This window comes from Rhodococcus sp. KRD197 (assembly GCF_017168235.1).
In the GTDB taxonomy this organism is placed as follows: domain Bacteria; phylum Actinomycetota; class Actinomycetes; order Mycobacteriales; family Mycobacteriaceae; genus Rhodococcoides.
Genome location: NZ_JABFAO010000015.1, coordinates 57,672 through 115,342 on the forward strand (window position 1 = coordinate 57,672; position 57,671 = coordinate 115,342).

At 64.2% G+C, this 57,671-nt stretch carries 52 protein-coding genes (2 of these 52 cut by a window edge); 15 read left to right on the forward strand and 37 right to left on the reverse strand.

Going from position 1 to position 57,671, the window contains the following annotated elements; all coding sequences use genetic code 11:
• Positions 1–160: the start of an ATP-dependent helicase gene (locus J1M86_RS21095; RefSeq protein ID WP_206511243.1), read on the reverse strand. The gene continues 3,239 nt to the left of window position 1, outside the view; only the first 160 of its 3,399 coding nucleotides appear in the window; it begins with the start codon at positions 158–160; the stop codon falls past the left edge of the window.
• Complete coding sequence (locus J1M86_RS21100; protein WP_241260436.1) at positions 157–3,762, reverse strand: ATP-dependent DNA helicase; 3,606 nt, start codon at positions 3,760–3,762, stop codon at positions 157–159. Before J1M86_RS21100 ends, J1M86_RS21095 begins: the two co-directional genes overlap by 4 nt.
• Here J1M86_RS21100 and J1M86_RS26535 point away from each other — a divergent pair.
• From J1M86_RS26535 to J1M86_RS21120, 4 genes are read left to right on the forward strand one after another with little or no spacing between them, the layout of a single operon-like run.
• Complete coding sequence (locus J1M86_RS26535; protein ID WP_075840247.1) at positions 3,652–4,428, forward strand: alpha/beta fold hydrolase; 777 nt, start codon at positions 3,652–3,654, stop codon at positions 4,426–4,428. The genes J1M86_RS21100 and J1M86_RS26535 overlap by 111 nt on opposite strands.
• The gene (locus tag J1M86_RS21110; RefSeq protein WP_206511245.1) at positions 4,429–4,728 is read left to right on the forward strand and encodes an MGMT family protein; all 300 of its coding nucleotides are present in this window, start codon (positions 4,429–4,431) and stop codon (positions 4,726–4,728) included.
• Between the two features lie 43 nt (positions 4,729–4,771).
• The gene (locus tag J1M86_RS21115) at positions 4,772–5,209 is read left to right on the forward strand and encodes a PaaI family thioesterase (RefSeq protein WP_206511246.1); all 438 of its coding nucleotides are present in this window, start codon (positions 4,772–4,774) and stop codon (positions 5,207–5,209) included.
• The gene (locus tag J1M86_RS21120; RefSeq protein WP_206511247.1) at positions 5,209–6,957 is read left to right on the forward strand and encodes an NTP transferase domain-containing protein; all 1,749 of its coding nucleotides are present in this window, start codon (positions 5,209–5,211) and stop codon (positions 6,955–6,957) included. The genes J1M86_RS21115 and J1M86_RS21120 overlap by 1 nt, the downstream gene beginning before the upstream one ends.
• On the opposite strand, the gene J1M86_RS21125 is transcribed toward J1M86_RS21120, so the two are convergent.
• The 6 genes from J1M86_RS21125 to J1M86_RS21150 all read right to left on the reverse strand — a co-directional run bounded on the left by J1M86_RS21125 (position 6,917) and on the right by J1M86_RS21150 (position 14,863).
• The gene (locus tag J1M86_RS21125) at positions 6,917–7,654 is read right to left on the reverse strand and encodes a sirohydrochlorin chelatase (RefSeq protein ID WP_206511248.1); all 738 of its coding nucleotides are present in this window, start codon (positions 7,652–7,654) and stop codon (positions 6,917–6,919) included. The genes J1M86_RS21120 and J1M86_RS21125 overlap by 41 nt on opposite strands.
• 1 nt (position 7,655) lies before the next feature.
• On the reverse strand, positions 7,656–8,879 hold the full coding sequence (locus J1M86_RS21130; protein WP_206511249.1) for a uroporphyrinogen-III synthase: 1,224 nt from the start codon (positions 8,877–8,879) through the stop codon (positions 7,656–7,658).
• Positions 8,876–9,271 (reverse strand): nitrite reductase small subunit NirD, encoded by a 396-nt coding sequence (gene nirD / locus J1M86_RS21135; RefSeq protein WP_075840190.1) that lies wholly within the window; start codon positions 9,269–9,271, stop codon positions 8,876–8,878. The genes J1M86_RS21130 and nirD overlap by 4 nt, the downstream gene beginning before the upstream one ends.
• Before the next feature lie 114 nt (positions 9,272–9,385).
• On the reverse strand, positions 9,386–11,884 hold the full coding sequence (gene nirB / locus J1M86_RS21140) for a nitrite reductase large subunit NirB (protein WP_206511250.1): 2,499 nt from the start codon (positions 11,882–11,884) through the stop codon (positions 9,386–9,388).
• A gap of 51 nt (positions 11,885–11,935) precedes the next feature.
• Entirely contained in the window at positions 11,936–13,336 is a 1,401-nt protein-coding gene (locus J1M86_RS21145) for a NarK/NasA family nitrate transporter (RefSeq protein ID WP_206511359.1), read from the reverse strand.
• A gap of 243 nt (positions 13,337–13,579) precedes the next feature.
• Positions 13,580–14,863, reverse strand: a complete 1,284-nt coding sequence (locus J1M86_RS21150; RefSeq protein WP_206511251.1) for a CynX/NimT family MFS transporter — start codon at positions 14,861–14,863, stop codon at positions 13,580–13,582.
• A gap of 87 nt (positions 14,864–14,950) precedes the next feature.
• On the opposite strand from J1M86_RS21150, the gene J1M86_RS21155 reads away from it, so the two are divergent.
• Positions 14,951–15,649 carry a FadR/GntR family transcriptional regulator gene (locus J1M86_RS21155; protein ID WP_206511252.1) on the forward strand — a complete coding sequence of 233 codons (699 nt, stop codon included), beginning with the start codon at positions 14,951–14,953 and terminating at the stop codon, positions 15,647–15,649.
• On the opposite strand, the gene J1M86_RS21160 is transcribed toward J1M86_RS21155, so the two are convergent.
• Genes J1M86_RS21160 through J1M86_RS21170 form a run of 3 tightly spaced genes read right to left on the reverse strand, consistent with a single transcriptional unit; the run spans position 15,638 to position 18,790 of the window.
• The gene (locus J1M86_RS21160) at positions 15,638–16,492 is read right to left on the reverse strand and encodes a TIGR02569 family protein (RefSeq protein WP_075839810.1); all 855 of its coding nucleotides are present in this window, start codon (positions 16,490–16,492) and stop codon (positions 15,638–15,640) included. The genes J1M86_RS21155 and J1M86_RS21160 overlap by 12 nt on opposite strands.
• A gap of 45 nt (positions 16,493–16,537) precedes the next feature.
• The gene (gene moeZ / locus J1M86_RS21165) at positions 16,538–17,713 is read right to left on the reverse strand and encodes an adenylyltransferase/sulfurtransferase MoeZ (protein ID WP_206511253.1); all 1,176 of its coding nucleotides are present in this window, start codon (positions 17,711–17,713) and stop codon (positions 16,538–16,540) included.
• Positions 17,714–17,728: 15 nt separating this feature from the next.
• Positions 17,729–18,790 carry a DUF3152 domain-containing protein gene (locus tag J1M86_RS21170; RefSeq protein WP_206511254.1) on the reverse strand — a complete coding sequence of 354 codons (1,062 nt, stop codon included), beginning with the start codon at positions 18,788–18,790 and terminating at the stop codon, positions 17,729–17,731.
• A 271-nt stretch (positions 18,791–19,061) separates the two neighbouring features.
• Between J1M86_RS21170 and J1M86_RS21175 the strand changes: the two genes are divergently transcribed.
• On the forward strand, positions 19,062–19,715 hold the full coding sequence (locus J1M86_RS21175) for a TetR/AcrR family transcriptional regulator (protein ID WP_206511255.1): 654 nt from the start codon (positions 19,062–19,064) through the stop codon (positions 19,713–19,715).
• 99 nt (positions 19,716–19,814) lie between these two features.
• Here the strand turns inward: J1M86_RS21175 and J1M86_RS21180 are convergent, their stop codons facing one another.
• Together J1M86_RS21180 and J1M86_RS21185 are read right to left on the reverse strand one after the other, a co-directional pair.
• A complete protein-coding gene (locus J1M86_RS21180) occupies positions 19,815–20,042 on the reverse strand; it encodes a DUF3107 domain-containing protein (protein WP_187346778.1) in 228 nt (75 codons plus the stop codon).
• 132 nt (positions 20,043–20,174) lie between these two features.
• Entirely contained in the window at positions 20,175–20,888 is a 714-nt protein-coding gene (locus tag J1M86_RS21185) for a ferritin-like fold-containing protein (protein ID WP_075839822.1), read from the reverse strand.
• A 342-nt stretch (positions 20,889–21,230) separates the two neighbouring features.
• On the opposite strand from J1M86_RS21185, the gene J1M86_RS21190 reads away from it, so the two are divergent.
• On the forward strand, positions 21,231–22,907 hold the full coding sequence (locus tag J1M86_RS21190) for a DEAD/DEAH box helicase (protein ID WP_206511256.1): 1,677 nt from the start codon (positions 21,231–21,233) through the stop codon (positions 22,905–22,907).
• A gap of 9 nt (positions 22,908–22,916) precedes the next feature.
• Positions 22,917–24,167 (forward strand): hypothetical protein, encoded by a 1,251-nt coding sequence (locus J1M86_RS21195; protein ID WP_206511257.1) that lies wholly within the window; start codon positions 22,917–22,919, stop codon positions 24,165–24,167.
• Between the two features lie 24 nt (positions 24,168–24,191).
• On the opposite strand, the gene J1M86_RS21200 is transcribed toward J1M86_RS21195, so the two are convergent.
• Complete coding sequence (locus J1M86_RS21200) at positions 24,192–24,986, reverse strand: ParA family protein (RefSeq protein ID WP_206511258.1); 795 nt, start codon at positions 24,984–24,986, stop codon at positions 24,192–24,194.
• Positions 24,987–25,080: 94 nt separating this feature from the next.
• On the opposite strand from J1M86_RS21200, the gene J1M86_RS21205 reads away from it, so the two are divergent.
• Positions 25,081–25,722 carry an acid phosphatase gene (locus J1M86_RS21205; RefSeq protein ID WP_206511259.1) on the forward strand — a complete coding sequence of 214 codons (642 nt, stop codon included), beginning with the start codon at positions 25,081–25,083 and terminating at the stop codon, positions 25,720–25,722.
• Here the strand turns inward: J1M86_RS21205 and J1M86_RS21210 are convergent.
• A complete protein-coding gene (locus J1M86_RS21210) occupies positions 25,719–26,147 on the reverse strand; it encodes a hypothetical protein (protein WP_075839806.1) in 429 nt (142 codons plus the stop codon). The genes J1M86_RS21205 and J1M86_RS21210 overlap by 4 nt on opposite strands.
• Before the next feature lie 173 nt (positions 26,148–26,320).
• On the opposite strand from J1M86_RS21210, the gene J1M86_RS21215 reads away from it, so the two are divergent.
• Positions 26,321–27,283 carry a diacylglycerol kinase family protein gene (locus tag J1M86_RS21215; protein WP_206511260.1) on the forward strand — a complete coding sequence of 321 codons (963 nt, stop codon included), beginning with the start codon at positions 26,321–26,323 and terminating at the stop codon, positions 27,281–27,283.
• A 294-nt stretch (positions 27,284–27,577) separates the two neighbouring features.
• The gene (locus tag J1M86_RS21220) at positions 27,578–27,832 is read left to right on the forward strand and encodes a WhiB family transcriptional regulator (RefSeq protein WP_026347946.1); all 255 of its coding nucleotides are present in this window, start codon (positions 27,578–27,580) and stop codon (positions 27,830–27,832) included.
• 130 nt (positions 27,833–27,962) lie between these two features.
• Here J1M86_RS21220 and J1M86_RS21225 read toward each other — a convergent pair whose 3' ends face one another.
• From J1M86_RS21225 to J1M86_RS21240, 4 genes are all read right to left on the reverse strand, one after another.
• Positions 27,963–29,441: a sensor histidine kinase gene (locus tag J1M86_RS21225; RefSeq protein ID WP_206511261.1), complete on the reverse strand. Its 1,479-nt coding sequence runs from the start codon at positions 29,439–29,441 to the stop codon at positions 27,963–27,965.
• Positions 29,442–29,456: 15 nt separating this feature from the next.
• Positions 29,457–29,672 (reverse strand): biotin/lipoyl-binding carrier protein, encoded by a 216-nt coding sequence (locus tag J1M86_RS21230; RefSeq protein WP_075839804.1) that lies wholly within the window; start codon positions 29,670–29,672, stop codon positions 29,457–29,459.
• Positions 29,673–29,945: 273 nt separating this feature from the next.
• A complete protein-coding gene (rsrA, locus tag J1M86_RS21235) occupies positions 29,946–30,272 on the reverse strand; it encodes a mycothiol system anti-sigma-R factor (RefSeq protein ID WP_269417983.1) in 327 nt (108 codons plus the stop codon).
• The gene (locus tag J1M86_RS21240) at positions 30,269–30,937 is read right to left on the reverse strand and encodes a sigma-70 family RNA polymerase sigma factor (protein WP_075839820.1); all 669 of its coding nucleotides are present in this window, start codon (positions 30,935–30,937) and stop codon (positions 30,269–30,271) included. Before J1M86_RS21240 ends, rsrA begins: the two co-directional genes overlap by 4 nt.
• A 222-nt stretch (positions 30,938–31,159) precedes the next feature.
• On the opposite strand from J1M86_RS21240, the gene J1M86_RS21245 reads away from it, so the two are divergent.
• The 3 genes from J1M86_RS21245 to rsgA are packed head-to-tail and all read left to right on the forward strand — an operon-like array spanning position 31,160 to position 33,965.
• A complete protein-coding gene (locus J1M86_RS21245) occupies positions 31,160–31,654 on the forward strand; it encodes an aminoacyl-tRNA deacylase (protein WP_206511262.1) in 495 nt (164 codons plus the stop codon).
• A 5-nt stretch (positions 31,655–31,659) separates the two neighbouring features.
• Entirely contained in the window at positions 31,660–32,979 is a 1,320-nt protein-coding gene (aroA, locus tag J1M86_RS21250) for a 3-phosphoshikimate 1-carboxyvinyltransferase (RefSeq protein WP_206511263.1), read from the forward strand.
• Positions 32,979–33,965: a ribosome small subunit-dependent GTPase A gene (gene rsgA / locus J1M86_RS21255; RefSeq protein WP_206511360.1), complete on the forward strand. Its 987-nt coding sequence runs from the start codon at positions 32,979–32,981 to the stop codon at positions 33,963–33,965. The genes aroA and rsgA overlap by 1 nt, the downstream gene beginning before the upstream one ends.
• Positions 33,966–34,009: 44 nt before the next feature.
• Here rsgA and J1M86_RS21260 read toward each other — a convergent pair whose 3' ends face one another.
• The 5 genes from J1M86_RS21260 to J1M86_RS21280 all read right to left on the reverse strand — a co-directional run bounded on the left by J1M86_RS21260 (position 34,010) and on the right by J1M86_RS21280 (position 40,021).
• A complete protein-coding gene (locus J1M86_RS21260; RefSeq protein ID WP_206511264.1) occupies positions 34,010–35,263 on the reverse strand; it encodes a fatty acid desaturase in 1,254 nt (417 codons plus the stop codon).
• 84 nt (positions 35,264–35,347) lie between these two features.
• Positions 35,348–36,670: a fatty acid desaturase gene (locus tag J1M86_RS21265; protein ID WP_206511265.1), complete on the reverse strand. Its 1,323-nt coding sequence runs from the start codon at positions 36,668–36,670 to the stop codon at positions 35,348–35,350.
• Positions 36,671–36,798: 128 nt separating this feature from the next.
• On the reverse strand, positions 36,799–37,914 hold the full coding sequence (locus J1M86_RS21270) for a ferredoxin reductase (protein ID WP_075839800.1): 1,116 nt from the start codon (positions 37,912–37,914) through the stop codon (positions 36,799–36,801).
• A gap of 114 nt (positions 37,915–38,028) precedes the next feature.
• Positions 38,029–38,520: a hypothetical protein gene (locus tag J1M86_RS21275; RefSeq protein ID WP_187346779.1), complete on the reverse strand. Its 492-nt coding sequence runs from the start codon at positions 38,518–38,520 to the stop codon at positions 38,029–38,031.
• A 37-nt stretch (positions 38,521–38,557) separates the two neighbouring features.
• Complete coding sequence (locus tag J1M86_RS21280; RefSeq protein WP_206511266.1) at positions 38,558–40,021, reverse strand: wax ester/triacylglycerol synthase family O-acyltransferase; 1,464 nt, start codon at positions 40,019–40,021, stop codon at positions 38,558–38,560.
• Positions 40,022–40,456: 435 nt separating this feature from the next.
• Between J1M86_RS21280 and J1M86_RS27025 the strand changes: the two genes are divergently transcribed.
• Positions 40,457–40,795, forward strand: a complete 339-nt coding sequence (locus J1M86_RS27025; RefSeq protein ID WP_368857272.1) for an Rv3235 family protein — start codon at positions 40,457–40,459, stop codon at positions 40,793–40,795.
• 24 nt (positions 40,796–40,819) lie between these two features.
• Here J1M86_RS27025 and secA read toward each other — a convergent pair whose 3' ends face one another.
• The 13 genes from secA to J1M86_RS21350 all read right to left on the reverse strand — a co-directional run.
• Entirely contained in the window at positions 40,820–43,750 is a 2,931-nt protein-coding gene (secA, locus tag J1M86_RS21290) for a preprotein translocase subunit SecA (protein WP_206511267.1), read from the reverse strand.
• Between the two features lie 252 nt (positions 43,751–44,002).
• Positions 44,003–44,671, reverse strand: a complete 669-nt coding sequence (gene raiA, locus J1M86_RS21295) for a ribosome-associated translation inhibitor RaiA (protein ID WP_075839796.1) — start codon at positions 44,669–44,671, stop codon at positions 44,003–44,005.
• Between the two features lie 224 nt (positions 44,672–44,895).
• Positions 44,896–45,588 carry a ComF family protein gene (locus J1M86_RS21300; protein ID WP_206511268.1) on the reverse strand — a complete coding sequence of 231 codons (693 nt, stop codon included), beginning with the start codon at positions 45,586–45,588 and terminating at the stop codon, positions 44,896–44,898.
• A 78-nt stretch (positions 45,589–45,666) separates the two neighbouring features.
• Complete coding sequence (gene lpqB, locus J1M86_RS21305; protein ID WP_206511269.1) at positions 45,667–47,445, reverse strand: MtrAB system accessory lipoprotein LpqB; 1,779 nt, start codon at positions 47,443–47,445, stop codon at positions 45,667–45,669.
• A complete protein-coding gene (gene mtrB, locus J1M86_RS21310; RefSeq protein WP_206511270.1) occupies positions 47,442–49,181 on the reverse strand; it encodes an MtrAB system histidine kinase MtrB in 1,740 nt (579 codons plus the stop codon). Before mtrB ends, lpqB begins: the two co-directional genes overlap by 4 nt.
• Positions 49,178–49,855, reverse strand: coding sequence for an MtrAB system response regulator MtrA (gene mtrA / locus J1M86_RS21315; RefSeq protein ID WP_027496508.1), 678 nt, complete (start codon positions 49,853–49,855; stop codon positions 49,178–49,180). Before mtrA ends, mtrB begins: the two co-directional genes overlap by 4 nt.
• Before the next feature lie 4 nt (positions 49,856–49,859).
• The gene (locus tag J1M86_RS21320) at positions 49,860–50,525 is read right to left on the reverse strand and encodes a dTMP kinase (RefSeq protein ID WP_075839795.1); all 666 of its coding nucleotides are present in this window, start codon (positions 50,523–50,525) and stop codon (positions 49,860–49,862) included.
• 16 nt (positions 50,526–50,541) lie between these two features.
• Complete coding sequence (ahcY, locus tag J1M86_RS21325; protein WP_206511271.1) at positions 50,542–52,062, reverse strand: adenosylhomocysteinase; 1,521 nt, start codon at positions 52,060–52,062, stop codon at positions 50,542–50,544.
• Between the two features lie 40 nt (positions 52,063–52,102).
• On the reverse strand, positions 52,103–53,338 hold the full coding sequence (locus J1M86_RS21330) for an alkane 1-monooxygenase (RefSeq protein ID WP_307786705.1): 1,236 nt from the start codon (positions 53,336–53,338) through the stop codon (positions 52,103–52,105).
• A 139-nt stretch (positions 53,339–53,477) separates the two neighbouring features.
• On the reverse strand, positions 53,478–54,719 hold the full coding sequence (manA, locus tag J1M86_RS21335; protein WP_206511272.1) for a mannose-6-phosphate isomerase, class I: 1,242 nt from the start codon (positions 54,717–54,719) through the stop codon (positions 53,478–53,480).
• A complete protein-coding gene (locus tag J1M86_RS21340) occupies positions 54,719–55,861 on the reverse strand; it encodes a tobH protein (RefSeq protein ID WP_206511273.1) in 1,143 nt (380 codons plus the stop codon). Before J1M86_RS21340 ends, manA begins: the two co-directional genes overlap by 1 nt.
• Positions 55,862–55,946: 85 nt before the next feature.
• Entirely contained in the window at positions 55,947–57,329 is a 1,383-nt protein-coding gene (locus J1M86_RS21345; protein ID WP_206511274.1) for a phosphomannomutase/phosphoglucomutase, read from the reverse strand.
• Positions 57,330–57,565: 236 nt separating this feature from the next.
• On the reverse strand, positions 57,566–57,671 hold the final stretch of the coding sequence (locus J1M86_RS21350) for a DUF3499 domain-containing protein (RefSeq protein ID WP_187346777.1). 314 nt of this gene lie beyond the right edge of the window; 106 of the gene's 420 nt are visible here — the last part of the coding sequence; the start codon falls outside the window, past its right edge; the stop codon is at positions 57,566–57,568.

Consider the following 57,671-nt stretch of genomic DNA (forward strand, 5'->3'; position numbering starts at 1 on the left):
CCACGACGAGTGTCGGCCCGGGCGGCGCGGCGATCACAGCGGCCTGCTCAGCCGTCGGCGGATGCTTCTGGCCGAGGGCGCGGGAGAGTTCGATCGGATCGATGCGGGCGGCCCTGTCGGGGGCCGCCGACGTGCGGCCGGGGCTACGACGTGATGTCAATTCTCGGTCACCTGTCTACCGGTCTCGTGTGCTGGGCAACTCGACTTGACCGGACAATGTCGACAACCGTCGTTGACGTGGGCGTCGAACGTCGGTCCCTGCGTCGCGGACGCAGCCCGGTGCACAGTGTCTCGCCACTGCTCGAGTTGCTCCGGAGTAGGGGCCTGCTGAATCCGTTGCGTCGCACCTTCTTTGTTGTGCGGTTTGGCCACGAAGACCAGACGGGCTCCGCCCGGCGGCCCGGCGGGCTCGCCTTCGATGGCACCCGCTGCGGCAGCGACCTGATACGTGGCGAGTTGGCTGTGGTCACGTGCGTCGTCCTTGGAGACGACTGTTTTCGCTGTCTTGACATCGACGATCACCGGTCGTCCGTCGAGGTCGTGTTCGAGCCTGTCGATGCGCCCGCGCAGTGCCACCGACGGTTCACCCTCCGACCTCGATTCGAGTACGCCGGCCACCTCGACCTCGATTCCCGCTTCGGTGAGCTCACCGCGGGTCCCGCGCAGCCACTTCTCGAACGTCTCGAGCATTGCTCCTGTTCGGTTCAGTTCCCGGCGCGAATACCACTGCGATCCTAGATCCACTGCATCCCATGCTGTTTCGAGTGCACGGCGCACCTGATCGGGCGCCATCTCTCCGGCAACTGCCTGCACCAGCGTGTGCACGAGCGTCCCGGTGATCGCATGGGTGTTGGCGCCGTCGTTCCCACCGTGCCGATCCAACATCCACCGAAGGGGGCACGTGGTGAGCTGTTCGACTGTCGACGGTGACAACGGGACAGGGCCGTCCTCGGCGGTCCACAGCGGGGCGTCGGTACTGATGCCGCCGACACCGAACCACCCGTCGGGATGAGCGCCCTTGACGCCCGCGCGAGCCAATCGAGCCAGTTGACGGGCCGCGCGCGCATGCTTGGCCGGGTCACGCTCAGCGATCACTGGATCGCAGACCACACCGCGGAGTTCGGCAACGAGCATCGGCAAGGCGAGTACGCGAGTGTCGGGTTGCTTCTCGGACACGCTGGGTACGTCGGCAGCATCCTCTGCCCCACCGCGGTCCTCTCCCCCGCCGCGCAACTCGTCCACGAACCGTGACCGAACGAGGTCAGCGTCTCCCGTGCTGGAATCGACTGCGGTGACGTGCAATACCGACCGGGCACGCGAGCACGCGACGAAGAACAGCTTTCGCTCCTCCGCAAGCAGCGGCGCTGTCTTCGACAGGGTGGCGTCGATGGACCTGCCTCCCTCCCCGATACCTCCGGCCAGGTCGACCAAGGCTTCGGTGCCCAACAGGCTTCCGCGAGCACGCAATCCGGGCCACAACCCTTCCTGGACACCGGCAACTGCAACGAACTCCCACTCGCGTCCCGCTGACGAATGCGCGCTGAGCAAAGTGACCGCATTCCGTACGACTGGCGACCTGCCTGCATTCGAGGTGGGAATCTGCTGTCCGCTGATGTAGTCGACGAATCCTGCCAGACGTGCCTGCGGAAGACGGTCGACGTAGGACGCTGCGGATTCGAACAACGCAACGACGGCGTCGAGATCACGATCTGCCTGCGCACCGACCGAGCCACCCCAGGCCGACGCAGCCGACCAGCGTCGCTCGAGCCCCGTCGCCTGCCAGGCTGCCCAGAGGACGTCTTCGACTCCGCGCCCGCGCAGAGCTACCGCGTTCGCCTTCCGCAATACGGACAGAACTCTGCGGAGCGGCGCCGATTCGACTTCGGAGAGCTCACGGACCCACGCAGCGCTGCCTCGAGTGACACCGGATTCGGGTGGCGTGCCCGCCTGCACGATCACCTCTCGCAACAATTCCGCGGAATCCCGCTCACCACCGTTCGAGAGTTCGACGCGCCGTACCCCACGTCGGAGTCTTCGCAGACTCACCGGGTCGGCGCCGCCTATCGGTCCGGACAGCAGCGCGAGTGCATCTTCACCGTCGAAAGTGTCGTCCACCAGCGCACGCAGAACCAGCAGCAGACCGACTGCGCCGTGCTGACGGTGGAGCGGCAGTTCGGAAGCCGGCGTCACGAGCGGAACTCCCGCAGCCGACAGCGCGCGACGCAGCGGAGCGATCGACCGCGGAACCGAACGCACGACGATGGCCATCTCCGACCAGGGCATCGCGTCGGAAAGATGCGCTCGTCGCATCGCGTCGGCAATGAAGGATGCTTCTTTCGCTGCCGAAGGCAGCACGTGGACCGACGAACGACTCACGCCGAACCGAGGCTCGGCGACCGCCACCGCCCCGCGATGCCGACCGATTCCCGGCAATCGTCCTGCGATGGTTCCGGTCAGTTTCGTGACCTCCTCGACGCTGCGGAAATTACAGTCGAGGACGATTCGTCTTTTCGCCCCAGGTTCGGCCAGATCAGCGACGAAGGAGGCATCGGCGCCCCGGAAGGCGAACACGGACTGATCCGGGTCACCGGCGATCACTGTCGATTCGGTGTTCGTACCGATCAGTCGGACCAGCTCCGCCGCCTGAGGATCCAGATGCTGTGCGTCGTCGACGATCAGGTGCCTGATGCGTGCACGCTCGGCACGAAGCAGTTCCGGGTCGGTGGCGAATGCCATCAGGGCGCTGCCGATCAACTCCGCAGCATCGAGCCCGGGAGCAGAGGCCCCCGCCGCCTCGACGCCGACCGAACCGCGAAGCAGCATCGCCTGCTCGTACCTTCTGGCGAATCTGCCGACTGCGATCCACTCGGGACGCGAGTGTTGTCGTCCCAGCTTGATCAGATCCTCCGGCCCGATCCCGCGCTCGGCCGACCGCAGCATCATCTCGCGCACCGCAGTAGCGAAGCCCGTCATCGCGAGAGCCGGCCGCAACCTGTCCGGCCAGTCGCGCGCCTCGTCCTCGAGATCGCCGCGAAGCATCTCGCGAACCACGGCGTCCTGCTCGGCTCCGGTGAGCAGCCGGGGAGGCGGGTTGCCGTGAATTGCGGCCTGCAGTCGCAGGACGGCGAACGCATAGGAATGGACGGTCCGTACCAGCGGTTCTCGGGTCGCGCGAACCGAGTGCGCACCCGCAAAGACACCGCCGGTGATTTCGTGCCGCATCGCCACCGCAGCGCGTTTCGATTGTGTCAGCACCAGGACCGATTCCGGGTCGGTGGAGACGACGCGCGATACGGCGTAATCGGCCAGCAGCGCCGACTTGCCGGTGCCCGGCCCACCCAGGACCTGCCAGGGACGCCAGGAAGGCTCTCCGACCGACACTGCGGAAATGGCGTCGAGATCGCCGGCGAGCAACGCCTGCGCGGGCCCGGACCAGGAACGAGGACTCGCGACGGCCACTGGTTCCCGCACCAGGGTCGTGGCATTGCCCTGCCTGCCGTCATCACGCACGCCCACCGGCGAAGTGCGTGCTGCGATGTCGGTGTCCATGGGAGAAATTGCATCACGCACCACCGACAGACTCGGCATCGACGGCAAGACGGTCTGGACGGCAGCGCGACGCGTCCACCCGGGTACGGCATAGTGAACGTCGTGCCAGATCTGAATTTTCACACGTACGGACCTGCCGACGGCCCCGAGATTCTCGCGGTTCACGGAATGACCGGTCACGGAGCTCGCTGGGCCGACCTGGCGGACAACCATCTACCCGAGGCGCGCATATACGCGCCCGATCTGATCGGTCACGGCCGTTCGCCGTGGACACCTCCGTGGGACATCACTGCTCAGGTCGATGGCCTGGCCGCACTGCTCGACGCCCATGCCCGCGGCCCGGTGCTCGTCGTCGGACATTCCTACGGGGGCGCCATCGCAGTGCATCTCGCCCAGCGAAGACCTGAACTCGTGCGCGCACTCGTACTGCTCGACCCCGCAATCGGACTCGATCCGGCCGATCTGCTCGAGGTCGCGGAACTGACTGCGAAGTACCCGGATTACACCGATGCCGCCGAAGCGAAATCCGAGAAGATCAACGGGGCCTGGGCCGATGTCCCGCCGGAACTGCTCGACCGCGAAGTCGACGCCCATCTCGTCGCCGCGGACAACGGCCGCGTCCGGTGGCGTATGTCCACGGCCGCGATCGTCGCATCATGGGGTGAGCTGGCGCGTCCGATCGTGGTACCTCCGGCCGACACGCCCACCGTCGTCGTGCAGGCCGAGCGGGTTCAGCCGCCGTACGTGAGCGAGAAGTTCAAGACCGCGCTGCGAGAGCAACTCGGTTCGAGTCTCACTGTCGTCGAGCTGGACTGCGATCACATGGTCCCGCAAGCCAAGCCCGCCGATGTCGCAGCGCTGGTGCGTGAGCTTCTGTAGATGGCGGCGATCACCGAAGTCCAGATCGAGAGGGTGCGGTCGCTGGTCGCGTCGGTACCTGCCGGCAATGTCACCACCTACGGTGACATCGCCGACGCCGCCGAGCTGTCCAGCCCCCGAACGGTCGGCGCGATCATGCGCATGGACTCCGCGGATCTTCCCTGGCATCGGGTGCTCTCCGCGAGCGGGAAGCCCGCTCCGCACCTCGCGGAACGGCAGCTCGCCAAGCTTCGAGAGGAGGGCGTGACCGTCCGCGACGGTCGCGTCGATCTGAGCCTCGTTCGGTTCACCTTTTCGTGACCTGGCCGTACCCGCCCACGGCCACCTACTAGGGTTTCCGGGTATGGACCTGGGACAGTTCGATCCGCGTGCGACGGCACCGTATGCCCTGTCGAAAGCGAGCCCGTTCGTCGCCTCTGCCGGTCTCGTCGTCGACGACGTTTCCGGTGTCCGCGTCGTCGGTCACATCGAGTTGGGCCCCGACCACTTCACCCCGTGGGGCGTCGTGCACGGCGGTGTCTACACGACGGCGGTCGAGACCGCGGCGAGCATCGGCGCCAGCGAAGCAGTCAAAGACCGAGGGGAATTCGCGGTCGGCGTGCACAACGGAACCGATTTTCTTCGAGCGAGCAAAGGTGGACGAGTCGACGTCGTTGCCGAGCCACTGCAACAGGGCCGCGTCCAGCAATTGTGGCTGGTGACGATCACGGCCTCCGACAGCGGCAAGACCATCGCGCGTGGTCAGGTGCGGTTGCAGAACGTACCACTGCCGCCGCAGTGATGTCCGACGACGTTGCAACCGTCGACGCTGTGATCCTTGCCGGCGGAACCGCGCGCAGAATGGGTGGAGTGGACAAGCCCGGCCTCACGGTCGGTGGAGTGAGCCTGGTTCAGCGCGCGATCGATGCCGCGGCGAGCTGTCGACGCATCGTGGTGGTCGGGCCGCACCGGGGCGATCTCGAGGCGCACGTGAAACAGGTGCGCGAGGACCCAGCGGGCGGAGGTCCGGTCGCTGCCATAGCCGCCGGTCTGGCTGCTCTCGGTCCGGATGTCGGGGACGTCGTTCTCGTGCTCGCTGCCGATGTCCCCTTCGTCGGGACCTCCACTGTTGCAAAGCTTGTACGTGCCGCAGCACAGCAGTCCGCCGCGTTCGTCGTCGACGAGGCCGGCCGGACACAGTATCTGCTCGGCGCGTGGCAACGCCGAACCCTTGTCGAGGCCGTCACTGGACTCGATACCGTCCACAACGCCTCCCTGCGGGTGTTGGTCCCCACCGATCACGGTGAAATCAGGGTCGACGGCGTCGGCGACTGCGACACCGTCGAGGATCTCCGGCGGGCGCGGCTGCGAGCGGCTGCGGAGAACCCGCGATCTGCCGCAATCGACTTCGATCGAGTCCGCGCCGTCGTCGACAGCGGCCTCGCCCCGCTGCCACCCCGTCCCATAGCGGTCAACGCTGCAGGGGGTTGCGTTCTTGCGCAACCTCTTTCCGCTGCCGCAGCGCTCCCACAAGTGGACATTTCGGCGATGGACGGTTACGCCGTGTCCGGCGAAGCGCCGTGGACGCTGCGCGCGGATGTGGCCTATGCCGGCACATCCGATCTTCCCGCTCTGCTCGCGGGTGAAGCCGTCCGGATCGCCACCGGCGCCGCGGTACCCGCCGGGGCGACGGCTGTGGTGCGTGATGAGTTCGTCGAGCATTTCGACGGCGAACTGACATTACGGAAGGGCGCACCCGCACGGGACGATCGCCGACAAGTGGGGGAAGACTGGCACGTGGGAGCGCTGCTCGTTCCGGCGGGCACAGTGGTCTCCGAGGCAGTGATGTCCGTCGCACTGAGCGCGGAGGTAACCGAGTTGACGGTTCGTGGGCCCGTTCGTGCGCGAATTCTGTCGAGTGGCAGTGAGATTCGTGTCAACGGCCCCCTTCACCCTGGGCAGACCCGGGACACGATCGGTCCCGTCATTCCCGGTTACCTCCGCGCCTGCGGCATCGACGTAGTCGGGTCCGCACACCTCGAGGATTCACCGAGCGCTTTCGACGACGCACTGATCGACCCGGGTGATGCGGACATGCTGATCGTCATCGGGGCGACGGGCGGCGGCGCCGCTGACCGACTGCGGACCGCGCTGATCTCAGCGGATGCGCATGTCCTGATCGATCGAGTTGCTGTCCGTCCCGGTGGGTCGCAAATCGCCGCGGTGCTTCCGTCCGGGGTCGTCGTTCTGGGACTGCCGGGCAACCCCCTGGCCGCCATCATCACCACGATGACGACGGGTGCCGCGATCGCCGACGCCCTGACCGTCCGCCACCGGGCGCCGGGCCATCTCGGCCACGTGTCCAATGCGGAAGCCGTGCGTTCATCGGTCACACGGATCGTTCCGGTCACCAGTCAGGGCATGGCGTGGCTGGCCGAATCGCACCTGCGGACCGCGCATCTGCTGCAGATCGCATTCCACGAAGCGTTGGCCGTGGTGCCTCCGGACGTCACATCCGATACGCCGGTTGAACTGATCTTCCTACCGTAGCCAACTGCCGGCTGCCCTCCAGGTAGCGATCAGCGACGAGGTCGATGATCGCCGGATGAACACCGAGCGGATCGGCAACGCCGTCGGCTCCGGCATCGGCGAGGCGATTGTGAAAAAGCCCGCGCGCCAGCAGATACGACGCCACGAATACCCTCGTGTGGCCGCTGGCCCGCAGCGTCGAAACCGCCTCGGCGACCGTCGGTGTGGCAGTGGCGACGTAACCGATGCGCACTGGCGCCTGCGTGCGGTCGGCGAGCATGGACGCAGCTCGGCGGTGTTCCAGAAGCGCCCTGCGATCGGACGAGCCGGCAGCGGCGAGCACTACTGCCTCACCCGGTTGCCACCCCGCGTCGCGAAGCCGGGCAAACATCACCTCGGCGAGCACGGGATCCGGCCCCAGCGCCCTCGTCACCACCACGTTTCCATGGTTGCTCTCGGCGATTTCACGCGGGACGTCGGTGTGAACGTGGTACCCGGACGCGAGAAACGCGGGTACGACAACAGCAGGTTCGGACAGTTCCCGAAGCACCTCCGACGGCGACGGGCCCAGGACATCCACGAAGGCAACACGGGTGGTGCCCACTTGCCGAGCCAGTACCTCGGCCATGTCGGCCACCATCTGAACACCACGGGGATTGCGCGTGCCGTGCGCAACGAGGACAAGGACTGGATCTGTGGTCGCGCTATCGACGGACATTTCAGTACTTCCCTTCCGAGACAACGGTAGGCACCTTCGAGCCGGCCTCCGCACCGAACGGATCCGCAACCCCGGTCGGTTCCGAAATCGGCGCATCGGGCTCCATGGCGAGCCGATACCCACGCTTGACGACCGTCTGAACGATCTTGGGCGCGCCGAGCGAGGATCGAAGTCGAGTCATAGCGGTCTCCACTGCGTGCGTGTCATCACCGCCACCGGGCAGCGCGGCGAGGAGCTCATCCCTCGACACCACACGTCCCGGCCTGTAGGCCAGAGTCTTGATCAAGGCCATCCCTGCTGGCGATACCGGCCGTACCTCACCATCGACGACGACGCATCGGCTGCGGACACTGAGTGCATGCCCCCCGGCGTCCACCGGCATCGATCGCCGCGGCAGCTCCTCGGCGATGTGGCGCGCAAGAGCACCGAGCCGGGCCCGATCCGGTTGCGTGGTACACACTTTCATCTGTTCCAACGGCGCCGCTGTGACGGGACCGACGCACACGGGCAGCACACGGGTACGCATCGAATGAAGGAGCGGCTCGAGCACACCGTTCTCGTCGGCCCGCATGAGCAGCGAAGCCACGGCAGGCGCGCTGGTGAAACTGACAGCGTCGAGATCCCCGAGAACCACCGCCTCGATCATGCGGTCCATCGGACTACCGTCGTCCGGCGCCGTCCACCGGTACACGGGAACCGGAACGACGTCAGCTCCGGCGTCGCGCAGCGCCTCACAGAAGTCGGGCATCGGCTCCCACTCCGTTGTCGCCCCGTGCAATTGCACAGCGATACGGGTTCCCTTCACTCCCTCGCGCAGCAGGTGTTCGAGGACCTCCGCAGAGGACTCCGACACCGGACTCCACTCCTCGCGCAGATCGGCGGCACGAATGGCACCCTTCGCCTTGGGCCCACGCGCAAGCAAACGGGACGTGGCCAACGCGCGGCCGAGGCTCTCGGCGCGACCCCACCCCTCAGCAGCCTCCATCCAACCGCGGAAGCCGATTCCCGTTGTTGCAACCGTGATCTCAGGAGGATTGTCGATGATGCTCGACGTCACGCGCTCCAACTCGGCATCGTCGGCGAGCGGAATGATTCGAATCGCAGGGGCGTGCATCACCGACGCGCCGCGCCGAACCAGTAGCGTCGCCAACTCCTCAGCCCTGCGCGACGCCGTGATCCCGACAGCGAACCCAGCGAGCGGCTCCGCTCCGGCTTCCAAGATCATGTCGATTGGCCGCGCACGAAGATCACGCCATCGACGACGGACGTTTCGAACGAGCCGAGCCCTACTGTGTCATCGTCCAGGCATCGACCGTCGACCAGCGAGAACACCTGCTTGAGCAGCGGCGACGCTACCGTAGGCTCGCCAGCACGGTCTCCGACCAAACCACGCGACATGACCGCGGCGCGTCCGAACGGATCGATGTTGCCGACCGCACGCAGCCCACCATCGGCCAGTAGAAACAGCGCAACCTGTGTGCCGCCACGAAGCAGAACAGCGACACCTCTACCCGGAACCAGGGCATCCAGGGCACATGCAGCGGTCCACCCCTCAGCGGTTCGAGGAACCGTGTTGGTTCGAGAATCGGTGTTGGTTCCAGAATCGATGACAGTCATCACGTACCTCCTTGTGCTATTGCACGTTGCCGATGTTTCTTCGTCGTTAAGTAGCGATTACCCGGGTGTGCACATGTCTCGATAGTCGCGATAGTCGTGATCGGCTCAGCTCGACTAACCGCCGAACGTCGGCATTCCCATGAGGACGGGCACCTTGCGGGCCCCGCTTTCGTCGAACGCAACCGTCGGGTCCGGTTCATCCGGTGCGTTGACGAACGAGACGAACCGCCCCAGCTTCTCCTCGTCCTCGAGCACGCCCGCCCACTCGTCCCGATACCCCGCGACGTGGCGGGCCATGTCCGCTTCCAGCTCCGCACCGATACCCAGGCTGTCTTCACAGACCACCGCCTTGAGATGCTCGAGACCGCCGTCGAGAGAGTCGAGCCACGGCGCGGTGCGCTGCAATCGGTCGGCGGTGCGGACGTAGAACATCAGGTACCTGTCTATGTAGCTGACCAGGGTCGCATCATCGAGGTTCGAAGCCAGCAGCTGCGCGTGCTTGGGCGATTGGCCGCCATTGCCTGCCACGTACAGATTCCAGCCGCCCTCGGTGGCGATGACCCCGACATCCTTGCCGCGAGCCTCGGCACATTCGCGAGCGCACCCGGAGACACCGAATTTGATCTTGTGCGGCGAACGCAATCCCCGGTATCGGTTCTCGAGATCGACGGCCATGCCTACCGAGTCCTGAACGCCGTACCGGCACCAACTCGATCCCACACAGCTTTTCACCGTCCGCAGGGATTTTCCGTAGGCCTGACCCGACTCCATACCGGCATCGACCAAGCGCTTCCAGATCGCCGGCAGCTGCTCGACGCGTGCGCCGAACATGTCGATCCGTTGGCCTCCCGTCACCTTGGTGTACAGACCGAAGTCGCGGGCAACCTCACCGATCACGATGAGCTGCTCGGGTGTGCATTCGCCGCCAGGCATACGCGGCACCACCGAATACGTGCCGTTCTTCTGGATGTTCGCCAAGAAGTGGTCGTTGGTGTCCTGCAGCGAGGCCTGCTCACCGTCGAGAATGTGGTCCGAGGAGGTCGACGCCAGGATCGAGGCCACCACCGGCTTGCAGATGTCGCAACCGGTTCCCTTGCCGTACTTGGCAATGAGCGAGGAAAACGTGCGTGTATTCGTGGCCCGCACGATCTCGTACAGCTCGGCGCGCGACTGACCGAAGTGCTCACACAGAGCCTTCGACATCACGACACCGGACGCTGCGAGAAGTTGCTTGATCGACGGTAGGCAACCACCACAGGTCGTGCCCGCCGACGTGCAACTCTTCACCGCAGCAACATCGCAGGCACCGTCGGCGATCGCGCCACAGATCGCACCCTTGGTGACCCCGTTGCACGAACAGATCTCTGCCTCGTCGGGCAAAGCTCCCATGCCGACCTGTTCGGCCGCCGGCGAGATCAACGAACCCGGATCCCCCGGCAGCTCACGCCCGACCAGTGGCCGCAGCAGCGAGTAGGCACTCGCGTCGCCCACGAGAATTCCGCCGAGGAGCGTCTTTGCATCGTCGGATACGACCAGTTTGGAGTAAGTGCCCTTGGGCGCGTCGCTGAAGACCACCTCGAGCGCACCCGGTGTCGCGGCCATGGCGTCGCCGAAGCTGGCGACGTCGACTCCCATGAGCTTGAGCTTGGTGGACATATCCGCCCCGGGGAACTCCGCCGCGCCGCCCAGCAGGCGATCCGCGACGACCTCGGCCGTGGAGTAGCCGGGAGCAACCAGACCGTAGCAGCGCCCCTCCACGGCAGCACATTCACCGATGGCGTAGACGGCGGGATCAGCTGTACGACAACCGGTATCGACCATGATTCCACCGCGCTCGCCGACCTCGAGACCACAATCTCGGGCCAGCTGATCCTGCGGACGAACACCGGCGGAGAACACCAGCAACGCGGCATCGATGACGCTGCCGTCCGACAGTTCGACGGTCAGTCCGGCGCCGTCGGGCTTCTCGGTGATCGACGAGGTGCCCACTCCGACGTGGACGTCGAGACCGAGTTCGGTGACCAGGCGGGCCAGCAGAGCTCCGCCGCCCTCGTCGACCTGCAACGGCATGAGCCGGGGCGCGAATTCGACGACATGCGGTGTCATGCCCAGCTTCTTCAGCGCGTTCGCCGCTTCGAGACCGAGTAGCCCGCCCCCTACTACGACTCCGACTGCACCCGGTCCCGCGGCCTCGGCACGCGCCCTGATCCGGTCGAGGTCATCGAGCGTCCGGTAGACGAAACACCCGTCGAGATCGTGACCGGTGATCGGCGGTACGAATGGGTAGGAACCGGTGGCGAACACCAGAGCGTCGTAATCGACGATCTCGCCGGTGGAGGTCGTCACCGTCCTCGCGGTGCGATCGACACTGTCCGCGCGAACTCCGAGGCGCATGTCGACCACCGTGTCACCGGGGTAGTCGTTGCCTGCGAGCGCGAGTTCCTTATGATCCCAGGCGCCCACGTATGAGGACAACCCCACGCGGTCGTACGCCGGTAGTGCTTCCTCGCAGAGCACCGTGACTTTCCAGTCACCAGAGTCGTCACGTGCGCGCAACGCCTCGACGAACCGGTGTCCGACCATGCCGTGTCCTATTACCACCGCGTTCTTCACGTGGGGTCCTTTCCGAAGTACTTTGGTCGAGATGTTTCGCGAGCGGTCGTATCAGACCGAGCGGCCGGCCGGAGCGGCGTTCGAATCTGCGCCGCTTTGCTTGCGGAGGTAGACCGCCCAGGTGAGGAAGCAGCACACCACGTAGAAGATCAGGAAGACCCAGAATGCAGTCGTGGCCGACTTCGCTTCACCCGAATACGAAGCGCGGAGAACGAGATTGATCCCTACTCCACCCAGTGCACCGACGGCACCAGCGATTCCGATGAGTGCGCCCGACATCCGACGAGACCAGTGCTGCTGTTCGTCGACCGTCATGCCCTTCAACTCGACCGACTTCGCTGCGAAGATCGCCGGGATCATCTTGTAGACCGAACCGTTACCGATTCCCGAGAGCAGGAAAAGCAGGATGAAGCCCACGACGAAGAGAACCATCATCGTTCCGGTTGCCGCGCCTGCCGTGTTGTCGTGCCAAGTACCGGCCACGACGAGCAGCCCCGTGGAGAACACCATCGCCACGAACGTGTAGAGCGTGATCTTGCCGCCGCCGATCTTGTCGGCGAGCTTGCCGCCGTAGGGACGAGAGATGGAGCCGAGCAGTGGTCCGATGAAGGCGATTTGAGCGGCGCTCAGCGATGCCTGCGCCTGCTGAGCTGGGGTTGCAGGTGCACCGTCGGTCAATCCGGCCAGGAAGTTGATCTGCAGTACCTGCCCGAATGCAAAGCTGAAGCCGATGAACGATCCGAATGTGCCGATGTAGAGGAATGCGATCCACCACGAGTCCGCGAACTTCATGACGTCGATCATCGAGCGCCCGTTGGTCTTCTGGTTGTCGAGATTGTCCATGTACAACGCAGCACCGACAGCGGCGGCGGCGATGAGGACGAGGTATATGGCGCAGACGATTTCGGGTGCAGTGTTGCCGACAGTAGCGATGACGAGCAGACCGATGAGCTGGATGACCGGCACACCGATGTTTCCGCCACCTGCGTTGAGCCCCAGAGCCCAACCCTTCTCACGCTGGGGGTAGAAGGCGTTGATGTTGGTCATCGACGAGGCGAAGTTTCCGCCACCGAGCCCGGCAAAGGCGGCGATGATGATGTAGGTCGTGTACGAAGCGGGATTGAGCATGAAGTACATGGTCAGCACCGTGGGAACGAGCAGAACCAATGCGCTGAAGATCGTCCAGTTGCGACCGCCGAACTTGGCGGTGGCGAACGTGTACGGGATTCGCAGTATCGCGCCTACCAGGGTCGGTACCGCGACGAGGAAGAACTTGCCCGCTGCATCGATGCCGTACACGGAGAGGGGCATGAACAGCACCATCACCGACCAAATGGACCAGATGGAGAATCCGACATGCTCCGCGATGACGGACCAGATCAGGTTGCGCTTGGCGATGTGCTTGCCGCCGGCTTCCCAGGCCTCGATGTCCTCGGAATCCCAATGGCGGATGTGGTGGTTGACCGAAACGGGGACGGTTCCCGGCTTCGGGCGTTGAGTCGAGGACGTATCGGTTGATGGAGCCTCGGGGCTACTTGTCACGTTGGGCCTCCTGATCACGTGGGAGACCCAAAGATAGAAAAGCCATGTTGCGCAGGCGCTGCCTGCGATGACCTGCTGATTAACTTGGTCTCACCTCACCCGAACGCAGCGAGTGAGGCAATTCTCGAGATCGCTGCGCGGGATGTGAGGTCCTCACCAGGTGTCTTCGAGCATCCTCGGCTTGCAGCAGAAGTACCCCGCGACGAGCAACACGGCAACACATCCGGTCAGCATCAGCATGGGAACGGCCCAGCCTCCCGACAACGAGTGCACCAGACCGAACGACAGCGGTCCGGTGGCCGAGACCACGTAGCCGAGTCCCTGGGTGAAGCCCGACAACCTCGAGGATCCGACGGGTGTGCGAGTACGCAGGTTGATCAGTGTCAATGACATCGGGAAGGTCAAGGTACCGAGACCGATGAGGCACACCCAGAAGGCGGTGCCCTCGGTCGGCGAAAAGTGAAGGCCGGAGAAGCCGCCGAGGTAGAACACTGCAGCACCGAGGACGAGGCCGTAAGGATTGTTCAGACGCGCACACAGGCTGGGTGCGACCAGGGAAGAGATCAGGCCCATCGCACCGAATGCTGCGACGGAGGCACCGGCGCGAGCCTCACCGATCCCAGCATCGGTGAGGATGGTCGGCAGCCATGTCAGCATCGCGTACGTAATGAATGACGTCATCGCGAACATCCCGGCCATTCCCCAGGCGAGCGACGAGCGGAAGATTTGCCCTTCGGGTGCGGCAGCGGCAACCGCAGTGTCACCGGCCCGGTCTGCGCTGTCGATGTCGAGGCCGGTCACGGCGAGAGCCCTCGTCCGCTTCGTTTCGCGCCGGTGCACCAGCACCACGCCGAGCCACGGCACTGCTGCGGCCAGCGCGACCAGGGCCCACACACCGATCGACACACGCCATCCGTACACATCGGCGACGGGTACCGCGAGCAGAGGCGGCACCATCGTGCTGATCTGCATCGCGCAGATATATATCGTGCTGACCACTGCGAGTCGTTCCGAGAAGTATCGCTTCACCAAGGGTGGGATGACGACGTTGCCGATACCCATCCCGACCAGCGCCACCGCGGACAGCAGGAGCAAACTCGCCGTGTCGGGTGCGAAGGCGCGCGACGCCATGCCCACCGCCGTCAGTGACATGGCGATCAACGCCGCGAGTTCGAGCCCGGTCCGCTTCGCGAGTATCGGCGTCAACAGACCGGACACGGCGAACATTGCCGGTGGCAGCATCCCGACCAAACCAACCACAGTGGACCCGAACTGCAGGTCGGCGCCGATTCGACCGAACAACGGGCTGATCGAGGTCACCGCAGCCCGCAGCGTCAACGCCGAAAGGACTATTGCAGCGAATACGAGCGCGCGCCCCCGCAGCAAGCGGCGCGAATCGGCGCGCTCCTCGGTCTCCGTTGCGGCAATGGCACTCACCGGCAAATCATAGGATGACCGGATCACCTGACGCAAAGCAGTAAAGTGGACGCGACACGCCACACGGACACCCGGGGAGATTCACACGTGCAGCAGGTTCAACGCTCCAGCCTCATCGCGCAGGTCACGGCACAGTTACGCGAGCAGATCGTCACGAAGCAATGGCCGGTGGGTGCTCGCATCCCAACCGAAGCCGAACTCTGCGAACTGACCGGAACCGGTCGAAACACCGTCCGCGAAGCGGTGCAAGCGCTCGTGCACGCTGGAATGGTCGAACGCAGGCAGGGTTCGGGAACATTCGTGATGGCCGCCTCGGACCTGGGTGGCACGCTCGGCAAGTACTTCGCCGACGCGCAGGATCGCGATGTGACCGAGCTTCGCCGCACCCTCGAGGTCACCGCCGCCACATTGGCTGCCGAACGGCGCGATGCCGAAGACATTCGCGCGCTCACCGAGGCCCTGGGCGACCGCAACAAGTCCTGGGCGAGCGACAGCGTAGACACTGCGGTGTCCGTCGACGCGCGATTTCACCGAGCCATCGTCGCGGCGAGCCACAACGCCATCTATTTGGAGTTCTACGATTCACTGCTGCCGATAATCGAGCAGACCATGCACCATCACGTGACCCTGCACGGACACGATTACGTCGACGAGCACGTGGCCCTCGTCGACGCCATCGTCAGCGGCGATGCCGACAAGGCCCGCGCCGCCGCGCTGACGTTCTTCGACGAACTCGGACATGACATCTGCTCCGGCGGACCGACGCAGACACCTTCAGAGCAATAGCCGCACGAGGTCGGCGGTGCGCGCCAATCCCGGAAACGCCTCCGGCGTCGATCGAGGATGCAACGCGTGTACGGCGAAGCGGAAAACCAGCGCACGAAGCAACATCTGCGGCCATTCGGGGAGATCCTCCCACCGCCCGATGAGTGCGTCGTCGGCACCGCCCCACGAGATCGCGTCGACGACACTCACTGCCGCAGCCCACGAAGCCGGACGCCAATACGGCGCGATATCGGTGATCCCAGGCGCTGCATTACCGTCGAACAAGACGGTGCCGAATAGGTCACCATGCACGAGCTGGTCGGGCGACCGAACCGGCTTACGCAGGCTGGACAACTGCTTGATCAGTTCGAGGCTCTGCTTCCCGTCACTCGAACTCACCTCAGGCGCCCCGGCCGCCCGAGCCGCGCGCAGCGGCGTCGCCTCCCACGCCGACCGATCCGCAGCGACGAAGACGTCTGCGTCCGTCCAGGGAGCGACGGGCGGCCCCACCAAGAATCTTGGCTTGTCCAACTGCGCGGTGGCGGTATGCAGCCGGACGGACAGCGAGACCACCTCGTCGTGACGGGGTTCCGGTGAACCGACGATGAAGGTATCCGCCCGCCAACTGCTGACCACGTAGCGCCCGTCGGTCGAGCGCACCGGCCGTGCCAACCGCACACCATCTACGGCCAGATTCTCGCGCACCTTGGCCGACCACGCCGCCCGCGCATGGTCGGCGACGGGCGAGAGGACGACGTCGCCGAGCCGCCACCCACCGTCCCAATCCGCGCCGAGCGGAATCGGGGGTACGTCGCGCAGCCCGAACGTGGAAATCACGTGTTGAGGGGGTTCCACTGAGCTCACTCTCTGCACGCTACCGCCGCACAGACGGTGCGGACGGCAGGCGCGCTAGTAAACCGGTAACGACGGATCCACCTGACTCGCCCATGCGGCTATCCCGCCCCGTAGATGTACGGCATCGGCAAAACCGGCACGCTTCACCGCCGCGAGCGCTTCCGCCGAACGAATGCCGGTTTTGCAGTACAGCACGATACGACCGCTCTGCGGCAGCGAAGACAAGGCCTCACCCGACAGGATTCTCCCCTTCGGAACCAGCCTTGCACCCTCTATGTGGACGATGTCCCATTCGACAGGTTCACGCACGTCGATCAGGGCGAGTTCGTCCGACCCTTTCATCAAGTCCGCGAGCTCAGCCGGCGTGATGGCGGAATCGGCGGCAGCAGCTGCGGCATCCTCGCTGACGACGCCGCAGAACTCGTCGTAGTCGATCAGCTCGGTGACGGGTACACGAGCGGGGTCACGTTGGACCCGAATGGTCCGGTACGACATGGCCAACGCGTCGTAGATCATGAGCCGGCCGAGCAAGGTTTCTCCGATGCCGGTAATCAACTTGATCGCCTCGGTCACCATGACCGAACCGACGGAAGCACACAGCACACCGAGTACGCCGCCTTCGGCGCAGGAGGGCACCATTCCCGGGGGTGGTGGCTCCGGGTACAGATCACGGTAGTTCAGACCACGCCCACCCGGTGCGTTCTCCCAGAAGACCGACACCTGACCCTCGAACCGATAGATCGAGCCCCACACGTAGGGCTTGCCGGCCAGAATCGCGGCGTCGTTGACGAGGTAGCGAGTGGCGAAGTTGTCGGTGCCGTCCAGAATCAGGTCGTATTGCTCGAACAACTGCACTGCATTGGCCGAGTCCAGCCGGTACTCGTGGAGCCTGACCTCGACGCCATCGTTGATCTCTCTGATCGAATCCCGCGCACTCGCAGCCTTCGATCGGCCCACATCCGATTGTCCGTGGATGACCTGCCGCTGCAGATTCGACAGCTCCACCTCGTCGAACTCGACGATCCCCAGCGTGCCGACGCCCGCCGCAGCCAGGTAGAGCAGCGCCGGGGATCCGAGACCGCCCGCGCCGATCACGAGCACCCGAGCCGAACGCAACCGGCGTTGTCCGATGGTTCCGACATCGGGAATGATCAGGTGCCGGCTATAGCGCGCGACATCGTCGAAGGTCAGTTCGACCGACGGTTCGACCAAGGGGGGCAACCACGTCATCTACTCCTACACTCCTCAGCCCCGCGGGTGCGGCCACGGATTGAATCGGCACGTCTTCCCGTCCATCGGCACCACACCCTCCGGGTCGAGTCGCGCGATGTCGTCGTTGGCGGTGCCGAATGTCTGCTGCATCATCACCGGCGCGAGTCCGCCCTCGGTTTCGCACGGCTGGTGTTGCTGGTAGCCGATGGCATGACCCACCTCGTGATTGATCTGATACTGCCGGTACGAGCCGATGTCACCCTGGAACGCGATCGCTCCGCGGACCCATCGTGGCTCGTTCAGTACAACTCTGCCGATTCCGGGGTTGTAACACGACACCTCGAGCTGAATGTCGTATCCGCACGCAGGGCGAATGCTCAACTGGGACGTCAGCGATATCCGAAAATCCGGCTCACCCTGATCGATCCGCCGAAACGCGAAGCGCGGGTCGTTGGTCCAGCTCTTCGGATTGCTCAGCGTCTGATCGACCAACCGCGCGAACGACTCGTCGCCGCCGAATCCGGCAGTGTCGACGCCGTCCTCCACTTCGACCGTGTACGAGAAGACTCGCTCGGTACCCTGACCTACTTGCTCGGTGAAGCCGGGAACGATGTGCCACGTCCCTGCACCTTCGACGGCGAACGGACCCCCGTCCGGCAGTTGGCCCGACGGTATGGACTCAGCGAAGTTCCCGTCGGCTGCAGGCGGGACACCGATGACGCCCGTGGTATCGGTGGTGTCGGAGCTGAGGGCACCGAATCCTGGATCGGCGGGCTGGCCGTTTCCGGAGGTCGCGGTGGTCATCGGATCGCCGGTCTTGACCGCATCGAACACCACGAGAGTGGTCACCACGAGCAGAACTGGAATCGCGTACGCGCGCCACCCGTACACCGAAGCGAACTTCCCCAGTTTCGACTGCTTCTTGGCCCGTCGATCCGGCCGAGGATTGCGAGGCCGGTGCGGCTCGTTGCGAGCCGTCGGATCCCACTGCGCTCGCAGGGGCTGGTGCGAGCCTCGGCCCCCGTGCCGAGCGTCGTCGACGTCGGCATCTGCCCACGCCCGTCCGCCGCGCTGCGGCCCGCCTCGGTCAGTCACCCCGCCAGAATCTCACAGACGAACACATACGCCGATCGCCGCGCCGATGTTTGTCTGTTCCAACAACGTCCCGTCGATGACAACGGGAAAAACCGACAGGTCGGTCGGCGTGCCGGCCCTGCTCACCGCGACTGAGCCCACCGCCATCCCAACCGCTCGGGCCATGGCGGGTATCGTTGCGTTTCGATCTGCGCTACGGACATCGCCCACCTGACAAGAGGTGGGGGCGTCCAACACGGGTGCAGTGACGATGCGGATGGGAACAACCACAATGACAGAACTCGCGGATCGGATGTCTTCGGATCGTCCGACCTCCCCTGCAGGCCGTCGAAGTGCGCGGCTGCCCCGCGATGCCAGGCGGGCGCAACTGCTCGCTGCGGCCAGCGAGGTCTTCGTGACCCGCGGCTATCACGCGTCGGGGATGGACGAGATAGCCGAATGCGCCGGCGTCAGCAAGCCGGTTCTGTACCAGCACTTCCCCGGGAAGCTCGAGCTCTACCTCGCGGTTCTGCAGAGTTATGTCGACACCTTGATCGCCGGCGTACGGCAAGCACTCCGGTCCACGACCGACAACCGCAAGCGCGTCCGAGCGGCGGTGCTCGCGTTCTACGACTTCGTCGACACCGACACTCAGGGATTCCGTCTCGTATTCGAGTCGGACCTCATGGGCGATCCCCAGGTGAACGCGCGCGTCGAGCAGGCCACCGAAGCGTGCGTGGACGCCGTGTTCGACCTCGTCGCTCACGATTCCGGCCTGGATCCCTACCGGGCGCGAGTGCTGGCAGTCGGTCTGGTCGGCGCCAGCCAGTTCACCGCACGGTATTGGCTCGAGGCGGACCGGCCCATCTCGAAGGAAGACGCCGTCGACACGACCGTGTCGTTGGCCTGGGGCGGCCTGTCTCACGTCCCCCTCCAGGCGCCCTGACAGGCGCACCACGTGTCACGAAAAAGTCCGCGTATCGAATGCGATACGCGGACTTTTTTCGTGTCGGTGGCCAGCAGCACCTGACCGCCGGCCTCGCCTCTAGCTGGGTGCGAAACCGACCTTGCGAGCGTCAGCGGGGCCGATCTCGACGTATGCCACCTTCGCCGACTGCACGAGGTATTTGCGTCCCTTGTCGTCGACGAGTGCGAGCACATCCTTCTTGCCAGCGAGAGCGTCGGCGACGAGCGCCTCGACCTCGGACGGCGACTGGTCGCTGTTCACCACGAGCTCGCGCGAGCTTTCCGACACACCGATCTTGACCTCCACGGCCAACCTCCGAACTCATAGACAACTTCAGCTGCTCCGCCCAGGCTAGTGCAGTCCGGGGTCGGGAGGCTCATCCCGCCGCTGTGCTGTCAGCGAACACTCTCGCCGGGCGCAGACCACCCAGCCCGCGATTCAGACGAGACCGAGTACACGCATGCGCTCGGCGTGCTGCTCCTGCATCCGGTCGAACAGTGCGGCTACCCCGTTCAGATCGCCGGACGCAGTGATGACCAGGTCGGTCAGGCTCTCCCTCTGGGCCAGAACGTACTGCGCCTGCGTGATCGCCTCACCGAGCAGCCGCCGACCCCACAGCATCAACCGCGCCTTGTCCTGGGAGCTCGCCTGCACACGGGTGAGCACCTCGTGGACGACGAACTCGGAATGCCCGGTTTCGGCCAGCACCTCGCGAACGGTCGACGCGACCGCTGGGTCCAACGTGTGCGCGATCTCGCGGTAGAAGTCGGCAGCGAGTCCGTCGCCCACGTGAGCCTTGACAAGGACCTCGAGCCAGGTCGAGGGGTTCGTCGACGCGTGATAGTCGTCGAGCGCGCGCACGAACGGATCCATCGCCGCGTACACCTCGACACCGCGGTCGGACAGCGCCTCCACCAGGGATTCGAAATGGCTCATCTCGGCTGCAGCCATACTCGCCAAAGCGACGCGGCCCCGCATGGACGGAGCCATCCGAGCGTCCTCTGCGAGTCGGTAGAAAGCCGAGATCTCTCCGTAGGCGAGCACGGCGTACAGCTCCGAGACCCCCGGGTGATCGAACGCTATCCGCACCTCCGCAGCGGTGTCGGCCGGAGATGCTTCGTCGGTGATCGATTCAGGCGAGTGGGCTCCCATGTGGTCGATCGTAGTCGTGCGCCACCGCTCCCCGCGCGGCCCGCGTACACACGCGTCTTCGACCTCCGACCCGGCCCACTCGACCAGCACGTCCCGCCTCGATGGGTGGTTTGAGTGCTCCGCGAGCTATCATGGTGGCGGATCGTCGCCCCGTGCCGATAACATGCACGATTTCCACGCGAAGGTCCCGCAATGTGTGCGCACCTGATTCGGGTCGCTACGACTGCTTCGCCCGTCGAGTTCTGCACAAGTTCCTCCGACACGGCTGAGGCTCGACGCGACATCACATCGGATCGAGGGCATCGACTTCGGCCGGCAATAGGCCTGTGCCCTTCCTTGTGCGTGCGTGTGACCACGAGGAAGGCCAGAACACTGAGCAAAATCGTTATAGACCAAGAATCCGAGACCGGCGACACCACGTTGTCCGCCCAACTCGACGACACCCACGTTCCTCCGACATTCGCCGAGCTCGGCGTCCGCGAGGACATCGTCCGTTCGCTGACCGATATCGGCATCGAGCGGACGTTCGCGATCCAGGAGCTGACCCTTCCGCTGGCGATCGCCGGCGACGATCTCATCGGTCAGGCACGTACCGGCATGGGAAAGACCTTCGGCTTCGGTGTCCCGCTCCTTCATCGCATCACCACCCCGGACTCCGGCACCACCCCGCTGGACGGCACGCCGCGCGCACTGATCATTGTTCCTACTCGGGAACTGTGTGTTCAGGTCAGCTCCGATCTGTCGAACGCGGCGAAGCACTTGAAGTCGAAGAACGGCCCCGTCGAGATTCTCTCGATCTATGGTGGGCGGCCGTACGAAAGCCAGATCAGCGCGTTGCAGAAGGGCGTCGACGTCGTAGTGGGCACTCCAGGTCGCCTGCTGGACCTGGCAAAGCAGGGTCATCTCATCCTGGGCAAGGTCGGCGTGCTCGTCCTCGACGAGGCCGACGAAATGCTCGACCTGGGGTTCCTGCCCGATATCGAGCGAATTCTCGGCATGGTGCCCGACAGGCGGCAGACCATGCTCTTCTCGGCGACGATGCCTGGCCCCATCATCACTCTGGCCCGCACGTTCCTCACGCAGCCCACGCACATTCGAGCCGAAGAGGCCGAGTCCTCGGCTGTACACGACCGCACCGCGCAGCACATCTATCGTGCGCACGCCCTCGACAAAGTCGAAATGGTCTCGAAGGTGCTCCAGGCCAACGGTCGCGGCGCAACGATGATCTTCACTCGGACCAAACGCACCGCCCAGAAAGTCGCGGACGAGCTCCTCGAACGGGGTTTCGCCGTCGGCGCAGTGCACGGTGACCTCGGACAGATTCAGCGCGAGAAGGCGCTCAAGAAGTTCCGCACCGGCGGGATCGATGTTCTCGTCGCAACCGACGTCGCTGCCCGCGGTATCGACATCGACGACGTCACTCACGTCATCAACTACCAGTGCCCGGAGGACGAGAAGACCTTCGTGCACCGCATCGGGCGGACCGGTCGCGCCGGTCGAACCGGAATCGCAGTGACGCTCGTCGACTGGGACGACATCCCTCGCTGGCAGCTCATCGACAAGGCTCTCAACCTGGGCATCCCGGACCCGGTGGAGACGTACTCGAGCTCGCCGCACCTGTTCGAGGAACTCGACATACCGACCGATGTAGCCGGTTCGGTGAAAAAGGCTCCGGCACCGCGGTCGGCGGATTCGCGCGCCGAGGCAGCGGAGTCCGCACCGACCGATATGACGGCCGGCGCGCCGTCTGCCGATGCGGAGACCGCGGGCGAGCGCCCATCGAAGCCTCGCCGGGCACGTTCTCGTCGGCGTACCCGCGCGGGACAGTCGGCGACTGCCGAATCGACCGGTGGGTCCTCGGACGTTGCAGCCGATCGCTCCGATATCGAGCCCAGGTCGGCCGGGTCTTCCGAGGCCGACGCCAGCGAGGACCGTTCCGAGGACGGTGCACCGCGGCGCCGACGTAGACGTCGGCGCTCCTCGGCATCGGCGTCGTCCAGCACGAGCGCAGCCGAGTAGTCTTCGTTCGTGCTGGTACCCGAACGTCGTCGACGATCCGACTTGGTCGTCGCGGCGATCATCGTGACGGTCGCGTCACTCGTCCTCGGATTGATCTGGCTCGGAAGCGATGCGCGCGGCACGACGTCGGTGACAGCTCAGTCTCCTCTACCTCCGACACAGGCGGCTTCGACTGTGCCTGCGTCTTTGTCGGAGCTGTGGCGGGCTCACAGTCCGGCCACATCGACGCCCGTGGTGGCCGGCGGCGCTGTGGTCGCGGCCGACGGCGGCAGCGTGGCCGGTTTCGATCCGGCGACCGGTTCGCGGGCCTGGGAGTACAGCCGAGACAGATCGCTGTGCGACATCGTCGGCGCCTGGGACTCCGCCGTCGCGGTGTACCGAGACGAGCGGGGATGTTCTCAGGTCACCGAACTGAATGGATCAACCGGTGCCCGCGAGAAGCAGCGCACCTCCGACGCGGACGCCGCGATCGAGCTCAGCGAAGATGGGACCTACGTCACCTCGAGAGGTGACACGAGGCTGGAGGTGTGGCGCTCCGATCTGGTCCGCACCCTCGAATACGGCAGAGTCGATGCACCGGTCAATCCGGATGGCCAACCCAGATCCGGATGCACCCTGCTTTCCTCGGCATCGAACAGCTCTCGCCTTGCCGTTCTCGAAAGTTGTCCCGGGGACGCTGCGGCCAGGCTGACCACGCTCCATCCCGCACCCGAGGATCCGCGGGAACCGGAGGAGTTCGGCTCGACTGTCGTGACCGCGTTGACCGGCGCAGACGGACCGATAGCCGGTGCGGCTGTCCTGGCCACAGTGGGTGACCGCGTGGCTGTCGCCATACCCGAACATGATGGCGCTCCGGCAGCAGTGGCTCTGTTCGATGGTGTTTCCGCGCCCGTGATGGAATTCGACCTACCCGAGGAGCTGACGGACGGCTCCGAGTTCGACCAGTCCCCTGCCGTGATCGACGCGGCGAGTGTCTTCAGTTGGTGGACCGGAGCGGGAACGGTTGCGCTGGCGCTGGGCGATCTGTCCCCTCGGTGGATGATGCCGGGGGCACTCGGACCGGGGGCACTCATGGCTGGACGATTGTTGATTCCGGTACCGGGTGGCATTGCCGTCGTCGAGGCCGAGACAGGTTCGATCGAGCAGACCATTGCATTCGATCGTGGCGATTACTCCGGGCCGGTCTCCACGGCCGTGATCGGCGATGTCGTCGTCGAGCAACGCGGCGACGAACTGGTCGCGCTCACCGCCGACCGCTGAGCCGTCTGGCGATCGAGCGCAGCGTCAGTCGGCGGGCGAGTAGGTCGCGAGCGGCGAACCCTTCTGCCAGTGGGCCAACAAGTTCTCGGCAAGTTCGCGATATGCGATCGCGCCCTTGTTCTTTCGTCCGGTCAGGACGGTGGACCCGGATGCCGATGCTTCCGCGAAGCGCACGGTCCGCGGGATCGGCGGCGCCAGAACCGGAAGATCGTAGCGATCGGATACGTCACCGAGCACGTCGCGACTATGCGTGGTCCGTGCGTCGAACAACGTCGGCAATGCCCCTAGCAGTGTGAGGTCCGGGTTGGTGATCTGCTGGACCTCGGACACGGTCCGCAGCAGCTGACCGACCCCCCGATGAGCCAACGTCTCGCACTGAAGCGGAACCAACACCGATTGCGCCGCGGTCAGGCCGTTCAGCGTCAGAACACCGAGGGACGGCGGGCAGTCGATGATGACCACGTCGAAGTCGTCGACGATCGGGGCCAACGCTCTCTTGAGGGCGTACTCGCGCCCGGCACGCATCAGTAGCAGCGCTTCCGCCCCGGCGAGATCGATGGTGGCGGGCAGCAGCATGATGCCCTCGGCCGTCTCGATGAGAACGTCGGCAGCGTCGGCGTCCCCGGTGAGTACCTCGTGCACCGAGGAGTCGAGTTTGTCCGGGTTGTGCCCCAGAGAGAAGGTCAGACACCCTTGCGGGTCGAGGTCCACCACGAGGACTCGTTGTCCGAGCGCATGCAACGCGGCCGCAAGAGACGCCACCGTGGTGGTCTTTGCGACGCCGCCCTTCTGGTTGGCAACCGCTAGTACTGTCGTCACAGGCTAGATCCTTGCCTACATCTGCTCGCAGAGCCAGGGACCGACAGTTGTGGGCGAGTCGGACTATGAGACTCGACACGGCATCATGTCCAGCATGACCGCAATCGACATTCCCTCCGGACGCATCGTGCTACTGCGCCACGGCCAGACCGACTGGGCGAGAACCGGCCGCCACACAGGGAAGACGGATGTACCGCTTACGAACATCGGCGAGGAGCAGGCGGTGGCTGCGGGAGAATTGATCGGCGAGTTGGATCTTCGGACGCCGCTCGTTGTCAGCAGCCCTCGTGCGCGTGCGAGGAGAACGGCTGAGCTGGCCGGCTTGACGGTCGATCGTGAGTGGGATGCGCTCTCGGAGTGGGACTACGGCGACTACGAAGGTCTGACGACTCCTGAGATTCGCCGAACGGTGCCGCAGTGGACGGTGTGGACGTACCCGTGCCCGGGCGGCGAGACTGCGCACGAGACATCCGCTCGAGCCGACCTGGTTCTCGAGGTAGCCCTCGCGGCGCTCGCGGACAGGGACGTGGTGCTCGTCGGACACGGACATTTCTCGAGAGTGTTGTTGACGCGCTGGCTGGAGCTCCCGATCACCGAGGGGAAGCGTTTCGCCATGTCACCCGCGGCGTATTCGGTACTGGGCTTCGAGCATTCGTTTCGGCAGTTGATCGTTCACAACATCCACCCGTCGGTTCGAACCGGCAGGGATCACCGGACCGAGGACGTACGCACCTAGGCCGCGTCGTCGCCGTGGTCGTGGGCGTATTCGGCGGCCATCCACTGCGAGGACGGTGGACTGAACAGCAGCACGAGGATGGCGAGCACACCGATTCCGAGCAGAGCGCCGTAGAGGGGTTGATGCGAGTCGGTGAGCAGTGCCCACACCACCGGCAGCAGAAGCAGTTGCACGACGAGGGCGACGGCGCGTGCCCACCGCTTGCCCAGGACGAGCGCTATGCCTGCCGCTCCGACGATGATTCCGATCATCGCGAACCATCCTGCTGTGCCGTAGCCGTTTGCCACGGCGTCCTGCACTCCGTTTACCGCTCGCACCACTAGGACGACGGCCGCGACGAGGGCGATGAAGCCTTCGAGTGCGACGAGGACACCAGCGGCCCTGAACGTCGAGGGTGGCACCTGGGGCAAGGATGGCGTCGACACCGGGCCAGCCTAGAACACGTTTCCGACCAGATAGGCAGGAGTGGAGCCAGCGGAACGACCCAACGGGCAGGAGTGGAGCCAGCGGAACGACCAGATAGGCAGGAGTGGAGCCAGCGGAACGACCCAACGGGCAGGAGTGGAGCCAGCGGAACGACCCGTTAGGCTGATCTCCCGTGCGCGCGCTGCTGATTGTCAACCCGAATGCGACGTCGACGACCCCGGCTGCGCGGGATCTTCTGGCGCACGCTCTGTCGAGCCGTGTTCGTGTCACTGTCGCCCATACGACGCACCGGGACCACGCTGCGGAGCTTGCCCGTGAGGCTCGTGAGGATGGCGTCGGGTTGGTCATCGTGCACGGCGGTGACGGCACCGTCAACGAGGTGATCAATGGTCTGCTCGGTGTGCCGTTGCCGAAGTCGATGCGTTCGGTGACCATCGGCGCAATTCCTCCGTTGGCTGTGGTGCCCGGAGGAAGCGCCAATGTGTTCGCGCGGTCGCTGGGGATCGAATCGGATCCGGTGGCGGCGACCAATCAGTTGATCGATCTTCTGACAGCGCGGTCGCGTCGGACGATCGGGCTCGGTCACTGCGACAACCGGTGGTTCACCTTCAACGCGGGTCTCGGACTGGACGCTGAGGTGTGCCAGGCGATCGACGCGAGCCGCAAGGAGGGAAAGCCGGTGTCGGCGACTCGGTATGTGCGGGCAGCGGTCGGCGCATTCTTCCGTAACAAACGTCACGATCCGAGGTTGACGGTCGAGATTCCGGACCATGATCCGGTGACGGGTGTTCATTACGCTTTTGTTTCGAACTCGAGTCCGTGGACGTACCTCGACGAGCGGCCGGTCGAGACGAATCCCGGTACGTCGTTCGACACCGGCCTCGGCCTGTTTGCGATGACGACAACGAAGGTACTACCGACTCTGATGTTGTCACGGAAACTGTTGTCGCCCGGATCGAATCTGAAGTCTCGCAATCTTTTTCGGGTGGACGACGTCCCAAGGATTCGTATCACCGCCAGCGAACCCATCGGTTTGCAGATGGATGGTGACTTCATCGGGATGCGCACGGAAGCGGAGTTCTTCGCGACACCAGCAGCGCTGGAAGTGGTGGCGCCGACACCGCTTCCACGGTGAGATTCGCTCGATAATCGGCCGCCGACGAGGCGATACGTGAGAGTTTCGGTGGAAAACTTCTGCGCGAACGCCGCCAGGCGAGTACAAAGGTGCAGAGGAAGCTGAATGCAGCCTAACAGAGTGAGCTTGACCACGGTCACGCGGCTATCTATTGACTTCCCCTAAGTTCGTGAAAGCATTCACAAGCAACAGTGCGGAAACATTGCATACGCACAAGTGAACGACAGCGGAATCTAGAACGAACAACGAAGATGAAATCGAAACGGCGCTTCGGCGCCCGGTAAGGAGCAGAGGATGGACTGGCGCCACAAGGCTATTTGTCGCGATGAAGATCCGGAGCTATTTTTCCCTGTGGGAAACAGTGGTCCGGCGCTCGCGCAGATCGCCGATGCCAAGGTCGTCTGCACGCGGTGTCCTGTCACTGCCGAGTGCCTGTCCTGGGCTCTCGAGTCCGGCCAGGATGCCGGCGTATGGGGCGGCATGAGCGAGGACGAGCGTCGCGCTCTCAAGCGTCGCAACGCACGGACGCGGGCTCGTAGCTCCGTCTGATGCCTGTCGGTGTGCACGCAAGTGCACTCCACTGACGACACCCGCATTACAGAGAACGATCTCGGTGCAGAAAACAAGGAACCCGGCTCACTCGAAAGAGAAGCCGGGTTTTTTGCATCCGATCTCGCGATCACAGGCGCGGGGCACGCCGTCCCAATGGGACCCTCAGCGATGCATCGGTCCCGCCGCCCGGCGCGGGTCGCAGGCCCAGCGACCCACCCAACTCGACCGAGACGAGCGTGCGCACGATCTGAAGTCCCAGTCCCTCTGACTTCTCCAGCGAGAATCCGGTAGGCAACCCGCGCCCGTCGTCGCCGATGACCACATCCAGCCACCGGGCCGAGCGAACAGCGGAAATGCGGACGATCCCCGCTGTCCCCACGTCGAACCCATGTTCCATTGCGTTCTGCACCAGTTCGGTCAGAACCATCACCAAGGGGGTGGCGCGTTCCGCGGAGAACACGCCGAGCTTTCCCTCTCGAACAACTTGTACGCGCGGGTTCACGGTGGCGACGTCGAGCATGATCGGAACCAGTCGTGCCACGATCTCGTCGAGATCGATCTCCTCGTCCACGGACATCGAGAGCATCTCGTGGACGAGAGCGATCGACGTCACCCGCCGAACGGATTCCGACAAAGCCGTTCGAGCTTCTGCGTTGTCCAAACGGCGAGATTGAAGTCGAAGCAACGCTGCGACAGTCTGCAGATTGTTCTTGACCCGGTGATGGATCTCGCGAATGGTTGCGTCCTTGCTCAGCAACGCGCGGTCTCGACGCTTGACCTCGGTTACATCACGCACAAGCACAACGGCCCCTACGGACCGGCCGTGGGGCCGCAGCGAAAGAGTCCGGATCAGAACTGTCGCTCCTCGCGCATCCGCCTCCATCCGGTGGCCTTCGCTACCGGTGAGCGACGCGCGGATGTGGTCGGCGATCTCTTGTGAGTCGAACGGATCGGTGATCAGGGAACGTGTCACCGCAGCAAGGTCGCGCCCCGACAGTTCGGTCGTCAAGCCCATCCGATGGTAAGCAGAGAGCGCGTTCGGGCTCGCGTACACAACTCGACCCTCGGTATCGAGGCGAATGAACCCGTCACCGGCGCGGGGGGACGAATTGACGTCGGTTCGCTCGACCGGCGACGGGAACGTTCCTTCACTGATCATTCGGCACAGATCATCCGCGCATTCCCGGTACGCGATCTCCAGCGCACTGGGCGGCCTCAGCTGAGTCGGGTTGGTGTCTCGGGTCAGCACCGCGATAACGTGCTCGCTGCACCTGACCGGGACACTCTCCGATGTAGCGCCCTCCCCACGCACGATTTCACGGGTGAGGAGCGAATCGATGACGCTCGGATGCTCGAATTCGGACACGATCGTCCCCACCATGTCCTCGGTGAAAGCGGTGGGTGCCGTGGTGGGCCGACACTGCGCCACGCACAGGACTTTCGCGTCAGGGCTGCTGCCGACATCATCGGTGCCAACCCATAACAGGACGTCGGCGAACGACAGATCCGCCAGCAGTTGCCACTCCCCGACCACCCGCTGCAGGTGGTCCACCGCGTCGCCCGGTAGATCGGTGTGCTCGGCGAGCAGATCACTGAGCGTGGACACGACGCGGCCCGAGACTCAGGACACGACGGCGATGAGATCGCCCTTTTGGATGACGTCACCGACTTCGACGTCGATCTTGCTGACCGTGCCGGCGGCCTCCGCCAACACCGGGATTTCCATCTTCATGGACTCGAGGATGACCAGGGTGTCACCGACCGTGACCGTGTCACCTTCGTCGACGACGATCTGGAACACAGTGGACACCATCTCTGCGCGTACGTCCTCGGCCATGGCAGTTCCTCTCGATCGGGGCTGATTCGCAGCTGGTATCGACCACCCCTGGAAGTACAGCCAATCACACGTGAAAGACTGTAGTGAATCCGCAGAGAGGAACTCATCATGGGTAAGCGTGGGCGCAAGAAGCGCAGTCGTAAGAACAACAAGGCAAACCACGGCAAACGTCCGAACGCCTGACGAGTTGCCGCAAGCACGAAAGAGGCCGGGAAGCGTGAGCTTCCCGGCCTCTTTCGTGTGCAAGCGCCCGCCCGTGAGCGAGACCCTCACCTAGCGGTCGCCCTCAGCCTGCCTGATGAGTACGGTCCGACGAATTTCGACACTGAGTCTCTCGCGAAGTCCTTCGGGGGCCTGATCGCCTCCGCACTTGCGGCTGATCAGACTCTTGACCTTCTCCTCGATGCCGTACACCGCGAAACACGATCCACACTCGTCGATGTGACGTTGCAGTCGCTCACGACTGGCGATGTCGCATTCATTGTCGAGCATCAGCCATACGTCGGCGATGACGGCGGAACAATCGAGTTGCTCGAACTCGCTGCTGCCGTCGTCCGGCGCGCCACCGATGCGCGATGCCTTCTCTGCCTCCGAACTCACTGCGAAACCTCCTGGTCGTGCCTGTCGACCGCGCCGTTGCGATTGAACCCGCGCTCGCGCGCCACACCTGAGAGCAGCCCTCTGAGCTGCTTGCGACCGCGATGCAGCCGCGACATCACAGTTCCGATCGGAGTGCCCATGATTTCGGCGATTTCCTTGTACGGGAAGCCCTCGACGTCGGCGTAGTACACCGCCATTCGGAACTCCTCGGGCAGCGACTGCAATGCGGCTTTGATGTCGTTGTCCGGTAGCGCGTCGAGCGCTTCCACCTCAGCCGAACGAAGACCTGTCGATGTGTGCTCGGCGGTCGCTGCCAGCTGCCAGTCCGTGATCTCGTCCGTCGGATACTGGGCAGGCTGCCTTTGCTTCTTCCGGTACGAGTTGATGTAGGTGTTGGTGAGAATCCGATACAGCCACGCCTTCAGATTGGTTCCTTCGCGGAACGATCTGAAAGCGGAGTACGCCTTGATGTAGGTCTCTTGAACGAGGTCCTCGGCGTCTGCCGGATTACGCGTCATCCGCAGAGCTGCGCCGTAGAGCTGATCCAGCATCGGCAGCGCGTCGCGCTCGAAACGCTCGGTCAGCTGCCTTTCGGACTCGATTTCCGGTTGAGTCGCCTGAGCTGGGCTCTCGACATCCTCCACGCTGATCCCTTCGGTAGCCATGTTCGACCAGGTTACCGCGGGCGTGGACAGATCCTTCACGTAGATCGTGCCGACTTCCGAGCCGGCGCGCGTTGGGCGCCCGATGGTCGTCACCGCCACAGTGGATCCTTCCTCTCAACCTCGTGTGCACACTTGCCGGTGAACACGCTCTTCGACGAAGAACACCGTCAGCTGCCTCGCTGTTCCCGCTCGCTCAGCTCCCTGGTCGCTACAGTGACCACCGTGTCCGCTGCGCCCACCCCTGCCATCGCAGCATTGATCCGCGCAGCAGTCCCCCATCACGTACACACCTACGAGCACGATCCGCGGGCCCAGTCCTACGGAACAGAGGCGTCCGAGCTGCTCTCGGATCGGTTGAAGCTCTCCCCCGACCAAATCTTCAAAACGCTCGTGGTGCGGCGGTCCGACGGCACCCTGGCGGTCGCTGTGCTCCCGGTCACGCGGTCGCTTTCGCTCAAGCGGGCGGCGACAGCGCTCGCGACACGCAAGCTCGTCATGGCCGAACGAGTCGAAGCCGAGCGGTCGACGGGGTACGTCTTCGGCGGGATCTCACCGCTCGGTCAGAAGCGGGCGTTGCCCACCGTCGTCGACGACTCCGCCCTTCGGTGGAGCCGCGTGCTGTGCAGCGGTGGCCGACGTGGGCTCGAGGTGGAACTCGATCCCCGCGAACTGGTACGTCTGACTCGCGCGGTGACTGCTCCCGTGGCGGCGCACTGAGCACGATGCGCAAAGATGGACGGGTGACTACCTGGACCGCGCCGTCGACCTCCGCACCCGTCCACGCGACGGTCGCCCTCCCCGGGTCGAAATCCATCACCAATCGCGCTCTGATCATTTCGGCTCTGGCGAGTGGCGAATCGACCATCTCCGGCGCACTTCGCAGCCGCGACACCGACCTGATGATTTCGGCTCTTCGGCAGATCGGTGTGCGCATCGATATCGACTCGGTCGATCCGACGATGCTGAAGGTGACCAGCGCCCCATTGCACGGCGGCTCCATCGACTGCGGGCTGGCCGGAACGGTCATGAGATTCGTTCCCCCGTTGGCCACCCTGGCGGCGGGCACGGTCTCTTTCGACGGGGACGAACAGGCCCGAACCCGCCCCCTGGACACGATCCTCGGTGCACTGCGATCACTCGGTGCACAGGTCTCCGGAGACGCCCTCCCGTTCACGGTTACCGGCGCAGGCCGGCTCAGAGGTGGGGAAGTCGACATCGACGCCTCGGGATCCTCGCAGTTCGTATCGGGTCTGATGTTGTCGGCGGCCGCCTTCGACGACGGCATCACCGTCCACCACATCGGCAAACCGGTCCCGTCGATGCCGCACATAGAGATGACCGTCGAGATGTTGCGACGCGCCGGTGTTCGGGTCGAGACTCCAGGAGACAGCGGTGACGCAGATACCTGGCGCGTCCGGCCCGGCCAGGTGAATGCCGTGAACTGGGCCATCGAACCGGACCTGTCCAACGCCACACCGTTTCTCGCAGCAGCTGCTGTGACGCGCGGCGAGGTCCGTGTTCCCAACTGGCCTTCTTCGACGACCCAGCCGGGCGACGCGATCCGCGACATCCTCGGGTCGATGGGCGCCGATGTCACCGTGCGCGACGGCACCCTCCTCGTCCGAGGTCCCGGCTCTCTGCACGGCATCGACATCGATCTTCACGAGGTCGGCGAATTGACCCCGACAGTTACCGCGCTCGCCGCGCTGGCCGATGGGCCGTCCCATCTCCGAGGCATCGCACACCTTCGCGGACACGAGACCGACCGACTCGCCGCGCTCGCAACCGAGATCAACAGACTGGGCGGGTCGGCGACGGAGACGGAGGACGGCTTGCGCATCGAGCCGGCACCGCTGCACGGTGGGCTGTGGCACGCTTACGCCGATCATCGGATGGCGACGGCCGGCGCCATCCTCGGACTGGTCGTTCCCGGCGTGGAGGTCGACGACATCGGCACGACGTCGAAGACGCTGCCCGGATTCGAGTCGATGTGGGCGGACATGCTCGCGGGTACGCCTGCGCGGGAAGGGATGTCGTCCTGATCAATCGCCGCTACGACGAATCGGACGTGCGGGTACGTCCGGGGAAAAGCACGCGTCCGCGCACGAAGACGCGGCCGGAACACGCCGACGCGGAATCGGCAATGGTGGTTTCGGTCGATCGGGGACGCTGGGGTTGCGTCCTCGGTGGTGACCCGAGCCGCGGTATCGTCGCGATGCGGGCTCGGGAACTGGGGCGCACTCCCATCGTCGTCGGGGACGACGTCGACATCGTTGGCGATTTGTCCGGCAAAGTCGACACCCTCGCGCGCATCGTAAGGGTGGCAGAGCGCCGCACCGTACTGCGGCGCACGGCCGACGACACCGATCCCTACGAACGGGTCGTCGTTGCCAACGCCGAGCAGTTGTTGGTGGTCGCCGCGCTGGCAGACCCACCGCCGCGCACCGGGTTCGTCGAACGCGCCCTGGTCGCCGCGTACGTAGGCGGGCTCGAGCCCATCCTGTGCCTGACGAAGAGCGACCTGGCCGACCCTGCCGAGTTCACCGCCGCCTTCGCCGATCTCGATGTGCCCGTGATCCTCGCCGGGCAGAGCGAGGATCTGACCGAACTGACAGCCACTCTGAACAACAAGCTCACCGCGCTGATCGGCCACTCGGGCGTCGGAAAGTCGACGTTGGTAAACAGGCTGGTCCCCGACGCTCACAGGGCGACAGGGGTCGTCTCAGGCGTCGGCAAAGGTCGACACACCTCGACGCAGTCGGTGGCGTTGCCGCTGCCGGGCGGCGGATGGGTGGTCGATACACCGGGGATCCGCTCGTTCGGGCTTGCCCACATCTCGCCGGAAAACGTTGTCGCTGCGTTCTCGGACCTCGCCGAGGCGATCTCGAACTGTCCGCGTGGTTGCACGCATCTCGGACCACCTGCAGATCCGGAATGCGCTCTCGACGGGCTGACGGGAGACGCAGCTCGCCGCGTCAGCGCAGTACGACTGCTGCTCGAAGCCGTACGCACGAACGACGCCTGGTAGTCGTCGCTACCAGGCGTCGTTCATCTTGCTGTACGGCTCTATTGCTATGCGGCTCTCTTTGCGATGAGTCCGCGTAGGCCCTTCTTCTTCTTCGATTCCGCGATGGCAGTACGAAGGCCGCGGCGTTTTCCGGTCTCGGGATCGACGGTCAGGAATCCGGCTGTGCCGCCCGCGAACTTACGTTCGGACGCCGTTTCAGGGGCGTCGTCGGCCGTGGCTCGTAGGTACTTGTTGGGCAGCGAAAGCTTGGCTATGGTCCGCCACGACAGTAGGTACTGCTTTCCGATCGACCCGGTCGTGTACGGCAGGTCGTACTTCTCGGCAAGTTCGAGCACACGCACCTTGATCTCCCGCAAGCGATTGCTGGGAAGATCGGGGAAGAGATGATGTTCGATCTGGTAGCAGAGATTGCCGCTCATGAACTCCATGACCGGCCCAGCCTCGAAATTCGCACTGCCGAGCATCTGTCGCAGATACCACTGGCCCTGAGTCTCGCCCTCCATGTCGGCCTTGGTGAACTTCTCTGCGCCGTCCGGGAAGTGGCCGCAGAAGATCACGGTGTTCGTCCAGACGTTGCGGATCATGTTGGCCACGATGTTGGCGGTGAGGGTGCTCTTCCACGCGGGTCCGGTCAGCGCCGGGTACATCACGTAGTCCTTGGCGATCTGCTTGCCGATCTTCTCGAGCACCTCGCGACGCTTGCGTTCGAATTCCTCGCGCGGGATCCGCCCCTTGGCTACCTTGCCGAGTTCCAAATGCTGTGCAGCGACGCCGTATTCGAAGAACAGCTGCAACAGCAGGTTGTACACGGGGTTGCCCAGATTGAACGGCTTCCAGCGCTGATCGCGGGTGACGCGCAGCAGTCCGTAGCCCACATCGTCGTCCATCCCGAGCACGTTGGTGTACTTGTGGTGGATGTAGTTGTGGGTCTGCTTCCAGTGTGCCGACGGGCCCGTGTTGTCCCACTCCCACGACGTGGAATGCACCTCGGGGTCGTTCATCCAGTCCCACTGCCCGTGCATCACGTTGTGCCCGAGTTCCATGTTCTCGATGATTTTCGCCGCACCGAGCATGCCGGTGCCGAGCAGCCAAGCCGGGCGTCTACGGCTGGCGAAGAGAACGGCGCGACCGCCGATCTCGAGCGAGCGCTGCAGACGGATGGTGTTGCGGATGTACCTGGCATCGCGCTCGCCGCGCGAGGACTCGATGTCGCGGCGGATGGCATCGAGCTCGACGCCGAGCGCTTCGACGTCGGCGTCGGTGAGATGCGCGTATTCTTTGATGTCCGAAATCGCCATGGGTTGAAGCCCTCCCGGCAGTCGTCGGTGATGCACTTGGTGCACGTTCGTCCACCACCGTACCGCAACCTACGGTTGCGTAGGTTACGACTGCGTAGGTGTGACTGACCTCACCCTATTGCGCTGAGCTTGCCGCATCAACTTGGCCTGCCGCTTGGCTTCCTTCTTCGCATTCCGAAGCGAGACCCGCGCCTCTGCGATCGCCGACCGCAATCCCCGTCGCTTACCCGTCAACGGGTCGATCCGTAGCGCATGCACGGTGGAGGCTTCACCCGAGCGGAAACGGCGTTCCGAACTGGTCTCGGGAGCGTTGTCCGATGTCGCGCGCAGCCATTGATCGGGTAGCGAGAGTTTGTGAATGGTGCGCAGCGCCAGCAGGTACTGCTTGCCTAGCGACCCCGTCGTGTAGGGGAGGTCGTACTTCTCACACAACGCATGCACGCGCTCCGATATCTCCTGATAGCGGTTGCTGGGCAGGTCCGGGAACATGTGGTGCTCGATCTGATAGCACAGGTTTCCACTCATGAAGGCCATGACCTTGCCGGCATCGAAGTTCGCGCTACCGAGCATTTGCCGCAGGTACCACTCGGCCCGCGTCTCCTTCTCGAACTGGCCCATCGTGAACTTCTCGGCGCCATCCGGGAAGTGGCCACAGAAGATCACGGCGTACGCCCACAGATTCCGGACGAGGTTCGCAGTAGCGTTCGCCGTCATCGTGCTCTTCCACGCCGGCCCGCTCAAAGCCGGGAACAACACGAAGTCCTTGCCCACCTGCCGCGCAATCTTTCGCCCAAAAGCGAGGTGCGCCGGGGACTTCCAGATCCGCTTCTTGTCTCCACCGTCGAGTCGCTTCTGCGCATCGAGATCGTGTAGCGCGATGCCCCACTCGAATGTCGTAGCGAGCACCACGTTGGCGAGCGGCTGCAGCAGGTTGATCGGTTTCCACGGCTCGTCGCGGGTCATCCTCAGGATGCCGAAGCCGATGTCGTGGTCCATACCGACGATGTTGGTGTACGTGTGATGCGAGTAGTTGTGCGCGCGCTTCCACTGCTCGGACGGACCGGTCTGGTCCCATTCCCAAGACACGGAGTGGATCTCGGGATCGTTCATCCAGTCCCACTGACCGTGCATGACGTTGTGCCCGAGTTCCATGTTCTCGATGATCTTGGACACACTCAACATTGCCGTGCCGATCAACCACGCCGGGCGATACTTGCTGCCCAGCAACACCGCTCGTCCCCCGAGCTCCAAGCTCCGCTGGAGCCGGATGGTACGGCGAATATATGCGGCATCCTTCTCGCCGCGTGAATCCTCTATGTCGCGGCGTACCGCGTCGAGTTCGCGTCCGAAGGATTCCAGGTCTTCTTCGGTGAGGTGTGCGAACTCCTTGATGTCCGTGATGGCCATCGTGGTCCTCCAGAATTAAGGGGCGTTTCTCGAACGATACGTTCGCGTTATGACGCCGTTATCAGCGTAACCGAGTTTGCTGTGAAAGCCGTGTGTGCTCGTTCACCGACGACACCGGACCTACTCCGTCAGAGCTCGAGGGTGCAATCACCGGCAGCGGCGGAGATGCAGGTCTGAACGCGCTCGCCTTCACCGTGTTCCTTGCCGGATCGAAGATCGATCACGTGGCCCGCTGTCAGCGGAACCACACACGTCTGGCAGATTCCCATGCGGCATCCGAACGGCATTTGGACACCGAGGTTTTCACCGGCTTCGAGCAAAGTGGTGGCACCGTCCACGTTTGCGGAACGATCGGATTTCGAGAAAGTCACCGTGCCACCTTTGCCGGAAGTGTCGGCGCGGGCGATCTCGAACCGTTCGAGGTGAAGCTTGTCCTCGATGCCCTCGTGCTTCCACGTCCGCTCGATGTCCTCGAGAAGCGCGGCCGGCCCGCACGCCCAGGTCTGACGAGTCCTCCAGTCCGGATACATCTCGTCGAGAGAGGCCAGCGCGAATTTGCCATCGGATCTGGTCAGCTGAATGTGCGAGGTGAACTGGGGATGACTCGACGCAAGAGCGCTGAGTTCGTCGCCGAACATCACTTCGTCCTCTGTCGGAGCGGAATGAATGTGCACCGTGTCCGGCATGTCACCGTGACGGTCCAGGGTACGCAGCATCGACATGATGGGCGTGATTCCGCTACCGGCAGTGACGAACAAAATCTTGTTCGGTGGGGGCGTCGGCAGGGCGAAGTTTCCCTTGGGCGCAGCGAGGCGCACGATGGTTCCGTGCGGAACGCCGCCGACGAGGTGGCTGGAAAGAAAACCCTCTGGCATTGCCTTGACCGTGATCGAGATCAACTTCTCGTCCCAGTTGGGCGGCGAGGTCAACGAGTACGAACGCCAATGCCAGCGGCCGCCGATGTGAAGGCCGATGCCGATGTACTGGCCGGGCTGGTAATCGAAGTTGAATCCCCATCCGGGCTGGATGACCAGCGTCACCGCTGTCGCAGTCTCCTTCTTGACTCCCACGACTCGGCCTCGCAGTTCACGGGCCGACCAGAGCGGATTGGCAAGATGGAGGTAGTCATCGGGAAGCAGCGGAGTGGTGATGCGAGTGAAGGCACCACGAAGCAGGTTGAGCTTGGGCCGCTTCGGCGCGGAAACACCCGCGGCCGGGGCCTCCAACCACTTCTTGAGATCCATCCGGTATTTCATCCCCTCGCTCGATACACTTGTCCGAACTCCTCGCAGGACGCCTCATGTCGAACGCCCCCTGCCAGGTTACGCTACCGTAGGTTACCGGGAAGTTGGCTGCAGTCAGAGAAATTCCAGCAGAAACTGTAGTTCCTGCGTCGCATACCAGGCGAGAGTGTGATCTTCAGCGTCTCCCAGCACGAACTCGGCGTCCGCGTCACCCATGTCCGCCGCATCGATGATCGATACCGCCTTCTCGACCGCGGGCTCGGCCGCCTCGAGGTCGACGTGCACGGACGCAACCTGATCCATTCGCAAGGGTTCCTTCAGCCGCACCACGGAGTCGTCCAGGTCCGGCCGCAACGTCGGATCGTCGACATCCGCAGCGATCACGGCCCGACGGAACACAGCATCGCCGCGATCCTCGCCATCCTCATGATCGTCGAGGGCCGCAGCAACGAGACGCAGCGACGCCCTCGCCGCCTCGTTCATCGCCACCTCAGCCAGTTCTTCATCGTCGCCGGACGAATAAGCCTCACGGAGCGTCGGCGTCACCGAGAAGGCAGTGCGACTGACCGGATGGAACTCTCCGTCGGCAACCAAGGTGCGCAGCATGGCAACCGTTGCCGGGACATAGACCCTCACGCGGACCTCACACTCTCGATTCGTTGCTGGCGTCGATCAGTTCCTCCAGCGCTTCGAACAGCAATGCCGTGATCACGTCGACGTCCGGCATCGCACCGCGATCGGCATTGAGACCGAAACACACGAAGCCGTCGTACGAGGTCAGTCCGATACTCAAGGCCTGATTCTCGAACAACGGCGAAACCGGAAACATCTCCAACATACGGGCACCGCCGACGTACAGCGGAAACTGAGGACCCGGCGCGTTGGTGATGATCAAGTTGAACAGACGCTGCGAGAGCCGGCTGCCGGCGCGGGCCCCCATCGCGTGCAGACTCGCCGGAGCAAAACCAGAGATCGTCATCAGCGTCTGCGCGGTGACGCCCGGAGACTGCTTTGCGTGAGCCTCGGTCGCGTGAGCGATGTGCGACAGTCGCACCACGGCGTTGGGCTCGCCGACCGGCAGGTCCACCAGGAAGGATGAGACCTCGCTGCGCAGCTGCGCATCCGTTGGCTCCCCCTCGTGGTCGCCACTCAGCCGATCTGCGTACTGGTCGTAGCCTGCACCCTCGTCCGAGACGTACACGGACATCGGAACCATCGCTCGCACCGTCGATGATGCCGTCACCGGTTCGCCTCGGGAGAGCAGCCAGTTCCGCAGCGCTCCAGTGACCACGGCGAGAACGACGTCGTTGATCGAGCACCCGAACCGGGTGTGGATCCGCCGATAGTCCGACAATTCTGTCTTCGCAACCGCGAAGCGTCGGTTGCGGGAGATCGGTGCGTTCAACGGACTCGAGGGCGCAACCTGCGCTGCGGTGCGAACCAGCGAGAACACCTTGCCCGACGCCGCCAGCACGCCACCTGCCACGCCCGCGAGACCGGCTGCGGCACCGCGGAGGACCTCGACGCTCTCGTTCGGCGACGCAATCAACTCGGTGATCGCGTCGAGGACCAGCGCGGATTCCTTCGGCTCCCGAGCCGGCATCCACAACTCCTCCGCCATGGCGACCGGGCTCTTGCTCGCGTCGAGAATCACCTGGCCGATTTCGAGAGCCTTCTCCCCGTCCACCAGCGCGGAATGCGACTTGGTGAAGATCGCAAACCGGTTCTTCGTCAAACCCTCGACCAGATACATCTCCCACAGGGGCCGCGACCGATCGAGGGGCCTCGACGTCAGCCTGGCGACCAGGTCGTGCAGCTGCTCGTCCGTACCCGGCTTCGGAAGGGCAGATCGACGGATGTGGTAGGTGATATCGAAATCGCTGTCGTCCACCCACACTGGGCGAGCCAGGCCGAATGCCACTTCGCGGACTTTCTGCCGGTAGCGCGGCACCAGGACCAACCGCTGCTCGACAAGCGAAAGCAACTTCTCGTAGCTGAAGCCGCTGCGTGGAGTCCGGAACACAGCGAGCGAACCGAGGTGCATGGGTGTACTGCTCGCCTCGAGATAGTAGAACGACGCGTCCTGCGTTGTCAGCCTGTTCGCCATCGTGTGTACCGGTCCCCCGCTCTGGCTAGTCCGCACCGGACATCATTGTTCCCGGGATTCCGGAAAGCGTCCTGCGCTTGTCGAACCTAGACGAACCACGAGGCTACAGCCATCCGGCCCGAAAGCAGTGGAACCGATGGGCACGCCGATCCGTCTGAATTGAAGACAGGGCCCGATACACGCCAAGAGGTCCTCCGACAACAAAGGAGCGCCGTGGAGACGACGAACGGTTTCACTTCCTATTCTTTCGTCAGGCCTGCCCCGGTCTTCGAACCTCCAGCCGACGGCCACTGCCTCTGCAGTACCCGAAACACCGCCCGGTGCAGTCGATCTTCGGAGAACACCGTTCGCTCCGGCAGCGACCGTAGAAGACCGTTTGCGCGAAGTCTTGGGACGCATCACGGGCCGGCCCGACACGACGCCGCCCGACGCGACGTGGATGTGCCGGAGGATGCGCGCCGAGGCGCGGAGCAGGCGCTGAGACTGCTACTGGAGGTGCTCGACCACCGACGGCCCGCCGAGAAGATGGGCAAGCTCTTCGCCCCCAATGTGGTCGAAGCGATCAAGACGATCGCCTCGACCCACCCGCCGGGACGCCGTCTGGGGCCGGCGTCGCTGCGCCGGGTTCACATCGCACGCTCGGCCCCCGACGCCGCTGAAGTGTTCGGTACTTACGCGCGGGGTCCGCGGGTGTTCGCGGTGGCGGCTCGCCTGGAGTATCGGGCGACCACTCGCAGAACAGGATGGACGATCACATCACTGCGGGTCTGCTGACCGCACAGCGACAGACCGGCCGCCCTAGCGCTTCTTCTTCCCCCTCGACGACTTTGGTGACTTGGCCTGCGCTCGAGCGGCCTCGCGTCGTTCACGGCGCGTCCCCTGCGCGGCCGCATTCCCACCCGTCGCCGCACCGGCTGCGCCACCCGTTCGGCGGACGGCCGTCCCGCCATCCTCGGCCGGACCCGAGAACGTCAGACGCTCTTCAGGCCGCTCGTCGAGCCCCTTTGCGCGGAGCGCAGTGGGCACCGGCGCTGCGGCAGTCTTCGCGGGTTCTTCTTCGCTCGGCGCCGGCGCAGGCTTGCTCGCACCGAGCGATACGGCCGCGGGCGCCTTCGGCGGCGCGGAACTCTTGGTTCCGCCCGCCCCCACAGGCGAGGCAAGTCCGGGCGACACAGTCAGACCGGCACCGCGAGCCGGTCCCGCCGGCGCTGGTGTTGCTTCGACCTGAAGGTTGAACAGAAAGCCGACAGATTCTTCTTTCAACCCCTCGAGCATGCCCTGGAACATGTCGTAGCCTTCGCGCTGATACTCCACCAGCGGATCGCGCTGGGCCATCGCGCGCAGACCGATCCCTTCCTTCAGGTAGTCCATCTCGTAGAGGTGCTCGCGCCACTTGCGGTCCAGAACCGACAGCAGCACGCGCCGTTCGAGCTGACGCATGCCGTCCGGTCCCGCGATCTCCTCCACCTCGCGTTCACGTCTGGCGTAGGCCGCGCGTGCGTCCGCCAGCAGAGCCTCGAGAAGCTCGTCGCGGCTGAGATCGCTCTTCTCGCCGAGATCGTCTTCGTGCGAGAGCTCCTTGTGGTCGAGTCCCACCGGGTAGAGAGTCCCCAGAGCGGTCCACAGCTGCTCGAGATCCCAATCCTCGACGTATCCCTCGGCTGTCGCGCCATTGACGTAAGCGGTGATCACGTCGGTGATCATGCCTTCGACCTGGCCCTCCATATCAGCGCCTTCGAGGATTCTCCGACGCTCCGCGTAGATGACGGTGCGCTGCTGGTTCATGACCTCGTCGTACTTCAGAACGTTCTTGCGGATTTCGAAGTTCTGTTGCTCGACCTGCGTCTGTGCGCTCTTGATGGCCTTGGAGACCATCTTGGCTTCGATGGGGACGTCGTCCGGCAGGTTCAGCCTCGTCATGATCGACTCGAGCGCACCGCCGTTGAACCGACGCATCAACTCGTCGCCGAGCGAAAGGTAGAAGCGGGATTCACCCGGATCGCCCTGACGACCCGATCGGCCGCGGAGCTGATTGTCGATGCGGCGCGAATCGTGCCTCTCGGTGCCGAGAACGTAGAGTCCGCCGGCGTCGCGGACAGTCTCGGCGTCAGCTTTCACCTGCTCCTTGACCGCCTCGAGACTGGTGTCCCACTCCGCCTGATACTCCTCCGGCGTCTCGACCGGATCCAGGCCCTTCTTGCGAAGCGCGAGGTCGGTGAGGATGTCCGGGTTGCCACCGAGCACGACGTCGGTACCGCGACCCGCCATGTTGGTGGCGACGGTGACGGCGCCGAGTCGTCCGGCCTCGGCGACGATCGTTGCTTCCTGTTCGTGGAACTTGGCATTGAGAACGCTGTGCACGACACCGCGTTTGGTGAACTGCTTGGACAGATACTCCGAGCGTTCCACGCTGGTGGTGCCGATCAGAACCGGCTGGCCCTTACCATGCCGCTCGACGACGTCGTTGACCACAGCATCGAACTTGGCCTCTTCTGTCTTGTAGATCAAGTCTCCGTTGTCCACCCGAACCATCGGACGGTTCGTCGGAATCGGGATGACACCCAGACCGTAGATCTGGTGGAGTTCGGCGGCCTCGGTCTGGGCGGTGCCCGTCATCCCGGACAGCTTGTCGTAGAGGCGGAAGTAGTTCTGCAGGGTGATCGTGGCCAGAGTTTGGTTCTCGGCTTTGATCTCCACCTTCTCCTTGGCCTCGATGGCCTGGTGCATGCCCTCGTTGTAACGGCGGCCCACGAGAATGCGACCGGTGAACTCGTCGACGATGATGACCTCGCCGTCGCGAACGATGTAGTCCTTGTCCTTGGCGTACAGCTCTTTGGCCTTGATGGCGTTGTTGAGGTAGTTCACCAGAGGCGAGTTCGCTGCCTCGTACAGGTTGTCGATACCGAGCTGGTCCTCGACGAGCTCGACTCCCGCTTCGTGCACACCGATGGTGCGCTTGCGAATGTCCACCTCGTAGTGGACATCGCTTTTCATCATCGGCACGATTCGGGCGAACTCGCCGTACCACTTCGAGGAGGCGTCGGCCGGACCCGAGATGATCAAGGGTGTACGCGCCTCGTCGATGAGGATCGAGTCGACCTCGTCGACCACCGCAAAATTGTGACCGCGCTGGACCAGGTCGTCCAGCGAGTGGGTCATGTTGTCACGCAGATAGTCGAAGCCGAACTCGTTGTTCGTCCCGTACGTGATGTCGGCGGCATACGCAGCCCGGCGTTCCGCGGGTGTCATGCCCGCGAGAATCACGTCGACCTCGAGGCCCAGGAAGCGGTGGACGCGGCCCATCCATTCCGAGTCGCGCTTGGCCAGGTAGTCGTTGACGGTGACCACGTGGACACCTTCGTCGGAGATCGCATTGAGATACGCAGGCAGAACGCAGGTCAGCGTCTTGCCCTCGCCTGTCTTCATCTCGGCGATGTTGCCGAAGTGCAGCGCTGCACCACCCATGACCTGGACGTCGAAATGTCGCTGCGAGAGCACCCTCCACGACGCTTCCCGCGCAACGGAGAAGGCCTCGGGCAGGAGTTCGTCGAGGGATTCGCCGCCGGAGTAGCGCTTCTTGAACTCGGCGGTCTTCGCTCTCAGTTCCTCGTCGGACAAGCCCTCGACATCCGGGGACAGAGTGGACACGTGGTCAGCGATGTTCTTGAGTCGCTTGACCATGCGACCTTCACCAACACGGAGCAGCTTGGAAAACGACAGCGAAGGCACGGGCTTTCTCGTCCTCGATCCTCGGTTACTGATACTGGGCAAAAACTGATACTGGCAAAAACTGTTGCGGCGCGCCGCTCTGCGACACACACGGGGACTACACGAGCACTCGCGATCTGCATGCAGACGCGGTCCCGCGCGTCCATGGTAGGCGTTCTCGCGCGACCCACAGTAGACCCACCGCAGTCGAACAGGCCCGACCTGGGGTTTGCTTCCCAAGTCGGGCCTGTCTGTGTCAGCGAATCGGTGCGCTCAGGTCAGCCTGATGAGCCCGTAGTCGAATGCGTGCCGCCGGTAGACCACCGAGGGTCGATCGGTGGCGCTGTCATGGAACAGGTAGAAGTCGTGCCCGACGAGTTCCATTTCGTAGAGTGCGTCGTCGACACTCATCGGGGCTGCAGAGTGAACCTTGGTGCGAACGATCTGGCCGGGTCCGGTGGGCTCGTCTTCGAACGTGTCCAGGCGAGTCTCGGGGTCGAGCGCCAGACTGTCGTCCTCGGCCAATTCGGCGGTGGCTTCGGCTACCGAGACCGGGGTCTTCTCGCCGTAGTGGACCTTGCGGCGGTCCTTGGTCCGTCGCAGCCGGTTTTCCAGTTTCGACGTCACCGATTCGAGGGCCGCGTAGAAGCTGTCGGCGCTCGCCTCGGCACGGACGACAGGTCCTTTGCCCTTGGCCGTGATTTCGACGCGCTGGCACGCCTTGGCCTGTCGGCGGTTGCGTTCGTGCTGAAGTTCGACGTCGAACAAATAGATGGAGGGGTCGAATCGCTCGAGCCTGGAGAGCTTGTCGGACACGTATATCCGGAAGTGATCCGGGATTTCGACGTTGCGGCCTTTGACCACAACGTCCGCCTGGGTCTTGCTGGATTCGTCCGTTGGCTTCTCGTCGAAGAAGACCGATTCTTGTGAAGGGGTCGTCACGCGTACCTCCCGATATCGGCCGCGCCGCCGGTGCGACGCGGTGAATGCTCATTGCCGAGTGGGGAACCATCCGGCATCATTTTCGGCCGCATCACCTCCGCTGACGAGAAGTCGCAAACGCCCCGTCCGCACTACTAGGGCGTGTTCGCGACGTTAGTCCGTCATGGGCCGGTCTGCCACTGTTCACCCGAAATTCGGGCGTGGCGGTCGAATACGTGTAGTGCTCACACCGCCGCGACGACGAGGACGCCGTCGGTTCGGATGCCGAAGGAGGAGAGGACGCGCACGGATTCGCATGCGGTCGCACCGGTGGTCAGAACATCGTCGACGAGCAGGATCGTCCGGTCCCGAGGCTGAACCGTGGCGGGCGGTTCATCCCACCGCGCAGGCAAGAAGTCGATCCTTCCAGCCACGTTTGCAGCTCTCGCCGCAGCCCCCAGACCGACGGAATCGCGCACCCCCCTGCGCATTCGCAGCACCTGCGGCACCGAAACATGCTCCGGCGCCAGCACCCCGGCGGCCGCCCGAGCGAGGCGTTCGACGGGATCGCCACCGCGGCCGCGGGCAGCACGTGCACGCGTCGGTGCCGGGACGAGAACGAGGTCGGCGAGTTGGGGCGGGTCTACGTGACCGAGGGTGCGTAGCCGCGCCACAGTGCGGCTCACGGCACGTCCTAGAGGTGCCGCCAGGTCGCGCCTGCCACGTTCCTTCAGCGCCAGCACGGCGCCGCGACGCGGGCCCGTGTACGTTCCCAGCGCCCAACACGGCACGCCGGGATCAACTCGCGGGTGCACTTCGAGTGGGGAGGTCGTCAACTCGTCTTCGCACCGAGCACACCACAGCGTGCCCACTGCTTCACACCCTCCGCATTCACGCGGCAACACCAGATCTAGCATCGACGACAGTACAGAGGTCATGTCGCGCAGTATTTCTCACAGGTACGACATCTCACACAGGTGCGACATCTCACACAGTTACGACACTCGGGTTCGCACTCACCCCGGCAGGATCGGTATGGCTTTCACACCGGCGAGCCCGGCGACTTCGCGCCAGTATCGGTCACCGGCGGGGTCGTTGTTGTTCAGTTGAAATACCGCTCGCGAATCCGCCACGTACGCGGTGCTGGTGGACGCGTCCACAGCAAGCACCGGAGGTGTCAGGTTCCGGCTCGGCAGCGCATCGAGCCGCGAGCCGTCCGTGTTCACCTGGACAACGGGCACGTCGGTGGCGATACGCACCACGACCACAGCATCGCCGGTGCTCCAGTCGAGCGCGAGAGCGTCGCTCCCGAGACCGTTCGCCACGGCGCGCGGCGACACCAGTGAATAGGTTCCGTTCGCTTGGCGCACCACGGTGGCGACGTAGACCAGACCGTCGACGATCATTGCCGCGCGTACGCCGTCGCGGGAAAGCCGTAGATCGGTGATCCGCGCGCCGAGCGCTAGGACGGCCCCCGCATCGACCGGTTGGACCGAAACCTGGCCGTTGGTGGGGTCGCGCGCGGCTCGGATGACGTTGGTGCCGTCGATGACCGCCCAGGCGGCGTTGTCGTCGACTCCCCACGTCGGGCGGGTGATCGACTGGCCCTCGGCGACGGGGAACGCACCGCCGTCGTATCCGCCGATCATCAGCGTCGACGCCGGTTGCGGTGCCGGGCGTCCGGTGTCGGCCACGCCCGCGACGAGGGTGCCGTCGGTGGAGAGCGCCGCATACTGCAGATTCTCGACGGTGCCGAAATAGCCCGGCACCGGTGTGGTGTCGTTCTCGCCCACAGACACCAGTTTTCCACTCACCAATGCGTGCAAACCCACATCAGCGGCGGGTTCGGCGTTCGGGTCGAACGACGCGACGTCGGCCGTCGTCCAGCCGTTCGGCATGTCATCGGCCAGCGGCTGGCCGTCGGCGAGCAACACGTACGGCCCCGCCACGCTCGCTGAGGCGAGGGTCCACACCACCTGCGCCGCCAGCAGTTCACGATTCTGCGTGCCCATCGACTGCAGACCGTCGAAGTCGATACGCACTCCCCCGCCACCGACACCGACCTGATTGGTCCCACCTTCGGTGTCCGTGATCGGCCCGCGAATCCCTACATCGGAACCCAGTTCGTTCGATACCGCCGGCGCAAGCGTCGGCCTGGGTCCGTCGATCAACAACTGGACGAGTTGGTTGGCCATCTGGTTCGTTCCGCCGCTGACCCATCGAACATCCGGCACAAGCGCGGCACCGAGCGGGTCGACGAAGAACAGTGATTGACGCGCAAAGGCATTGAAGAACTGCGACCGATCCATGACCACGCCCGGCGGTAACTCGTTGATGCGCCATTCGCCGTCGACACGGACCATGGTGATCGCCGAGTCGACCGTGCCCGCGCCCGGCTGATAGACGCCGCCGGGTGCCAACAGTCCCACGATGTTCGACCGCAGGGTGAACTGGGCCTCGTCGTCCGTGCGCGGCCCGGTGAGCAGATCGACTCGGTCCGCAATGACCGTCTTGGCGCCGTCGTCCCAGGAGTTCGATGCAGATTCGGTGAGAAACTGCCTGGCGGCCTGATGTCTGTTGGCGCTGCTGGCACTCGCCGTGACGAAATCCCGCACCAACAGGTCCGGCTCACGTCCAGGCGCCGGTGGCGGTGGCGTCGTCGACTCGGCGCCGCCGCTGAACGAGCCGATAGCCTGTGGGCTAGAGGACTCGGGAAGGCTCGCACAACCGGATACCACCAGCATCACGACCGCGGCGATCAGGAGCAACGATGTTCGCGCGGGTGTCCGGTTCATGTCCATCCCTCCGGATCATCGGCAGTCCCCGCCGACACACCGAGCGCGCCGTTCGTACTCGGGGTGTCGAATTCGATCTGGGTGGATGCGGCGGGCAGCGGTTGCCCCTGCGCGTACCGTCGCGTGCTGGGTTTGAGCGGCAGCGGGCTACCGATCACTTTGTGCCCTCTGACCAGCGGTAGAGTCAGACGGAAGCACGCACCCTCGCCCATTGCACCCCACGCCTCGAGCTTACCGTCGTGAAGTCTCGCGTCCTCGACGCTGATTGCCAGTCCCAGGCCGGTCCCGCCCGATCTGCGCACACGCGACGGGTCGGAACGCCAGAAACGATTGAAGACGAGTTTTTCTTCTCCGGGACGCAGCCCTATGCCCTGGTCTCGAACCACGAACGCCGCCGCATCACTGTTCGCCCGAAGACGGATCAGCACGGGTTTGCCTTCGCCGTGGTCCAGCGCGTTGGCCAGCAGATTGCGCAGTATTCGCTCCACCCGGCGAGGGTCCACCTCGGCGATGACCGGGTCGTCGGGAAGATCGACGATCACTTCGGTTCCGGTCTCGCGGGCGAGATGGCGAACGGTGGACACCGCGGCGCGGGCGCACATTCTCAGATCGAGCTGTTCTGCGGCCAATTCTGCGACGCCGGCGTCGTGTCGGCTGATCTCGAGGAGGTCGCCAAGCAGGGTCTCGAACCGGTCCAGTTCGTTCACCAACAACTCGGAGGAACGTCGCAGAGCTGGGTCGAGGTCCGCGCTCCCGTCGTGGATCAGGTCGGCGGCCATGCGAACGGTCGTCAACGGCGTCCGCAGTTCATGGCTGACGTCGGAGGTGAAGCGACGCTGCAGACTGCCGAACTCTTCGAGTTGCGTGATCTGTTTCGACAGGCTCTCGGCCATCTCGTTGAATGACATCGCCAACCTGGCCATATCGTCCTCACCGCGCACCGGCATGCGTTCCTTCAGCCGTCCGTCCGCAAATCGGACGGCGATACGCGAGGCCGAGCGGATCGGGAGCACGACCTGCCTCGCCACGAGCATCGAAATGGCGGCAAGCAAGACGAGAAGAACCGCTGCGCCGATGAACAGAGTCCCGCGGACGAGCGAGAGAGTTCGCTCTTCGCTCCCGAGCGGAAATACAAGGTACAGCTCCAGGTCCGCGATGTCGGAGGCCGTCGGTGTGCCGAATATGATGGCCGGTCCGGAGTAGCCACCCTGCTCGGAGTCGAAGACCGTCGCGTACTGCCAGCTGATCAGGTTACTTTGCACGAAGTTGCGAAGGCTCTGCGGTATCTGTGCGGCCGGGCCGACGGACGAGTCCGCGCGCACGCTGTCGCCTTCGACGATGAGTACTGGCTCGAAGGTGCCGGCCGAGCCCGCTGTCGGGCCGGCGTCGCTGTCCCGGTTGGACAGTTGGGCGCGCGCCCGTTCCAACCTCGCGTTGAGCCCGTCGGAATCCTCCGCGCCTGCCAGTGCACCCTCGACCGTGGTGCGTGAGCGCTCGAGTTCTTCGGTCGCGGCACTGATCTTGGCCTCGAGCAGACGGTCGGTGATCTGACCGGTGAGAACAGCGCCGAGAATGACGATGACGACCAGGGACAACGTCAGCGTCGAGACCACCACGCGAAGCTGAAGCGACCGTCTCCACGCGTGACCTGCCGACGTTCCGATCGATCGAAACCACCGCAAGAGCGGCGTGAACGTACCGTTGATCTTTCGCCGCGAACGAGTGAACCAGATCACGGCGGTCCGGCCTTGTAACCGACCCCCCTCACCGTCAGCACCACCTCGGGATTCTCCGGATCCTTCTCGACCTTGGCGCGCAGCCGCTGGACGTGCACGTTCACGAGCCGGGTGTCGGCGGCGTGGCGGTATCCCCAGACTTGTTCGAGCAGGACCTCACGTGTGAACACCTGCCTGGGCTTACGAGCAAGGGCGACCAACAGGTCGAACTCCAGCGGGGTGAGCGAGACCAGCTCGTCGCCACGACTGACCTTGTGGGCTGGAACGTCGATGACGATATCGGCGATGGACAGCAGCTCGGCCGGCTCGTCCTCCGTGCGGCGCAGGCGTGCGCGGACCCGCGCCACCAACTCCTTCGGCTTGAACGGCTTCATGATGTAGTCGTCGGCGCCGGACTCGAGACCGAGCACCACATCGACGGTGTCGGTCTTGGCCGTCAGCATCACGATCGGCACCCCGGAATCGGCGCGCAGCACGCGGCACACGTCGATTCCGTTCATACCGGGAAGCATCAGATCCAGCAGGACCAGGTCAGGCCTGTTCTCACGGACCGCGGCAAGTGCTTGGGTGCCGTCGCCGACCACAAAGGGCTCGAACCCCTCCCCGCGCAAGACGATGGTGAGCATTTCGGCGAGAGCCGAATCGTCGTCGACAACAAGAATCCGAGGCTTCATGGTCTTATGTTGTCACTTTCTCGCTGAGGGGTGGCTGATTGGACACGTCGGCGGCGAGTCGATCGGGATCGACGTCAGGACCCACCACGCGCCAGGGCGAGACCCAGCTCGCCGCAGCCAGTCGCCCGTAGACCTCGGCGGTGCGATTCTGCAGCGAACCATCACGCTCGTAGGCGTCGCGCGCACGTGTGGAATCTTCGATCTCACGCATCGCAGCACGTTCGGCCGCAAGCTCGATCGGTACGTCGAGCAGTATCTGCACGTCCGGCACAGGAACGCCGAACCGCTCGAATTCGAGCGTCTCGACCCACCCGACGGCCTCGCCGTCCTCGCTCTGGTGCAGCCGCGCTGCGGTGTAGGCCGCATTCGAAGCGACGTAGCGGTCCAGCAGAACAATGTCGTTGTCAGACAACAGTTTTCGAAGTTCGGACGCGGCATCGCGGCGATCCAAGGCGAACATCATCGCCATCGCGTGCACGCTCTGTGCCAAATCACCATGCTCACCGCGAAGTGCTTCGGCCGCGAGATCTGCGTGAATCGAGCGTTCGTACCGCGGAAACCCGATGCGGACGACATCGAGGCCGTCGCGTTCCCACGCCGAAACGAGTCGACGGGCGAGCGTGTTCTTGCCCGCGCCGTCGACTCCTTCGATCACGATCAACTTGCCCATGTGGTGTGCGCGTCGATCAGTAACGGTAGTGCTCGGGCTTGTACGGGCCCTCCACGTCCACACCGATGTACTCGGCCTGTTCCTTGGTGAGCTTGGTGATGGTGCCGCCCAACGCTTCGACGTGGATACGCGCCACCTTCTCGTCCAGATGCTTGGGCAGGCGGTAGACCTCGTTGTCGTACTCGTCCGGCTTGGTCCACAGCTCGATCTGCGCGATGACCTGGTTGGAGAAGCTGTTGCTCATCACGAACGACGGGTGCCCGGTCGCGTTGCCGAGGTTGAGCAGACGGCCCTCCGACAACACGATGATCGAGTGCCCGTCGGGGAACTGGAATTCGTCGACCTGCGGCTTGATGTTGATTCGGACGACGTCCTTGGCCTTCTCCAGGCCGGCCATGTCGATCTCGTTGTCGAAGTGACCGATGTTGCCGAGGATTGCCTGATGCTTCATCCGCTTCATGTGCTCGAACGTGATGATGCCGAGGTTGCCGGTCGAGGTGATCACGATGTCGGCCTTTTCGATGAACTCCTCGACGGTGCGAACGTCGTACCCGTCCATGAGCGCCTGCAGCGCGTTGATCGGGTCGGCCTCGGTGACCGTCACGCGAGCACCCTGCCCCTTGAGCGCTTCGGCACTGCCCTTGCCGACGTCCCCGTATCCACAGACGAGCACGGCCTTGCCGCCGATGAGCACGTCGGTGCCGCGATTGATGCCGTCGATCAGCGAGTGGCGGGTGCCGTACTTGTTATCGAACTTGCTCTTGGTGACCGAGTCGTTGACATTGATCGCCGGGAAGGTGAGTTCACCCGCCGCAGCGAATTGGTACAGACGCAGAACACCGGTGGTGGTCTCCTCCGTCACACCCTTGACCGAGGCAGCGATGTCCGTCCACTTGGTCTTCGAAGCCTCGAGCGAGCGCCGCAGGAGTCCAAGAAAGACCTTGTACTCGTCGGAGTCCTGGTCGTCGTCGGTGGGCGGCACGACGCCGGCCTTCTCGAACTGCGCACCACGCAACACCAGCATCGTGGCATCGCCACCGTCATCGAGAATCATGTTGGCAGCCTGCGGAGTTCCATCAACTGCGGCCGGCCAGGTGAGCATCTGCTCGGCGGCCCACCAGTACTCTTCGAGCGATTCGCCCTTCCACGCGAATACCGGCACACCCTTGGGCTCATCCGGTGTGCCGTGTGGACCGACGACCACAGCCGCCGCGGCGTGATCCTGCGTGGAGAAAATGTTGCACGATGCCCACCGCACCTCGGCGCCGAGCGCAACGAGGGTTTCGATGAGCACTGCAGTCTGAACGGTCATGTGCAGCGACCCCGATACGCGTGCGCCCTTCAGTGGCAGCACCTCCGCGTATTCGCGACGAAGCGCGATCAGTCCGGGCATCTCGTGCTCGGCGAGGCGAATCTCCTTGCGGCCGAATTCGGCGAGCGACAGATCTGCGACCTTGAAGTCGATTCCACCGCGACGCTCCGCAGCGAGTGCCGATCCTGTGGCCGAACGATCGTCCGGCGTTACTGAGGTCGTCATCTTCCCTCTCCTGTATTTACATCGAAAATCCTGCACAAGGCTATCGGGTCGACGCAGGCAAAGCTCGCACTACCTGTCCGCGCCCTGCATACGCCGACGCGTACTTGTCCTCGATCGCGGCCCGCTTGCGCGGCAAGATGTTGGCACGAGTGACATCTCCGCCGTAGTGCGCAACGACCTTGGAGTCCATGAGGCGTCGCCACAACGGCGGAACGGCGGCGAGAAGAACCATCGTGGCGTACCCGGCAGGCAGTTGCGGAGCTTCGTCGCAACTACGCAGCGTTTGGTAGCGCTTACCTGGATTCGCGTGATGATCGCTGTGCCGCTGCAAGTGATAGAGGAATATGTTGGTGCACAATCGGTCGCTGTTCCAGCTGTGTCGTGGTGAGCACCGCACATAGCGGCCGCGGTTGTTCTTCTCCCGCAGCAACCCATAGTGCTCCACGTAGTTGACCGCCTCGAGCAGCAGAAACCCCACCACGGCCTGCACCGCGAGGTACGGAAGGATCGCCGGACCGAAGACGAGCGCGAGCGCTGCAAAGAGCGCGGAACTCATCAGCCAGGAATGCAGCAGATTGTTGCGGATGCTCCACCGATGGACCCCGCGCCGATCGAGGCGCTCGTGCTCGAGCTGCCACGCCGAACGTAGCCCGCCGACGACGCTGCGCGGAAGAAAGGACCAGAGGCTCTCCCCCAGCCGAGCGCTGGCGGGATCCGCGGGGGTGGCCACCCGCGCATGGTGTCCGCGATTGTGCTCGACGAAGAAGTGTCCGTAGAACGTCGGCGCCAGCGCCACTTTGGCCAACCAGCGTTCGTGCTCCTCGATCCGGTGGCCGAGCTCGTGTGCGGCGTTGATACCGGTACCCGCCACCAGACCGACCGTGACCGCCAGGCCAACCTTGTCGACGACGGTGAGCGTTCCGAACGCCCACATCCAGCAGGCGACCAGTAGGGCGATGAACTGAACCGGTAGGAAGAGGTAAGTACACCATCGATAGAAGCGGTCGTCCTGCATCTGTTCGAGGTCCGAGTCCGCCGGATTGTCTCCGTCTTCGCCGGCGAGGTAGTCGACCAGTGGAATGATCACGAAGAAGACCATGACACCGCTCCACCAGAAAATCGGCATGCCCGTCCAGAGCACCAGTTGCGAGGGCAACAGAGCCGACGCGGGAGCGAGTAATCCCAACAGCCAGAGTGGACGCTTTCCGGACCGTCTCTTAGCGGCGTGTTCGATACATGCCTCCTGCTCCTCGGCAGTGACTGCGTCCCCCGACACGCCGCCACCGGGATGTGCACCCCCGAAGTGGGGGCGACCGGCGCGCTACTTCCGCGAACGACTGGACAGAACGCAGAGTTTGTTACTACGACTTTATATCAACTTCTCGATAGTTGGCACCAGCACCCCCGACGACGTACTAGGAGTGTGGTCGCGTCGATCCAACGGTCGCGTCGAACACTTCTGCCTCACCCCAGCGGGCATGCACGGTGACAGCGGGATCGGAAGCCGACACCCACATCGCCGCCCCCTGCTCGAGAATCGACACGCTTGCACCGCTGGAAAGTTCGACCCTGCCGCTGGTACAAAGCACTATTCGAGGCCCCCTACGCACCAACTCGACCGATGAACCGTCCTTCAGAACGGACCGCGAGAGCGCGAATTCGGGTGCCGGTGTCTCGTAGAGCGGCGGGGCTTCGCCGAAATCGACAACCGGCTCGAGAACGTCGACATCGGCAGGCCGAAAGTCCAGGACTCGAAGCAACTCCGGCACGTCCACGTGCTTCGGCGTCAGTCCGCCGCGCAGGACGTTGTCGGAGTTGGCCATGATTTCCACACCGGTACCCGAGAGGTACGCATGGAGGTTTCCTGCGTTCAGATACAAACCCTGCCCAGGAGTCAGCGTGACTCGATTGAGCAGCAGCGCCGCCAACACCCCGGCGTCGCCCGGATACGACTCACCCAGTTCCAGCAATGTACGCGCCTCTGCGACGAATCGACCGCCGTCCTCGTGGGCGGTCGTAGACAGATAGCGAATACATCCCTCTGCCACCAGTGGCAACAGCGTGTCCAGCGCAGGCCCAGGCAGCGTGATCCAGGAGGTGAACACGGTCCGCAAGCCTGCGTCGTCGGGTTGGTCGGCGAGCAGCGATCGATAACCGGACAGTGCCTCGACGCCGAGCGAGTCGATGAAGTCGACAGTCGGCCCGGGTGACCGAAAGCCCGCCAGTGCATGGAACTCGGTCAGGGCAACTATCAGTTCCGGTTTGTGCGAGCGGTCGCGGTAGTTACGCACAGGTGAATCGATCGGAACGCGGGCGGCATCCTCACGCGCGAAGCCCTCTTGGGCTTGCGCCGAGCTCGGATGAGCCTGCAGTGACAGCGGCTCGCCGGCAGCAAGGAGCTTGAGCAGGAACGGCAGGCGGGAGCCGTACTGCTTCGCGATATCCGGGCCGAGCTCTCCGTCTGGATCGGCGTCGATCGCCCTGAGCAACGAACGTGTCCCCTCGTCCGATACGAGGTGCGCGGGATCGGCTGGGTGGGCGCCGAGCCAGATTTCTGCCTCGGGATGCTCCGACGGCACGGACCGACCCTGAAGCTGTGCGAGCGAAGTTCGAGATCCCCATGCGTACGACCTGACCGCACCGCGCAGCAGTTGCACTATTGACCGCCCATCAGATGAAGGTATGCGGCAGATAGTTCCAGCCGCGTCGCCAGAATCGCCATGGACTCGACGTCGTCGAGTCCGCTTGCCGCGGAGTCTCCCGGGTCGTGGGTGGGGCTCGTGACGTGGCCTGCATCCGACGTCGCTCGAGTCTGCGGGGGACTCGCAATCAACAAATCGACCTCGGGGAGCGCGGCAGTACGACGTTCGGCTTCGAAGGTACGCGCCGACGGGGCGAGTACGAGAACACGCACGCCTGCCTCCGGCCGAGGTCCATCGACCTGATCGTCGTGGAAGAACGGGTCGTAATCGGCCGGGCTTGCCGATCCCGTGTCCCTTACCGCAATCGCAGCCGCGACGACCTCGGATATCTCACCGGCCGCGGTCACTGCCCCGGCGGCACGGAGCATGATCTCACTGCTGTGTCGCGCGGTGTCGGTGGCAGCCGCACCGATACCGGTGAAAACGATACGTTTGCCCGCCATGCGGGTCGCGACCGATTTCGCCGGATTGCGAAACACCTCGCGCAGTGGGTGATTCTGCGCGGCTTCGTCGTCGAGCCGATCGGCCAAACGACCCAGATCGGGAAGCGCCGAACCGTACACGCCGTCGGCAACAGCGCCCAGCACACAGATCCCGGCCGCTACGTAGCGCATCAACATGTTGTGCTCGCGCACTGCGATTCGGGGGGGAAGAAAAAACGCGCGACCGGCGGCCGCCGACCTCAACGGCCCCTCATCGGGAGTGACGAGAATCGTCTCGGCGCCTCGCCGGACCGCTGCAGCTGTCGACTCGGCCAGTCTCGGATCCCCCGCGTCGTCACCGGCGACGACGACCACGTCCAACGGTCCGACCCAGGGAGGTGTGACCGAAGCGCGAACAAGGGGAACGCCGATCCGCGGCGCCACCGCAGCGACCAGGAACGATGACGCCCGGCTCGAACGACCGGCCCCCGAGACGAACACCACGCTGCGCGGCCGGAGGTCACGAAGCCGATCTCCGACGACGTCATCGAACGATGCCGCGCTCGCGCGGACTTGCGCGCCGGCAAGCGCAGCGCTGCGCAACGCACCATCGGAATCGGCGACGATGAGAGCATCGGCGTCGTCGAGATCGAGAACTGGCGACACAGTGGTCATGTCAGCGAGCCACCGTCCTTCCGTGCCGAGATCCTCCAGGTACGTAACATCCATCACGTGAGCCGTATACCCATCCTGGCGTCCACTATTCCAGGCGTGCTCGAACCACGCCCAATATCTCGGCGGTGAGGGCCTCGACCTCGCCCGCCGTGCGTGCCTCCACGTTGAGCCGAAGCAGGGGTTCGGTGTTGGACGCCCGTAGATTGAACCAGGCGCCGTCCCCCAGATCGACCGTCACTCCGTCGAGCCTGTCGATCGACACGGTGCGATCGGAGAACGCGTCGACCACCGATGCGGTGCGCGCAGCCGCGTCGTCGACGGTGGAGTTGATCTCACCCGACGCCGAGTACGTTTCGTAGGATTTCATCAGCTCGGACAACGGCCGATCCTGGGATCCCAACGCGGCGAGTACGTGCAGCGCGGCCAACATCCCCGAATCCGCGCCCCAGAAATCTCGGAAATAGTAGTGCGCTGAATGCTCACCACCGAAGATCGCGCCGGTATCGGCCATTTGCTGCTTGATGAACGAGTGGCCGACTCTCGTGCGCACCGGTGTTCCTCCCAGCCTTGCCACCAACTCCGGCACGGCACGCGAGGTGATCAGATTGTGAATCACCGTTGCACCGGGCTCTTTGGCAAGTTCACGTTCGGCGACGAGACCCGTCACTGCCGACGGCGATACAGGGTCACCGTTCTCGTCCACCACGAAGCAACGATCGGCATCACCATCGAAGGCAAGTCCGATGTCCGCGCCGGTCTCCCGCACGAACCGCTGCAGGTCCTTCAGATTCTCCGGGTCGAGCGGATTGGCCTCGTGATTGGGGAAAGTACCGTCGAGCTCGAAGTACAGCGGTTCCACCGTGACCGGCAGACCCTCGAAAACTGCGGGAACCGTGTGTCCACCCATTCCGTTGCCGGCGTCGACAGCAATCTTCACGCCGGACACCTGCGACAGGTCCACGAGGCTGCGAACGAACTCGGCGTATTCACCGAGCACGTCCCGCTCCGAGACCGAGCCCTTCGCGCCGTCGTGAACCGGCACTCCTGCCACGAGCTCAGCCTTGATGGTGGCCAAACCGGTGTCCTGGCCGACCGGCTTGGCCCCGGCACGACACAACTTGATGCCGTTGTATTTCGCCGGATTGTGGCTGGCCGTGAACATCGCACCCGGGCAATCGAGCAGGCCGGAGGCGAAGTAGAGCTGATCGGTGGACGCGAGCCCGATGTGTACGACATCGAGGCCCTGCGAGGTCACTCCGTCGGCGAAAGCACGCGAGAGGTCGGGCGAGGACGCTCTCATGTCGTGGCCAACCACGACCTGTGACGCAGCAGTACCGGAATCGCGTACCAAACGCGCGAAGGACGCTCCGACGTCACGGACGAACTCTGCATCGATCTGCTCACCCACCACCCCTCGTACGTCGTAGGCCTTGATGACGGCGTTGACGGATTCGGCAGTGCGTGCCACGAACGACTCCTCGGTTGGATGTGAATGAGACCTGACGCGGACGAACGGTTTTCGATGCAAAGACCGGTTGTGACATTCATCGTCCCCCGATAAGAATCTGTCACAGATAGTTGTGGTGGGCGCGACGACGATCACCTGATGTGACTGAAACGACGCCGGAACCGCTCAGGAAGGAGCGAAAGTACTGGACAAAGCTCCAATACGCCCCGATTGCGCTCTCAGGCAGCATGGCGATCTCAGGAAGTGGGGTCGGGCAGTACTCGCAAGTGACCACGACGGCCGGTTCGTGCCGACGATGCTGGTCGGCGGTCACCATCTCGCGCCGAAGGCTGGCGGTGCTCG

What these genes read in the sequence shown, in the direction of transcription:
- J1M86_RS21100 (WP_241260436.1), bottom strand. Translation starts at nt 3,762, where the DNA reads ATGGTTGTCCGCCAGGTCGGCCCAGCGAGCTCCGTGACCGGTCATTCC.
- J1M86_RS21110 (WP_206511245.1), top strand. Translation starts at nt 4,429, where the DNA reads ATGGCGGCGATCACCGAAGTCCAGATCGAGAGGGTGCGGTCGCTGGTC.
- J1M86_RS21115 (WP_206511246.1), top strand. Translation starts at nt 4,772, where the DNA reads ATGGACCTGGGACAGTTCGATCCGCGTGCGACGGCACCGTATGCCCTG.
- J1M86_RS21120 (WP_206511247.1), top strand. Translation starts at nt 5,209, where the DNA reads ATGTCCGACGACGTTGCAACCGTCGACGCTGTGATCCTTGCCGGCGGA.
- J1M86_RS21125 (WP_206511248.1), bottom strand. Translation starts at nt 7,654, where the DNA reads ATGTCCGTCGATAGCGCGACCACAGATCCAGTCCTTGTCCTCGTTGCG.
- J1M86_RS21130 (WP_206511249.1), bottom strand. Translation starts at nt 8,879, where the DNA reads ATGATCTTGGAAGCCGGAGCGGAGCCGCTCGCTGGGTTCGCTGTCGGG.
- nirD (WP_075840190.1), bottom strand. Translation starts at nt 9,271, where the DNA reads ATGACTGTCATCGATTCTGGAACCAACACCGATTCTCGAACCAACACG.
- moeZ (WP_206511253.1), bottom strand. Translation starts at nt 17,713, where the DNA reads ATGACGTGGTTGCCCCCCTTGGTCGAACCGTCGGTCGAACTGACCTTC.
- J1M86_RS21175 (WP_206511255.1), top strand. Translation starts at nt 19,062, where the DNA reads ATGACAGAACTCGCGGATCGGATGTCTTCGGATCGTCCGACCTCCCCT.
- J1M86_RS21185 (WP_075839822.1), bottom strand. Translation starts at nt 20,888, where the DNA reads ATGGGAGCCCACTCGCCTGAATCGATCACCGACGAAGCATCTCCGGCC.
- J1M86_RS21205 (WP_206511259.1), top strand. Translation starts at nt 25,081, where the DNA reads ATGACCGCAATCGACATTCCCTCCGGACGCATCGTGCTACTGCGCCAC.
- J1M86_RS21220 (WP_026347946.1), top strand. Translation starts at nt 27,578, where the DNA reads ATGGACTGGCGCCACAAGGCTATTTGTCGCGATGAAGATCCGGAGCTA.
- J1M86_RS21230 (WP_075839804.1), bottom strand. Translation starts at nt 29,672, where the DNA reads ATGGCCGAGGACGTACGCGCAGAGATGGTGTCCACTGTGTTCCAGATC.
- J1M86_RS21240 (WP_075839820.1), bottom strand. Translation starts at nt 30,937, where the DNA reads ATGGCTACCGAAGGGATCAGCGTGGAGGATGTCGAGAGCCCAGCTCAG.
- aroA (WP_206511263.1), top strand. Translation starts at nt 31,660, where the DNA reads ATGCGCAAAGATGGACGGGTGACTACCTGGACCGCGCCGTCGACCTCC.
- J1M86_RS21260 (WP_206511264.1), bottom strand. Translation starts at nt 35,263, where the DNA reads ATGGCGATTTCGGACATCAAAGAATACGCGCATCTCACCGACGCCGAC.
- J1M86_RS21265 (WP_206511265.1), bottom strand. Translation starts at nt 36,670, where the DNA reads ATGGCCATCACGGACATCAAGGAGTTCGCACACCTCACCGAAGAAGAC.
- J1M86_RS21270 (WP_075839800.1), bottom strand. Translation starts at nt 37,914, where the DNA reads ATGGATCTCAAGAAGTGGTTGGAGGCCCCGGCCGCGGGTGTTTCCGCG.
- J1M86_RS21275 (WP_187346779.1), bottom strand. Translation starts at nt 38,520, where the DNA reads ATGCTGCGCACCTTGGTTGCCGACGGAGAGTTCCATCCGGTCAGTCGC.
- J1M86_RS21280 (WP_206511266.1), bottom strand. Translation starts at nt 40,021, where the DNA reads ATGGCGAACAGGCTGACAACGCAGGACGCGTCGTTCTACTATCTCGAG.
- J1M86_RS21300 (WP_206511268.1), bottom strand. Translation starts at nt 45,588, where the DNA reads ATGACCTCTGTACTGTCGTCGATGCTAGATCTGGTGTTGCCGCGTGAA.
- lpqB (WP_206511269.1), bottom strand. Translation starts at nt 47,445, where the DNA reads ATGAACCGGACACCCGCGCGAACATCGTTGCTCCTGATCGCCGCGGTC.
- mtrA (WP_027496508.1), bottom strand. Translation starts at nt 49,855, where the DNA reads ATGAAGCCTCGGATTCTTGTTGTCGACGACGATTCGGCTCTCGCCGAA.
- J1M86_RS21320 (WP_075839795.1), bottom strand. Translation starts at nt 50,525, where the DNA reads ATGGGCAAGTTGATCGTGATCGAAGGAGTCGACGGCGCGGGCAAGAAC.
- ahcY (WP_206511271.1), bottom strand. Translation starts at nt 52,062, where the DNA reads ATGACGACCTCAGTAACGCCGGACGATCGTTCGGCCACAGGATCGGCA.
- J1M86_RS21340 (WP_206511273.1), bottom strand. Translation starts at nt 55,861, where the DNA reads ATGACCACTGTGTCGCCAGTTCTCGATCTCGACGACGCCGATGCTCTC.